The 55,609-nt window shown below is 72.1% G+C and carries 54 protein-coding genes (1 of these 54 running past the window's edge); 27 read left to right on the top strand and 27 right to left on the bottom strand.

Annotated features, from left to right (window positions below; all coding sequences use genetic code 11):
* On the bottom strand, nt 1–158 hold the 5' portion of the coding sequence (locus tag AMYTH_RS0136780) for an Lrp/AsnC family transcriptional regulator (RefSeq protein ID WP_027934408.1). 304 nt of this gene lie to the left of the window's left edge; the window shows 158 of its 462 coding nt (coding positions 1–158); it begins with the start codon at nt 156–158; its stop codon lies off the left edge, out of view.
* A 79-nt stretch (nt 159–237) separates the two neighbouring features.
* Here AMYTH_RS0136780 and AMYTH_RS0136775 point away from each other — a divergent pair, with 79 nt between their 5' ends.
* Nucleotides 238–1,245, top strand: a complete 1,008-nt coding sequence (locus AMYTH_RS0136775) for a Glu/Leu/Phe/Val dehydrogenase dimerization domain-containing protein (RefSeq protein ID WP_037322959.1) — start codon at nt 238–240, stop codon at nt 1,243–1,245.
* A gap of 847 nt (nt 1,246–2,092) precedes the next feature.
* Here AMYTH_RS0136775 and AMYTH_RS0136770 read toward each other — a convergent pair.
* Nucleotides 2,093–2,473, bottom strand: coding sequence for a winged helix-turn-helix transcriptional regulator (locus AMYTH_RS0136770; protein ID WP_027934406.1), 381 nt, complete (start codon nt 2,471–2,473; stop codon nt 2,093–2,095).
* Between the two features lie 56 nt (nt 2,474–2,529).
* Between AMYTH_RS0136770 and AMYTH_RS0136765 the strand changes: the two genes are divergently transcribed.
* The gene (locus AMYTH_RS0136765; protein WP_027934405.1) at nt 2,530–3,150 is read left to right on the top strand and encodes an NAD(P)-dependent oxidoreductase; all 621 of its coding nucleotides are present in this window, start codon (nt 2,530–2,532) and stop codon (nt 3,148–3,150) included.
* A gap of 444 nt (nt 3,151–3,594) precedes the next feature.
* Nucleotides 3,595–4,161 (top strand): NADPH-dependent FMN reductase, encoded by a 567-nt coding sequence (locus tag AMYTH_RS0136760; RefSeq protein ID WP_037322957.1) that lies wholly within the window; start codon nt 3,595–3,597, stop codon nt 4,159–4,161.
* Nucleotides 4,162–4,552: 391 nt separating this feature from the next.
* On the opposite strand, the gene AMYTH_RS0136755 is transcribed toward AMYTH_RS0136760, so the two are convergent.
* From AMYTH_RS0136755 to AMYTH_RS0136745, 3 genes are all read right to left on the bottom strand, one after another.
* Entirely contained in the window at nt 4,553–5,815 is a 1,263-nt protein-coding gene (locus AMYTH_RS0136755) for an aminotransferase family protein (RefSeq protein ID WP_027934403.1), read from the bottom strand.
* Between the two features lie 5 nt (nt 5,816–5,820).
* On the bottom strand, nt 5,821–7,185 hold the full coding sequence (locus tag AMYTH_RS0136750) for an FAD-binding oxidoreductase (RefSeq protein ID WP_027934402.1): 1,365 nt from the start codon (nt 7,183–7,185) through the stop codon (nt 5,821–5,823).
* Nucleotides 7,186–7,281: 96 nt separating this feature from the next.
* Nucleotides 7,282–7,719 carry an Hsp20/alpha crystallin family protein gene (locus AMYTH_RS0136745; RefSeq protein ID WP_027934401.1) on the bottom strand — a complete coding sequence of 146 codons (438 nt, stop codon included), beginning with the start codon at nt 7,717–7,719 and terminating at the stop codon, nt 7,282–7,284.
* Nucleotides 7,720–7,829: 110 nt separating this feature from the next.
* Between AMYTH_RS0136745 and AMYTH_RS0136740 the strand changes: the two genes are divergently transcribed.
* On the top strand, nt 7,830–8,438 hold the full coding sequence (locus AMYTH_RS0136740) for a hypothetical protein (RefSeq protein WP_027934400.1): 609 nt from the start codon (nt 7,830–7,832) through the stop codon (nt 8,436–8,438).
* 1,087 nt (nt 8,439–9,525) lie between these two features.
* On the opposite strand, the gene AMYTH_RS47310 is transcribed toward AMYTH_RS0136740, so the two are convergent.
* A complete protein-coding gene (locus AMYTH_RS47310) occupies nt 9,526–11,400 on the bottom strand; it encodes a DivIVA domain-containing protein (RefSeq protein ID WP_051362926.1) in 1,875 nt (624 codons plus the stop codon).
* A gap of 882 nt (nt 11,401–12,282) precedes the next feature.
* Between AMYTH_RS47310 and AMYTH_RS0136725 the strand changes: the two genes are divergently transcribed.
* Both AMYTH_RS0136725 and AMYTH_RS0136720 read left to right on the top strand, forming a co-directional pair.
* Complete coding sequence (locus AMYTH_RS0136725) at nt 12,283–13,680, top strand: serine/threonine-protein kinase (RefSeq protein ID WP_027934399.1); 1,398 nt, start codon at nt 12,283–12,285, stop codon at nt 13,678–13,680.
* 10 nt (nt 13,681–13,690) lie between these two features.
* On the top strand, nt 13,691–14,911 hold the full coding sequence (locus AMYTH_RS0136720) for a threonine synthase (RefSeq protein WP_027934398.1): 1,221 nt from the start codon (nt 13,691–13,693) through the stop codon (nt 14,909–14,911).
* On the opposite strand, the gene AMYTH_RS0136715 is transcribed toward AMYTH_RS0136720, so the two are convergent.
* The 5 genes from AMYTH_RS0136715 to AMYTH_RS0136695 are packed head-to-tail and all read right to left on the bottom strand — an operon-like array spanning nt 14,899 to nt 19,384.
* Complete coding sequence (locus AMYTH_RS0136715) at nt 14,899–15,639, bottom strand: HAD family acid phosphatase (RefSeq protein WP_027934397.1); 741 nt, start codon at nt 15,637–15,639, stop codon at nt 14,899–14,901. The genes AMYTH_RS0136720 and AMYTH_RS0136715 overlap by 13 nt on opposite strands.
* Nucleotides 15,640–15,689: 50 nt before the next feature.
* Nucleotides 15,690–16,835, bottom strand: a complete 1,146-nt coding sequence (locus AMYTH_RS0136710) for a class I SAM-dependent methyltransferase (RefSeq protein WP_027934396.1) — start codon at nt 16,833–16,835, stop codon at nt 15,690–15,692.
* On the bottom strand, nt 16,836–17,786 hold the full coding sequence (locus AMYTH_RS0136705) for a class I SAM-dependent methyltransferase (RefSeq protein ID WP_017984452.1): 951 nt from the start codon (nt 17,784–17,786) through the stop codon (nt 16,836–16,838). It abuts the gene before it with no gap.
* Nucleotide 17,787: 1 nt separating this feature from the next.
* The gene (locus AMYTH_RS0136700) at nt 17,788–18,567 is read right to left on the bottom strand and encodes an enoyl-CoA hydratase/isomerase family protein (RefSeq protein ID WP_017984453.1); all 780 of its coding nucleotides are present in this window, start codon (nt 18,565–18,567) and stop codon (nt 17,788–17,790) included.
* Nucleotides 18,568–18,619: 52 nt separating this feature from the next.
* Nucleotides 18,620–19,384, bottom strand: a complete 765-nt coding sequence (locus AMYTH_RS0136695) for an ABC transporter ATP-binding protein (protein WP_051079557.1) — start codon at nt 19,382–19,384, stop codon at nt 18,620–18,622.
* A gap of 300 nt (nt 19,385–19,684) precedes the next feature.
* On the opposite strand from AMYTH_RS0136695, the gene AMYTH_RS0136690 reads away from it, so the two are divergent.
* Entirely contained in the window at nt 19,685–20,221 is a 537-nt protein-coding gene (locus AMYTH_RS0136690) for a cysteine dioxygenase (protein WP_020421934.1), read from the top strand.
* Nucleotides 20,221–20,613, top strand: coding sequence for a rhodanese-like domain-containing protein (locus tag AMYTH_RS0136685; protein ID WP_027934395.1), 393 nt, complete (start codon nt 20,221–20,223; stop codon nt 20,611–20,613). The genes AMYTH_RS0136690 and AMYTH_RS0136685 overlap by 1 nt, the downstream gene beginning before the upstream one ends.
* A 310-nt stretch (nt 20,614–20,923) precedes the next feature.
* On the opposite strand, the gene AMYTH_RS0136680 is transcribed toward AMYTH_RS0136685, so the two are convergent.
* The 3 genes from AMYTH_RS0136680 to AMYTH_RS46365 are packed head-to-tail and all read right to left on the bottom strand — an operon-like array spanning nt 20,924 to nt 24,004.
* On the bottom strand, nt 20,924–22,240 hold the full coding sequence (locus AMYTH_RS0136680) for an MFS transporter (RefSeq protein ID WP_051362925.1): 1,317 nt from the start codon (nt 22,238–22,240) through the stop codon (nt 20,924–20,926).
* Between the two features lie 31 nt (nt 22,241–22,271).
* A complete protein-coding gene (locus AMYTH_RS0136675; protein WP_027934393.1) occupies nt 22,272–23,204 on the bottom strand; it encodes an NAD-dependent epimerase/dehydratase family protein in 933 nt (310 codons plus the stop codon).
* The gene (locus AMYTH_RS46365; RefSeq protein WP_037322955.1) at nt 23,201–24,004 is read right to left on the bottom strand and encodes an IclR family transcriptional regulator; all 804 of its coding nucleotides are present in this window, start codon (nt 24,002–24,004) and stop codon (nt 23,201–23,203) included. Before AMYTH_RS46365 ends, AMYTH_RS0136675 begins: the two co-directional genes overlap by 4 nt.
* Nucleotides 24,005–24,063: 59 nt before the next feature.
* On the opposite strand from AMYTH_RS46365, the gene AMYTH_RS0136665 reads away from it, so the two are divergent.
* The 3 genes from AMYTH_RS0136665 to AMYTH_RS0136655 are packed head-to-tail and all read left to right on the top strand — an operon-like array spanning nt 24,064 to nt 26,816.
* Nucleotides 24,064–25,230: a mandelate racemase/muconate lactonizing enzyme family protein gene (locus tag AMYTH_RS0136665; RefSeq protein ID WP_027934392.1), complete on the top strand. Its 1,167-nt coding sequence runs from the start codon at nt 24,064–24,066 to the stop codon at nt 25,228–25,230.
* Nucleotides 25,231–25,233: 3 nt separating this feature from the next.
* Nucleotides 25,234–26,121 carry a dihydrodipicolinate synthase family protein gene (locus tag AMYTH_RS0136660; RefSeq protein ID WP_027934391.1) on the top strand — a complete coding sequence of 296 codons (888 nt, stop codon included), beginning with the start codon at nt 25,234–25,236 and terminating at the stop codon, nt 26,119–26,121.
* Complete coding sequence (locus AMYTH_RS0136655) at nt 26,118–26,816, top strand: SDR family NAD(P)-dependent oxidoreductase (protein WP_228685117.1); 699 nt, start codon at nt 26,118–26,120, stop codon at nt 26,814–26,816. Before AMYTH_RS0136660 ends, AMYTH_RS0136655 begins: the two co-directional genes overlap by 4 nt.
* Nucleotides 26,817–26,888: 72 nt before the next feature.
* Here the strand turns inward: AMYTH_RS0136655 and glgP are convergent, their stop codons facing one another.
* The gene (glgP, locus tag AMYTH_RS0136650) at nt 26,889–29,429 is read right to left on the bottom strand and encodes an alpha-glucan family phosphorylase (protein WP_027934389.1); all 2,541 of its coding nucleotides are present in this window, start codon (nt 29,427–29,429) and stop codon (nt 26,889–26,891) included.
* Between the two features lie 38 nt (nt 29,430–29,467).
* Between glgP and AMYTH_RS0136645 the strand changes: the two genes are divergently transcribed.
* A complete protein-coding gene (locus AMYTH_RS0136645; protein ID WP_027934388.1) occupies nt 29,468–30,904 on the top strand; it encodes a neutral zinc metallopeptidase in 1,437 nt (478 codons plus the stop codon).
* Between the two features lies 1 nt (nt 30,905).
* Here AMYTH_RS0136645 and AMYTH_RS0136640 read toward each other — a convergent pair whose 3' ends face one another.
* Nucleotides 30,906–31,406, bottom strand: coding sequence for a MarR family winged helix-turn-helix transcriptional regulator (locus AMYTH_RS0136640; protein ID WP_017984464.1), 501 nt, complete (start codon nt 31,404–31,406; stop codon nt 30,906–30,908).
* Nucleotides 31,407–31,483: 77 nt separating this feature from the next.
* Between AMYTH_RS0136640 and AMYTH_RS0136635 the strand changes: the two genes are divergently transcribed.
* The gene (locus AMYTH_RS0136635; RefSeq protein ID WP_017984465.1) at nt 31,484–31,783 is read left to right on the top strand and encodes a thiamine-binding protein; all 300 of its coding nucleotides are present in this window, start codon (nt 31,484–31,486) and stop codon (nt 31,781–31,783) included.
* A 70-nt stretch (nt 31,784–31,853) separates the two neighbouring features.
* Entirely contained in the window at nt 31,854–32,768 is a 915-nt protein-coding gene (locus AMYTH_RS0136630; RefSeq protein ID WP_027934387.1) for a tetratricopeptide repeat protein, read from the top strand.
* A 44-nt stretch (nt 32,769–32,812) separates the two neighbouring features.
* On the opposite strand, the gene AMYTH_RS0136625 is transcribed toward AMYTH_RS0136630, so the two are convergent.
* Nucleotides 32,813–33,538, bottom strand: a complete 726-nt coding sequence (locus tag AMYTH_RS0136625; RefSeq protein ID WP_027934386.1) for an SDR family oxidoreductase — start codon at nt 33,536–33,538, stop codon at nt 32,813–32,815.
* Between the two features lie 83 nt (nt 33,539–33,621).
* Here AMYTH_RS0136625 and AMYTH_RS0136620 point away from each other — a divergent pair, with 83 nt between their 5' ends.
* Nucleotides 33,622–34,482 carry a LysR family transcriptional regulator gene (locus AMYTH_RS0136620; RefSeq protein WP_027934385.1) on the top strand — a complete coding sequence of 287 codons (861 nt, stop codon included), beginning with the start codon at nt 33,622–33,624 and terminating at the stop codon, nt 34,480–34,482.
* 53 nt (nt 34,483–34,535) lie between these two features.
* Here AMYTH_RS0136620 and AMYTH_RS0136615 read toward each other — a convergent pair whose 3' ends face one another.
* Nucleotides 34,536–34,898, bottom strand: a complete 363-nt coding sequence (locus AMYTH_RS0136615; protein ID WP_017984468.1) for a DUF3817 domain-containing protein — start codon at nt 34,896–34,898, stop codon at nt 34,536–34,538.
* A gap of 132 nt (nt 34,899–35,030) precedes the next feature.
* Entirely contained in the window at nt 35,031–35,924 is an 894-nt protein-coding gene (locus tag AMYTH_RS46360; RefSeq protein WP_051362924.1) for an ATP-binding protein, read from the bottom strand.
* A gap of 87 nt (nt 35,925–36,011) precedes the next feature.
* Here AMYTH_RS46360 and AMYTH_RS49720 point away from each other — a divergent pair, with 87 nt between their 5' ends.
* The 6 genes from AMYTH_RS49720 (at nt 36,012) to AMYTH_RS0136575 (ending at nt 41,814) form a co-directional block, all read left to right on the top strand.
* Nucleotides 36,012–36,920, top strand: a complete 909-nt coding sequence (locus tag AMYTH_RS49720) for a retropepsin-like aspartic protease (protein WP_051362923.1) — start codon at nt 36,012–36,014, stop codon at nt 36,918–36,920.
* 83 nt (nt 36,921–37,003) lie between these two features.
* Nucleotides 37,004–37,987: a LacI family DNA-binding transcriptional regulator gene (locus AMYTH_RS0136595; protein WP_027934383.1), complete on the top strand. Its 984-nt coding sequence runs from the start codon at nt 37,004–37,006 to the stop codon at nt 37,985–37,987.
* On the top strand, nt 37,984–39,009 hold the full coding sequence (locus AMYTH_RS0136590) for a class I mannose-6-phosphate isomerase (RefSeq protein ID WP_027934382.1): 1,026 nt from the start codon (nt 37,984–37,986) through the stop codon (nt 39,007–39,009). The genes AMYTH_RS0136595 and AMYTH_RS0136590 overlap by 4 nt, the downstream gene beginning before the upstream one ends.
* Entirely contained in the window at nt 39,009–39,776 is a 768-nt protein-coding gene (locus tag AMYTH_RS0136585) for an ATP-binding cassette domain-containing protein (RefSeq protein ID WP_027934381.1), read from the top strand. The genes AMYTH_RS0136590 and AMYTH_RS0136585 overlap by 1 nt, the downstream gene beginning before the upstream one ends.
* On the top strand, nt 39,773–40,807 hold the full coding sequence (locus AMYTH_RS0136580) for an ABC transporter permease (RefSeq protein ID WP_027934380.1): 1,035 nt from the start codon (nt 39,773–39,775) through the stop codon (nt 40,805–40,807). The genes AMYTH_RS0136585 and AMYTH_RS0136580 overlap by 4 nt, the downstream gene beginning before the upstream one ends.
* A gap of 32 nt (nt 40,808–40,839) precedes the next feature.
* A complete protein-coding gene (locus AMYTH_RS0136575; RefSeq protein WP_027934379.1) occupies nt 40,840–41,814 on the top strand; it encodes an ABC transporter substrate-binding protein in 975 nt (324 codons plus the stop codon).
* 45 nt (nt 41,815–41,859) lie between these two features.
* Here the strand turns inward: AMYTH_RS0136575 and AMYTH_RS0136570 are convergent, their stop codons facing one another.
* Together AMYTH_RS0136570 and AMYTH_RS0136565 are read right to left on the bottom strand one after the other, a co-directional pair.
* Nucleotides 41,860–42,570 carry an isocitrate lyase/PEP mutase family protein gene (locus AMYTH_RS0136570; RefSeq protein WP_027934378.1) on the bottom strand — a complete coding sequence of 237 codons (711 nt, stop codon included), beginning with the start codon at nt 42,568–42,570 and terminating at the stop codon, nt 41,860–41,862.
* Nucleotides 42,567–43,031, bottom strand: a complete 465-nt coding sequence (locus tag AMYTH_RS0136565) for a carboxymuconolactone decarboxylase family protein (RefSeq protein ID WP_027934377.1) — start codon at nt 43,029–43,031, stop codon at nt 42,567–42,569. The genes AMYTH_RS0136570 and AMYTH_RS0136565 overlap by 4 nt, the downstream gene beginning before the upstream one ends.
* 46 nt (nt 43,032–43,077) lie before the next feature.
* On the opposite strand from AMYTH_RS0136565, the gene pdxR reads away from it, so the two are divergent.
* Nucleotides 43,078–44,427 (top strand): MocR-like pyridoxine biosynthesis transcription factor PdxR, encoded by a 1,350-nt coding sequence (gene pdxR, locus AMYTH_RS0136560; protein ID WP_027934376.1) that lies wholly within the window; start codon nt 43,078–43,080, stop codon nt 44,425–44,427.
* A gap of 1 nt (nt 44,428) precedes the next feature.
* On the opposite strand, the gene meaB is transcribed toward pdxR, so the two are convergent.
* On the bottom strand, nt 44,429–45,397 hold the full coding sequence (gene meaB, locus AMYTH_RS0136555) for a methylmalonyl Co-A mutase-associated GTPase MeaB (protein ID WP_027934375.1): 969 nt from the start codon (nt 45,395–45,397) through the stop codon (nt 44,429–44,431).
* Complete coding sequence (locus tag AMYTH_RS0136550; RefSeq protein ID WP_027934374.1) at nt 45,397–46,584, bottom strand: acetyl-CoA C-acetyltransferase; 1,188 nt, start codon at nt 46,582–46,584, stop codon at nt 45,397–45,399. Before AMYTH_RS0136550 ends, meaB begins: the two co-directional genes overlap by 1 nt.
* A gap of 118 nt (nt 46,585–46,702) precedes the next feature.
* On the opposite strand from AMYTH_RS0136550, the gene mce reads away from it, so the two are divergent.
* Nucleotides 46,703–47,146, top strand: coding sequence for a methylmalonyl-CoA epimerase (gene mce / locus AMYTH_RS0136545; protein ID WP_017984479.1), 444 nt, complete (start codon nt 46,703–46,705; stop codon nt 47,144–47,146).
* Here the strand turns inward: mce and AMYTH_RS0136540 are convergent.
* Nucleotides 47,143–47,733: a TetR/AcrR family transcriptional regulator gene (locus tag AMYTH_RS0136540; protein ID WP_027934373.1), complete on the bottom strand. Its 591-nt coding sequence runs from the start codon at nt 47,731–47,733 to the stop codon at nt 47,143–47,145. The genes mce and AMYTH_RS0136540 overlap by 4 nt on opposite strands.
* An 83-nt stretch (nt 47,734–47,816) precedes the next feature.
* Entirely contained in the window at nt 47,817–48,191 is a 375-nt protein-coding gene (locus AMYTH_RS0136535; RefSeq protein WP_027934372.1) for an SPW repeat protein, read from the bottom strand.
* A gap of 211 nt (nt 48,192–48,402) precedes the next feature.
* On the opposite strand from AMYTH_RS0136535, the gene ccrA reads away from it, so the two are divergent.
* From ccrA to AMYTH_RS0136515, 4 genes are all read left to right on the top strand, one after another.
* The gene (ccrA, locus tag AMYTH_RS0136530; RefSeq protein ID WP_017984482.1) at nt 48,403–49,740 is read left to right on the top strand and encodes a crotonyl-CoA carboxylase/reductase; all 1,338 of its coding nucleotides are present in this window, start codon (nt 48,403–48,405) and stop codon (nt 49,738–49,740) included.
* Between the two features lie 14 nt (nt 49,741–49,754).
* Nucleotides 49,755–50,816, top strand: a complete 1,062-nt coding sequence (locus tag AMYTH_RS0136525; RefSeq protein ID WP_027934371.1) for a coiled-coil domain-containing protein — start codon at nt 49,755–49,757, stop codon at nt 50,814–50,816.
* Nucleotides 50,817–51,689: 873 nt separating this feature from the next.
* Nucleotides 51,690–52,139: a universal stress protein gene (locus AMYTH_RS0136520; RefSeq protein ID WP_017984484.1), complete on the top strand. Its 450-nt coding sequence runs from the start codon at nt 51,690–51,692 to the stop codon at nt 52,137–52,139.
* Nucleotides 52,140–52,145: 6 nt separating this feature from the next.
* Nucleotides 52,146–53,099 (top strand): adenylate/guanylate cyclase domain-containing protein, encoded by a 954-nt coding sequence (locus AMYTH_RS0136515; RefSeq protein WP_027934370.1) that lies wholly within the window; start codon nt 52,146–52,148, stop codon nt 53,097–53,099.
* 70 nt (nt 53,100–53,169) lie between these two features.
* Here the strand turns inward: AMYTH_RS0136515 and AMYTH_RS0136510 are convergent, their stop codons facing one another.
* Both AMYTH_RS0136510 and AMYTH_RS0136505 read right to left on the bottom strand, forming a co-directional pair.
* On the bottom strand, nt 53,170–54,408 hold the full coding sequence (locus AMYTH_RS0136510) for an aldehyde dehydrogenase family protein (RefSeq protein WP_027934369.1): 1,239 nt from the start codon (nt 54,406–54,408) through the stop codon (nt 53,170–53,172).
* 51 nt (nt 54,409–54,459) lie between these two features.
* Nucleotides 54,460–55,188: a M50 family metallopeptidase gene (locus AMYTH_RS0136505; protein ID WP_027934368.1), complete on the bottom strand. Its 729-nt coding sequence runs from the start codon at nt 55,186–55,188 to the stop codon at nt 54,460–54,462.
* Between the last annotated feature and the right edge of the window lie 421 nt (nt 55,189–55,609).

Genomic DNA, 55,609 nt, shown 5'->3' with positions numbered 1-55,609 from the left:
TCCGCGTGGTAGCCGCGGATCACGCCGCGCTTGCGCAGCAGGCGGATCCGTTCCAGGCAGGTGGACGGCGCGATGCCGACCTTGCGCGCGATGTCCCGGTTCGACTGCCGCGCATCCTCCTGCAGAAGCCGCACGATCGCCGAATCAAGTTCGTCCATGTTCGCAGCTCCGGTGGTCGTGCCGAATATCGTTCGGCGGCGGCGCTTCGTGGTTGTGCATCAGCCTAGCTTTTCGCGCATGGAGCATGAAGAGGTGAAAGTCCGGCGCGGTCCCCGCTCGGGGCTGCCGGTCGTCGTCGCGATCCACTCCCGCGCGCTCGGCCCCGCGGCCGGCGGCATCCGGCTGCGCCGGTATCCGGACTGGCGGGACGGCCTGGCCGACGCACTGCGCCTGTCGGAGGCGATGACCGCGAAGAACGCCGCCGCCGGCCTGGATTTCGGCGGCGGGAAGACGGTGATCGCGCTCGGACCGGACACCGAGCTGACGCCGTCGCTGCGGGAGGCGGCGCTGCTCGACACGGGCGAGCTGATCGAATCGTTCGAGGGCACGTACTTCGGTGGTCCGGACGTCGGGACGGGCCCGGACGACATGGTGGTGGTGCGGCGCTCGACGTCGCGGGTGTTCTGCCTGCCGCCGGAGCACGGCGGGACGGGTTCGTCGAGCATCCCGACCGCGTTGGGGGTGTTCGCCGCGCTGCGGGCCGGGGCGCGGCACGTGTTCGGCAGCGCCGATCTGACCGGCCGCACGGTCGTGATCAGCGGGCTGGGTTCGGTGGGCACGCTGGTGGCGCAGCACGTGGCGGCGGCGGGCGCGCGGGTTCTGGTGTCCGATGTGGACCCGGCGAAGCGCGCGTCCGGTTACGAGTGGGTGGATCCGGAGAAGGCGCTGCGCACGCCCGCGGACATCGTGGTGCCGGCGGCGGTGGGTGGCGTGCTGTCCGCGGAGCTGGTGCCCGAGCTGTCCGCGCCGCTGGTCGTCGGCCCGGCGAACAACCAGCTCACGTCCGAGGCGGTGGCGAACGAGCTGGCCGCGCGGGGGATCGTGTGGGTGCCGGACTTCATCGCCAGCGCGGGTGGCGCGGTGTACACGCTGCTGCGCGAGGTGGAGGGCGTGCCGCACGAGGAGGCGAACGCCCGCGTGGAGGCGATCGGCGCCACGGTGTCCGCAGTGCTGGATTCGGCGCGGGACAAGGGAACCACGCCGCTGCGGGAAGCGCGCGCCCGGGTGGCGGCCAGGCTGGCCTGAACACGGCGGCGCCGATCGGTCACGGTTGGTGGCAGATCAGCGCCGCCCCAGTTCGTTGCCCGCCCCGGCCGGCCGATTCACCGCAGCGCCGGCGGCGGCCCTTGTCCCGGAAGCGCCGCCCACATGCCCGACCACCGACCGGCCCACCCGCCGCAACACCCGCGGCGGCCCCTGCCCCGTGGAATCGCCACCCCCTGCCCACCACCGACCGGCCCATTCACCGCAGCACCCGCGGCGACCCCGCCCCCGGAAACACCACCCACCTGCCCCACCGCCAGCCGACCCAGTCACCGCAACACCCGCAGCGCCCCGGCCCCGAAATCGGCGCCCACCTGCCCGACCACCGGCCGTTCCATTCACCCCAGCACCCGCAGCGCCCCTGCCCCCGAAAACACCACCCACCTGCCCCACCGCCAGCCGACCCATCCACCCCAGCACCCGCAGCGCCCCTGCCCCCGAAAACACCACCCACCTGCCCCACCGCCAGCCGACCCATCCACCGCAACACCCGCGGCGGCCCCTGCCCCGAAATCGCCACTCGCCTACCCGCCACCGACCAGCCCACTAGCCGCAGTGCCGGCACCGCCCTTCCCTGGAATCGCCGCCCACCTGTCCGAACGCTGGCCGTCCCATTCACTCCAGGACTCGGGCGGCCCTACCCCCGAAAACGCCGCCACCCACCTGCCCGACCACCGGCCGGCCCACTCGCCGCAACACCCGCGGCAGCCCTGCCCCCAGAAATCACCACCCACCTGCCCGACCACCGGCCGGCCCACTCGCCGCAGCACCCGCGGCGGCCCTGCCCCGGAATCCAGCCGCCGCCCACCTGCTGGTCCACAACGGACAGTCAGCGTGCCTCGCGCAGCCGATTGTCGTAGGCCTCGCGCGCGTCGAGCAGTTCCTCCCAGTGCTCGCCGGCCCAGGCGCACACGACCTTCATGGGCTCCAGCAGGCTGCGGCCAAGGGGCGTGAGCTCGTACTCGACGCGCGGCGGTGTGCCGGGGTGGCTGGTGCGGCTGACGAGCCCGTCGCGTTCGAGGCCGCGCAGTGATTTGGTCAGTCCCTTCGGGGTGACGCGCCGCAGGGGCACCCGCAGTTCGGAGAAGCGCCGTGGACCGTGCTCGAGGCAGGCGATCACCAGCGGGGCCCACTTGTCGCCGAAACGGATCGGCGCCAGGCCCGACGGGCAGATCTCGTCGAACATGTCCGGTGGCAGGGGTTCGCGCATACTGCCACGGTAATCGGTATCCAGGAGGAAACCGGGACGCTGGCTACGGTCGCACCATGAGCAGAATCGTGATTTTCGGCGCCGGCGGGCGCGCGGGACAGCAGGCGGTCGCGGAGGCCGCGCGGCGCGGGCACGAGGTGACGGCGGTGGTGCGCGACCCGGCGAAGCACCGGGCGCCCGACGGGGTCGAACTGGTGGCCGGTGACGTCACGGACGCGGCTTCGGTGGCCGCGCTGGTGAAGGACCAGGACGCGGTGATCTCAGCGGCCGCGGTCTACGGAGCGGACACCGATCCGCACGCGTTCTTCACCTCGTCGGGACGCGCGCTGGCCGCTTCCGGCGCGGCGCGGGTGGTCGTCGTCGGTCTGTCGTCGCTGGCCCCGGATGCGACGGGCCGGCCCCTCCGGGATGCGCCCGGGTTCCCAGCGGAGTTCCGCCCGTTCACCGCCGCGCACGCGGCCGGGCTGGACCTGTTGCGCGCCAGTGATCTGGACTGGCTGTACGTGAGCCCCGCGGGAGACTTCGACCACGGCGGCGACCGCACCGGCAGGTACCGGGTGGCGGCCTCCGGCGACCCCGAGGCGCGCGTGTCCTACGCGGACTTCGCGATCGCCCTGGTCGACGAGGCGTCGAGCCCCCGGCACCGGCGGAAGCACCTGCTGATCACCGGCGCCTGACGGAACGCTCCTCGAGGTCAGGGGCCGGAGCGGTCGGGCACCTCCCGACCACCCGGCCCTTGGCCATCCCCACGCGGTCATGGGCCGCCACGACAACACCTGCGAACCACCGGCCACTGACCAACCTCCCCACGCCCAACGCGCCGGCGCAGCCAAGCGCCTGCTGACCACCCGCCCCTGCCTACCCCTCCCCACGGCCACGCCCCCGGTGCGGCAACACCTGCCGATCCCCCGGCCCCTGACCCGACGCCCCACAGGCCGGCACGGTCAAGCACCTGCCGACCCACCGGCGCCTGACCAACCTTCCCCACGGCCGGGTGCCGGTGTGGTCAAGCCCGCTGTCGTCGCCAGCCGCCGCCCCAGCAGCCCCAACTTTTCGCCGCACATAATCGCTGATCAGAAGCTCTTGACCTCTAGTAATGTCGAGGTTACATCCTGATCCGCATGGAACCTCTTGATGTTGCGGTGATCGTCGGAAGCACCCGGGACGGCCGGTTCGGCCCGGTGGTGGCGAAGTGGGTCGCCAGGCAGGCGTCCGAGCACGGCGAGTTCCGGGTCGACGTGATCGACCTGGCGGACGCGAACCTCCCTGCTGCCCTGTCCGGCCGGCCGACTCCCGAGGTGGCGGCCGTCAGCGAGCGCCTGGAGAAGGCGGACGCGTTCGTCGTGGTGACCCCGGAGTACAACCATAGCTACCCGGCATCGCTGAAGACGCTGCTGGACTGGCACGGCACGCAGTGGCAGGCGAAGCCGGTGGCGTTCGTGTCGTACGGCGGGTTGTCCGGTGGGTTGCGTGCGGTGGAGCACCTGCGCCCGGTCTTCGCCGAGCTGCACGCGGTGACCATCCGGGAGACGGTGAGCTTCCACAGCGCCTGGAGCCAGTTCGACGACCAGGGCGAGCTGATCAACCCTGACGGTCCGACGGCAGCGGCCAAGGCGCTGCTCGACCAGCTCGCTTGGTGGGCGCACTCGCTGCGAGACGCGCGGCGAGTCCGCCCGTACGCGAGCTGACCAAGGCCGACTCGTGACGGGGGCGGCTGGGGGTCGCCCCCGTCACGCTCGCGAGAACCACCTCCGCCGCCAGGCGTCCGGCACCCCGCCGTCCCATCTCGCCGGAGATCGCCAGCGCCCCTGCTTTTCGTCCGCTTGAACCTCTGGCTGCCTGATCTCCCCTGATGACCCGGTCCCGACTTCGGGGCAGCTCCGGCATCGGGGCCACCACGCGCCCGCCCGACGACCAGGACCACCGCGCGCCTGCCCGCCAACAGGATTACCGTGCCGGCCCCGCCACCGGAATCACCGCGGAACCCGCCCACCACGGAAATCGCCCTGCACCGGCGCCACCCCAGAATCACCCTGCGCCGATCCCGCCACCGGGATCACGCGCGCCGGTCCCGCTGGGTCAGCTCCCGGCCTTCAGTGCCAGTTCGTCGAGTCCCGCGGCGAACGCCTGCGCGATCTCGTTGATCTCCGGCCGCTGGATGGTCAACGGCGGCGAGACGGCAAGCGCCTTGGCCAGCGTCCGAGTCAGCACACCCCGCTGACGGATGAGCAGGCTGAGGTCGGCCACAGCCGACGGCAGACGCTCGAACAGGTCGGGCTGCAGTTCGACAGCAGCGAGCAGCCCCACCCCTGCCCGAACCTCGCGGACGAGGGGGTGCGCGGCCAGCGGCTGCAGCGCGGCGGCGAGCTCACCTTCGAGCAGCTGTCCCCGCTGCAACAGGTTGTCCCGCTCGAGGATGTCGATGTTCGCCAGGGCCGCGGCGCAGCAGGCTGGATGGCCGGAGTAGGTGGCGCCGTGCCGCAGGGTCGTGCCCGATCGGGCCCAGAACGGCTCGGCGACGCGCCCGTGCACGACGACCCCGCCCAGCGGCAGGTATCCGCTGGTCACCCCCTTGGCGAAGGTGATCAGGTCGGGCTCCACACCCCACCGCTCGACCCCGAACCACGTGCCGAGCCGGCCGAAACCGCAGATCACCGCGTCGGCGATGACCAGGACGCCGTACTCCCGGCACACGTCGACCACCCCCTGCACGTAACCCTCCGGCGGCGCGAGCACACCACCCGCGCCGATGACCGGCTCGAACAGGAACGCCGCGACGCGCTCCGGTCCCACCCGCCGGATCTCGTCACGCAGCGCGTCGACCGAGTCGTAGGCGACGCGCGACGAGGACGGCAGGATCTCGCCGAACCCGGTTCGGTTGGCTTCGATGCCGGCCACGCCGGTGCCGATGCCGTTGGTTCCGTGGTAGGAGTTCGTCCGGCTGATGACGTGCACCCGTTCGGGCTGCCCCTGCACCACGTGGTAGCGGCGCGCGATCTTGACGGCACTGTCGATCGCCTCCCCACCGCCCGCGGTGAGGAAGACCTTGGCATCCGGCATCGGCGCGAGCCCGGCGAGCCGCCCCGCGAGCGCACGGGCCGGTTCGTTGGTGAAGTCGCCGAAGATCGAGTAGCCGGCGAGCTTGCGCATCTGCTCAGCAGCGGCGTCAGCGATCTCCGCCCGGCCGTGGCCCACGTTGGCGTACCAAAGGCTGGCCGTGGCGTCCAGGTAACGGTTGCCTGCCGCGTCGTAGACCCACACGTCCTCGCCGCGCTCGAGGACGAACTCGTCTTCCCGGACGACCGCCATGTCCGAGAACGGATGCCACAGTGCTGTGTCCATGTCCCTCACGGTAGCGGGCGGACGACCTTGCCGGGGTTGAGAATTCCCAGCGGGTCGAAGGCCTGTTTGACCGCTTGGTGGACGGACACGCCCACCTCTCCCAGTTCCGTCTCCAACCAGTCCCGTTTCAGCATGCCCACGCCGTGCTCGCCGGTGATCGTGCCGCCCAGCCGGAGACCGAGCGCCATGATCGCGTCGAACGCGGCTTGCCCGCGCCGCACCGAGTCCGGGTCTGCGGCGTCGAAGACCACGTTCGGGTGCATGTTGCCGTCCCCCGCGTGCCCGCACGTCGGGATCAGCACGTCGTGCTCGCGGGAAATGGCTGTCACCCCCTCGAAGAACTCCGCCAGCCGCGAGCGGGGCACGCACACGTCGTCCACCAGCCGATCACCGAGCTGCTCCATCGCGACCCCGGCCAGCCGCCGTGCCGCGATGAGCATGTCCGCCTCGGCGCGGTCGCTCGCCACCAGCACTTCGGTCGCCCCGCAGGACCGCGCGACCTTCGCGAACGCCTCGAGGTCGTGCGGCGCCGCCGGCCCCCGATCGGACTGGGCGATCAGCACGGCCTCGACGTCGTCCGGGAAACCCAGGTCCCGGTACGCCGCGACCGCGTCGATCGTCGGCTTGTCCATCAGCTCGAGCACCGACGGACGCTGCCCGGTGCTCAGGTACTCCGTGACCGTCCGGCACGCCGCGGGGGGCGCCGCGAAGAACGCGACCGCCGTCAACGGCGCCTCCGCGACCGGCCGCAGCGCCACCGTGACCTCGGTGATCACGCCGAGCGTTCCCTCCGAGCCGGTGAACAGCCGCACCAGGTCGTACCCGGCGACACCCTTGGCGGTGCGGCGGCCCGTCCGCAGCACCCGCCCGTCGGCGAGCACCACTTCGAGTTCCCGAACGAAGTCACTGGTGACGCCGTACTTCACGCAGCACAGCCCACCGGCGTTGGTGGCGACGTTGCCACCGATCGTCGACGACTCCCACGAGCCGGGGTCGGGCGGGTAGAACAGGCCCTTGTCCTCGACCGCTCGGGACAGGACCGCGTTCACGACCCCCGGCTGCACGGTCGCCGTGTGGTTGATTTCGTCGATGTCCAGGATGCGGGTCATCCGCTCCAGGGAGAGCAGGATCGCCCCGTCCACAGCGTTCGCTCCACCTGACAGTCCCGTCCGGGCACCCTGCGGGACGACAGGGATCCGGTGCCGGGAAGCGACACGCAGGATTCTTACGACATCTTTGGTCTCGATCGGCCGTGCCAGCGCCATCGGCACGCCGGCCGTGCCGAACCCGGCTTGGTCGAAACGGTAACCCGCAAGTACGTCCGGGTCGGTCGTGACGAAATCGGCTTCCAGCTCGGCGATGAGTCCCACGAACTCACCGTATCGGGCGAAGGTAGGCGAGAGAACCGGGTGATGCCCGGGCGCTCGCCCGCGGACATCCGGGCATCACCCCCCTCTGGAGTGGTCTCAGGCGGTGATCTCCTTGCGGCTCTCACCACTCTCGATAGCGATCTTGCGCGGCTTGGCGGCCTCGGCCACCGGGATCCTCAGCGTCAGCACGCCACTCTCGTAGTTCGCCTTGATGTGGTCGGTGTCGAGCGTGTCGCCCAGGAAGAGCTGCCGGGAGAACACGCCGAGCGGCCGCTCGGCCACCTGCATCTCGACGTTGTCGCCGGCCGCGGACGGACGACGCTCCGCCTTCACGGTCAGCACGTTGCGTTCGACGTCCAGCTCGATCGCGTCCGGGTTCACGCCGGGCAGGTCGAACACGACCACGAACTCGTCGCCCGCGCGATAGGCGTCCATCGGCATCACGGCGGGGCGCGACCACGTTCCCGACCCCTGGCCGAACACCTGCTGGGTCAGGCGGTCGAGTTCGCGGAAGGGATCGGTGCGCATCAACATCTCGCCACCTCCTTCGGTCTCGTTCACCTGGGACGTTGACGTCGCACACCACAGTTATAGCGCGTCGTCGTTCCGTTGACAAGTGCCCGCGTCATCGGCATGATGACGTTGTGCCGCCCTACGACAACTTGCACGACGCGCTGGAACTGGTAGAGGGAGTGCTCGGCGAAGCCACCGCCGACTACGACCCGAGGAGGGTGCTCGCCGCACTCGAGGTGCTGCGGGCGCTACGGGACACGCTGACGGTCTGGGAGCCGCAGCTCATCGAAGCCGCGCGCGAAGCGGGCGTCAGCTGGGCGGAGCTGGCTCCCGCGCTCGGCGTCGCCAGCAGGCAGGCGGCCGAGCGTCGCTACCTTCGGCTCCGGGATGCCGTGGGCAGCGACCACACGGCTGACGAACGGGTGCAGAAGACGCGAGACCGCCGCGCCGAGGAGAAGGCGGTCATGCAGTGGGCGCGCGAGAACTCGGCCTCGCTGCGCCGACTGGCCGGGCAGATCAGCGCGCTGAAGGGCGTGCCGGGCGTGGGAAAGGTGCGGCGAGCACTGGCCGAAGACGACGCGGCAGCGCTGCTGACACCGCTGAGCGGGGTGATCCAGCACCTCGACCAGACCTACCCCCAGCTGGCGGTCGAGGTCTCGCTCGTCCGCGACCACATGGACCGGGTCCGCCGGGAGACCCAGGAAAGGAGGCAGTCGTCCCGAGCGGGCAGCAGCTCCTGACGCTGTACCGCCACGAGCAGGGAGCACGAGGGCTGCGATGGGTTCCGCGGCAGTGCTTGATCAGCGTCGATCATGATTCGCCCAAACTGCGGCGACGGGCTGCGCGGGTGCCGTTGCGTGGCTGCCGTGCCGGGACCTCGTCGCGATGGCCGCGTCTGGGGCCATCGCGGCAGCTGACCGGAGCGCCTCGGGGCGCGTTCCACCAGCGGCGAGTGACCGTTGCGCGGGTGGGCGGGAGGTCCGTCTGCCCCTGCGGGGGGTCATTGGAGAGCGGGCGTGTTGCCCGCGCGGGACCATTGGAGGGAGGTCCATCTGGCCGCGCAGGGTCGCTGGAGAGGTCCGTCTGCCCGCGCGGTCACTGGTGGGAGATTCGTCTGCCTGGGATCGCTGGAGGTTGTCTGGCCGACGCAGCTCCGCCGCGTCGGGCCTCGGGCTCGAGGTGGCGTGCCAGTGGGTCGCGTTGGTGAGATCAGCCGATCCGCGGCCTCCGGGCTCGACTTGCCTCGGCTTCAGCCGAGGGCCGGTCCGGGGGTGGCGTCGGGCGTGCGGCGAACGCTCTGCCTGGGGCAGCCAAGTGTGCCGAGCTGGCTGCTGCGCGAGCCGGAAGCGCGGCTTTCCGCCTGTCTTGGCCAAGCGTTCGCCGAGGTTGGTGGACGGTCGCAGCCCATGCGGCGCGTTGCGGTGAGCCGGTTGCGAAGCTGAAGGCGCGGCTGTCACCAGCCGCAACTGGGTGCGCGGCCAGGTTGCCGACGTTGTCCGGTCGGCATCGTCCTGCGGCGAGTTCGGGGTCGGCGGGGAGGGGACCTCGCCCTGCAGCGCATTCCAGGGGCCTCATTGGAGGCGACCTCGTCCTGCAGCGCTTTGGTAGGGGTCCAATCGGGGGCGACCTCGTCCTACGGCGCTTTGGCAGGTGGCCCAATCGGAGGGCAGCCTCGTCCTACGGCGCCTTGGTAGGGGCAGGCCCAATCGGAGGGCAACCTCCAGGTGCGGCTAGGCACCTGCTGTGAGCGCTGCTGGGCGGGTGGCGGCAGGTTGTCGTGTTGGGGCCGGCCCCGCCGTCTGTGCGAGCCGACCCGGGTGGCGGGCCTCAGGGAGTCACTTCGAGCGGGGCTTTTTCCGTGGCCGAGATCTGCTCCGGGACGGCGATCTCGACGCGCGGGACCGACGGGGGCTTGCCGTTGGAGGCTTGGGCCGACGTGGGCTGGTCGAGGGGCTCTGCGCTGGTGACAGGGGTTGCCGGCGACGCGTCGGTCGGCGTCGGGGGCTTGGCTGTGGCTGTCTCGGACAGGAGGGGGGTCGCCTCGGCCAGGAGGGTGTTGATCGCGCGGAGGCGGTCGGTCATGTCCACGCGGATCTTGTCCAGCTCGGCGACCTTGGCGGCGGCCTCGTCGGTGCGGCGGCGCGCTTCGGCTGTGGCTTCGGCCAGCAGTTTCTCGGCTTGCGTGCTGGCCCTGGTGACCTTGTCCTCGGCGCGGGCGGTCGCCGAGGCGATCATCGCGCTCGCCCGGTCGGTGGCCTCCGCGACCATCGCGTCCGCGCGCTTGGTCGCGTCGGCCAGGAGGGCGTCGGCGCGGGAGGTCGCGTCGGCGAGCTTCGCGTCGGCCTGTGCGGTGGCGTCGGCGACGAGCGTTTCGGCTTTGGCTTGAGCGTCGGCGGTGAGCTTCTCCGCCTGGGCGGTGGCGGTGGTGACCAGCTCGTCGGCCCTGGCCTGGGCGTCGGCCTCCTGCTTGGTGGCTTTCGCCTGGAGGGATTCGGCTTCGGCGCGCGCTGCGGCCAGGGTCTGGTCGGCTTCCGCGCGGGCCGAGGTCACCGTCTCCTCGGCTTCGGCGCGGGCCGAGGAGAGCAGGTCATCTGCTTGGGCGCGGGCGGATGCGACCAGGCTGTCGGCTTCGGCGCGGGCCGAGGTCACCGTGGTTTCGGCCACGGCGCGGGCGGACGCAAGCGTTTCGTCCGCTTCCGTGCGGGCGGAGGTCAGGGTTTCCTCGGCTTCGGCGCGAGCGGAGGTGAGGGTTTCGTTCGCCTCGTCGCGGGCCGAGGTCAGCAGGTGGTCCGCCTCGGCGCGGGCGGACGTCAACGTCGACTCGGCCTCCGTGCGGGCGGACGTCAGCGTGGACTCGGCTTCGGCGCGCGCGGACGTCAGCGTTTCGTTCGCCTCCTCGCGGGCCGAGGTCAGCAGGTGGTCCGCCTCGGCGCGGGCGGACGTCAACGTCGACTCGGCCTCCGTGCGGGCCGAGGTCAGCGTGGACTCGGCCTCTTCTCGGGCGGCGCGTAGCAGCTCGTCGGCCTTGGACTGGGCGTTCTTGACCAGCTCGTCGGCCTTTGCGGTGGCCTCGGCTTCGCGCTCGGCCATCGCTCGCATCGACGTGGCTCGCCGGACGGACATCGCCTCTTCGAAGTCCCGCTCGATTTCGGCTCGGCGGCGGGCCGCCTGTTCGTCCAGCTTACGCCTGCTCTGCGCGGCCTGGCGGGTCATCAAATCGACCTCGGCCTCGGTGCGGCGCATCAGCTCAGCCTGCTCCTCGGCCATCTCCCGGCGCCGGAAGTCCAGCTCGGCGACCAGGCGTTCGTGCCGCTCGCGCAGTCGGCCGGCCGCCTGTTCGGCCGCCGCCCAGCTCCGTTCGGCCGCCAGCCGCGCCCGCTCGGTGACCTCCGCGGCCTCGTCCTCGGCCAGCTCCACCATCCGCAGCAACCGCTCGGTCAGCCCCTCCGCCTCGATGGGCGTCCGGCTGATCCGGTCGATCTTCTCGCGCAGAGCGTCGTTCTCCGTGCGCAGGTCCTCCATCTGTGCGGCTAGCCGCTCGACCGCAGCGGCGGCCGCGTCCCGGTCGGCGATCACCATCCGCAGGTCGGTCTCCACGGCGCGGACGTACGCCTGCACCTGACGAGCGTCATAGCCACGCCACGAGCGGTCGAAATCGGTCCGCAGTGGCACCAGGTCCTCGCGAGCGTCCACGGCCGTCATCCGCACCTCCCGAAGAGACTGTCCTGAATGGACAAAGCTGCTGAAAGCCTGCCACTGCCCAGCATCCTCTCATCCGCGCCCCGCGTCCACCCGCTGGGGCCGCGCGTTTCGAATTTCCGGTGTGACGTCCTCGCATTCGCCTTCGGGTCCGCCTCCGCAACCCGGATGGCGGCACGACCGCACCGGCGGAACGCCTGCGGGGCAACGGCATCTGCAGCCGATTCACCTGCACGTAGTGCGGGGGCCGACGTTCGGATGCTTCGCGTTCGCGCCCGTGATCACCGTGCGCGATGGCGGGTTCCGGAAAAAGCTATGAACCTTCAAGTCCCGGTCGAGTCAAAAACGGGCGCGAAACGACGACCGGGCCGCCACCACGCGCCGGCGGCGACACGCCAACGAGCTGCCGGCACCGGAACAGCGCGGGACGCCGGGGGTTGGCGTGATGGCCGGAGGTTGGGCGAAATGGCCGGGCGACCGGGCGTGATGGCCGGGCGGCCGGACCTGATGGGCGGCCGGCCGGACGTGATGGCCGCGCGGTCGGGTGTGATGGCCGGGGGATGGGGGTGAAGGCGGGCGGTTGAGCGTGATGGCCGCGCGGTTGGGGTGGCCGGGGGGATTGGGCGTGGCGGCCGGGCGTGATGGGCGGATGCCGGGCGGTTGGCCGGGTTCCCGGGTTCCCGGGTTCCCGGCACGTCACCGGCTTCGCGGTCGACGACCGTGTGGGCGTGGGGCGAGCCGGTGGGTATCGATGCAGGTCGGAGCGGTGTGGATTGGTCCGGGCCAGCGGGTTCGGGTAGTTCGAAACCGCCCCACGCCGGCGGCCTGGACCGTTTCGAGGTGTTTGCCGCGCGGCGCGGGGAGCCGACACCGTAGCCTTGCCGGGTGACGGAGACCGAGGGGCAGGACAACCCGCGCGTGATCGCCGGCCGGTACCGGCTGCAGCGTCACATCGGCGGGGGCGCGATGGGCGTCGTCTGGGAGGCGAACGATCAGCTACTCGACCGGACCGTTGCGGTGAAACAACTTCTGCTACCGCCGCGGCTCACTCCGGAAGAGGCCGAGCAGGCCCGCAAGCGTTCCTTCCGCGAGGCCCGTCTCGCCGCCCGCCTCCAGCACCCGCACGCCATCACCGTGTTCGACGTGGCCGACGACGACGGCAAGCCCGTGCTGGTGATGGAGTACCTGCCCTCGCACAGCCTGGCCGAGGTGCTCGCCGAGCGCGGCAGCCTCCCGCCCGGCGAGGTCGCCCGCATCGGCGCGCACGCGGCGTCCGCGCTGGCCGCGGCGCACGCGGCCGGCATCGTGCACCGCGACGTCAAGCCCGGCAACATCCTGCTCGGCGAGGACGGCATCGCGAAGATCACCGACTTCGGCATCTCCAAGGCCGCCGACGACGGCACCCTGACCGGCAGCGGCCGCTTCGCGGGTACCCCCGCGTTCCTCTCCCCCGAGGCCGCGCGCGGGGAGACGCCTGGCCCGGAGTCCGACGTCTACTCCCTCGGCGCCACGCTCTACGCCGCCGTCGAGGGCCGCATGCCCTACGGCGACACCGACAACCAGATGGCGCTGCTCTACGCGGCCGCCGCCGGCCGCGTCGCCCCGCCGGAACACGCCGGGCCGCTCACCGGCGTGCTCACCCGGATGCTCGACGTCGACCCCAAGGCCCGCCCCACGATGGCCGAACTGGCCGCTGAACTGGGCAAGCTCGCGATGATGACGGCCACGACCAAGGTCGACCCGGTGCCGCCGCGGAGACCGTCGCGGCGAAGATTCGCCTACGCCGGCGCCGCGCTCGCCGTCGTCGCCGCCCTGGTCGTCACGCTCGTCATCCTGCTGCCCGCCTCCACCGGGGACAACGACGCGCCCGCCGACCAGGCCTCGGCCCCGCCCTCCCCCACCTCCGCGACGAGCAGCCCGGCGCCGCCGTCGACCAGCGTCACCACCGTGACCAAGACGGCGACCAGCAGCCCGACCCCGGCCACCGCCTCGGCGGTGCAGGCGGTCAGCGACTACTACGCGATGATGCCGGGCAACACCGACGCCGGCTGGGAGCGGCTCGGCCCCGTGCTGCAGGCACAGGGCAAGTCCAGCTACGTCGGCTGGTGGTCCACCATCAGCTCGGTGAGCATCGTCAGCGGGCCGCGCCAGGTCGACGCCAACACCGTCGAGGTCACGGTCGACTTCGTGAAGGGCGGCTCGCACTTCCGCGAGCGGCACCACCTGGGCATGATCCAGCGCGACGGCAAGTGGCTGATCAACACCGACACCCTGGTCAGGTAGAACGGGAGGCGTGGCCTACTCCGCGCTCTCCCACCTGGACTGCCCCCGCTGCCACCTGACCCACGACGCCGACCGCGTGCAGGGCCTCTGCACCTGCGGCTCGCCGCTGCTCGCCCGCTACGACTTGGCCGCCACCACGGTGACCAGGGACGAGATCGCCGACCGCGAGCCGACCCTGTGGCGCTACCACGAGGTCCTGCCGGTCCGGTCGGCCGCGAACGTGGTCACCCTCGGCGAGGGCATGACGCCGCTGCTGCCTCTGCCCACTTACGGCGAGCAGGTCGGCGTGCCCGGCCTGCTGATGAAGGACGAGGGCCTGGTCCCGACCGGCTCGTTCAAGGCGCGCGGCGCGGCGGTGGGGGTGTCGAAAGCCGCCGAGCTGGGCGTCACCGGGATCGCGATGCCCACCAACGGCAACGCCGGCGCGGCCTGGGCCCTCTACGCGGCGCGCGCCGGCCTGCGCAGCCTGATCGCGATGCCGGTCGGCGCACCGGCCATCACCAGGGCGGAGTGCCAGGTCAGCGGCGCCGAGCTGTACCTGGTCGACGGCCTGATCTCGGACGCCGGGAAGCTCATCCGCGACGCCGTCGCCGAGCGCGGCGGCTACCAGGACGTCTCGACGCTCAAGGAGCCGTACCGCATCGAGGGCAAGAAGACGATGGGGTACGAGATCGCAGAGCAGCTCGGCTGGCGCGTGCCGGACGTGATCGTGTACCCGACCGGCGGCGGGGTCGGCATCATCGGCATCCACAAGGCGCTGCTGGAGATGCGCGAGCTGGGCTGGATCCCGGACGGCAAGCTGCCGCGGCTGGTCGCGGTCCAGGCCACCGGGTGCGCGCCGATCGTGGACGCGTTCGAGCGCGGCGCCCGCGAGTCCGAACCGGCCGTCGGCGCGCACACGATCGCCTTCGGGATCACGGTGCCCAAGGCGCTGGGCGACTTCCTCGTGCTGGACGCCGTCTACTCCACCGGGGGCACCGCGATCGCCGTCACCGACGAGGAACTGCTGGCCGAGCAGGGCAACCTCGCGCGCGCCGAGGGCACGTTCGTCTGCCCCGAGGGCGCCGCGTGCTTCGCCGCGGTCCGCAAACTCCGCGGATCGGGCTGGCTCTCCGCGGACGACGAGGTCGTCGTCCTCAACACCGGCGCGGGCGTCAAGTACCCGGAGACGGTCGAGGTGTCCGCGCCGGTGCTGGCCAAGGACGGCGCGATCCCGCGTCAGGGCAGGTAGTACATCGGGTTCGGCAGCTTGACCGGCCGCTCCGCGTGGCCGCCTTCGAGGTCGCTGTACTGGTCGCCGAGGTTGAGCACGATCGTCGCGCCGGTGGCTTCGATGTGCGCCCGCGTGCCGGACTTGTACTGCACGGTGTCGCAGGTCAGGCCGCACGGCAGGTAGTCCGGCGCGGTGGTCTCCGGCTTGAAGAACGCCGCCGCGGGCGCCGGGTAGCCCTCGTTCGCCAGGTTCTTCAGCGACGCCGGGCCCTGGTGCTCCTTGCGGCCGGTCAGGAAGTAGACGTCCACGCCGTGCTGCGCGGCCCAGTTCGCCAGTTCCAGGGTCGGCTTGATCGCCGGGAAGGCGCCGTCGTTGATGGCCTTCTCCTGCTTGACCGGGTCGAAGCCGAAGTCGTTGTCGGCTTCCCAGCCGTAGGTGACCTCGGAGGTGTCGTCGATGTCCAGCACGATCGCCGGGTTGCGCACGCCCTGCTGGAGGCGGATCGCGAGGTAGTGCTCGGCTCCCTCGACCTGGCGGCGGACGTCGGCGGCCCACTGGCTGCGGTCGGACTCGTGGTGCTTGCCGTCCGCGTCCACCTGGTCGCCGTAGTAGGCCTTGACGTCGAGCTTGACCTGGCCGAGGTTGTCCGGCTCGTGGCTGCCGCCCGAGGTGGCGACGGCCGTGGCGCCCCCGGCGACGGTGGCGCCGATCGCGGCAGCGGCGGCCAATTTGGCCAAACCGGACATTTTCTCACGCAACACGGGGCCTCCTCGTCAACGGTCGACGACCCGAGAACCTACCCCGGGATCCGCTCCGCGCGACAGAGGAAGAAGTGGGGTGCGCGGCCGATCCGCGTGAGCACCACGCTGGCCTCCTGGTCGCCCGCGAGCTTGAGCCGCTTGCGCAGCGCGTCCGGGTCGACGTCGAGGCCGCGGACGAGGATCTCCAGCCTCCCGACGCCGCGGGCCCGCAGCAACGAACGCAGCGATTTCTCCTGGTAGTGGCCGTGCTCCAGGACGCGGAAGGCGCGCACGCCGGGCGGTGGCACGTCACCGGTCAGGTAGGCGATCCGCTCGTCGAGCTGCCACAGCCCGTGCCGGGCCGCGTAGTGCTTGACCAGGCCCGCCCGCACGACCGCGCCGTCCGGGTCCACGATCCACTCGCCCGGCCCGGCGGCGCCGACGTCCGACGGGTCCCGGTCGGTGATCGTCCACTGTGTACCGTGCGAGCGCAGCACGGTCGCTCGCCGCGAAGCGGTGGCCAGGCCGGCGCTCCACACGCAGGCCTCCCGGACCTGGCCGTCGAGCGACACCAGCTCGATCTCCGCCGCCCACGGCGCGGCCGCCGGGTCCAGGCCGGGGGCGCACTTCACCGCGAGGTCGCGGCCCGCGTAGACCTCGGCGAGCTGGTCAAGCGGCGGCGCGAAATCGGACGGACGCCAGGTCCGGCGGCCCGCCGAGTCACGGCGGGCCGGATCAGCCACGACCACCGCGTCCCGGCTGACCGGCCGCAACGCGTCGGCCTGGACCACCGCAACGCCGGGGCAGTTGTGCCGTGCCATCGCCAGCCGGACCGGGTCCAGGTCGGAGCCGAGGCACCGGCGCGCGACCCGGGCCAGCTCGGCGAGGTCGGCGCCGATCGAACAGGTCACGTCGTGCACGTCGCGGCCGGCCAGCCGCTCCGCGCGGTGCCGCGCCACCGGCGGCACGCTGGCCTGCTGCAGCGCGTCGCCGGTGTAGAGCCAGGACGGGTCGAGCTTGCCCTTGCGTCGCAGCAGCACGGTCTCCAGCACCGCGGCGAACCGCTCACCGGCCACCTTCCGCGCGGCCGCCACGTCCGCGATCCGGTCGGTCAACGGCAGCTCGCCGACCTGGGCCAGCGCACGCGCGCCTTCCTCCGAGCGGAGGAAGGCGACGTCGTCGAGGGTGAACGCGTAGGGCACTTACGGCTTGATACCGGTGATCATCACGTTGTAGAACAGCTCGCGCGGCAGCACCTTGGACAGCACCTTCTTGTCCAGCGCGGACAGCCTCAGCCACAGGTGGTAGGCGAACATCCGCCACCGCACCGTGAGCTTCTCCTGCGGCACCGCCGCCTCGAACGTGCGGATCGGCCAGCCGGCCAGCGCCGCGCTGAACTCCTCGGTGACCGCACGGACGTCGACCGCGCCCGCGCCCAGGGCCATGCGCTCCAGCTCGGACGGGTCGAACGTGTGGATGTCGACCACGGCCTCCAGCGCCGCCGCGCGCGAGGACTCGTCCAGCTCCTCCTGCGGGCGCCGCCAGCCGCTCAGCGCCGGGACCTTGGTGACGTTGGTGGTCAGCCACCAGGTCAGCTGGCCGAGCTTGCGCGCGTAGAAGTTGCCGATCTTCGTCGGCTCACCGGCGAAGACGAACCGGCCGCCCGGCTTGAGCACCCGCAGCACCTCGCGCAGCGCGCCCGGCACGTCCGGGATGTGGTGCAGCACCGCGTGCCCGACCACCAGGTCGAAGCTGTTGTCCGGGTACGGGATGCGCTCCGCGTCGGCCACCCGGCCGTCCACGTCCAGGCCCAGGTTCTCGGCGTTGCGCAGCGCGACCTGCACCATGCCCGGCGAGAGGTCGGTGACCGAACCCTTCTTGATCACCCCGCCCTGCATCAGGTTGAGCAGGAAGAACCCGGTGCCGCTGCCCAGCTCCATCGCGGTCGGATAGGGCTGGCCCTCCTCGCCCGCCACGGCGTTGAACACGTCGGTGGCGTAGGAGATGCAGCGCTCGTCGTACGAGATCGACCACTTCTCGTCGTAGGTGCCTGCCTCCCAGTCGTGGTAGAGGATGTTGGCCAGCTTGGGGTCCGAATACGCCGCCTTGACCTCTTCCTCGGTCGCGTGCGGGTTCGGGGCGGGGTCGGTCACGTCACTTCCCTTCGAAGGTGGCCTTGCCGGGGCCGTTCTCCACGAAGGAGGTCATGCCCGTGGTCTGGTCCTCGGTCGCCCACAACGACGTGAACAGCTGCGTCTCCAGCTTGAGGCCGCTGGCCAGGTCCATGTCGAGACCGCCGTCGATCGCGGCCTTGGCCTGCGCGAGCGCGACGGCCGGGCCGTTCACGAACTGACCCGCCCACTTCTGCGCGGCCGAGTAGACGTCGTCCGGCGCGACCAGCTGGTCGACCAGGCCCAGCGACAGGGCCTCCTCGGCCTTGACGAAGCGGCCGGTGAACACCAGGTCCTTGGCCTTGCTCGGGCCGATCAGGCGCGCGAGCCGCTGTGTGCCGCCCGCGCCGGGGATGATGCCGAGCAGGATCTCCGGCTGGCCGACCTTCACGTTGTCGCCGGCGATCCGGTAGTCCGCGCCCATCGCGAGTTCGAGCCCGCCGCCCAGCGCGTACCCGGTGATCGCGGCGACGACCGGCTTCGGGATCGCGGCGACCGCGGCCACCGTGTTCTGCAGCTTCGCGCCGAAGGACCGCATCTCGACGTAGGAGCGGGTGACCATCTCCTTGACGTCCGCGCCGCCGCAGAAGGTCTTCTCCCCGCCGTAGAGGATCACCGCGCGCACGTCGGACCGCTCGGCCGCCTCCTGCGCGGCCACCGCCAGCTCGGCCGTGACCTGGCCGTTGATCGCGTTGACCGGGGGCCGCTCCAGCCGGATCGTGCCGATCCCGCCGTCCACCTCGAGCCGTACGAACTCGCCCACGCTGGCATCCTCCTTGATCTTGCGGTGCACCTACCGGCCGGTAGGGGTGACCTTACCGGCGACGCGCGAAGAAGCGGTCACCCGAGCGTTCGAGGACGAGGTCCTGGTCGAACGTCTTCGACAGGTTCTCCGCGGTGAGCACGTCGTCGACCAGGCCCGCGACCACGGCACGGCCTTCCCGCAGCAGCAGCGCGTGGGTGAAGCCTGGCGGAATTTCCTCGACGTGGTGTGTGACGAGCACCATGGCCGGGGCGTCCGGGTCCAGCGCCAGCTCGGACAGCCGGGCGACCAGGTCTTCCCGGCCGCCGAGGTCGAGACCCGCGGCGGGCTCGTCAAGCAGCAGCAGCTCCGGGTCGGTCATCAGGGACCGGGCGATCAGCGTGCGCTTGCGCTCGCCCTCGGACAGCGTGCCGTACTCGCGGTCGGCCAGGTGCCGGATGCCCAGCGCGCCCAGCAGCTCCTCGGCGCGGCCGGTGTCCATCGTGTCGTACTGCTCGCGCCAGCGGCCGATCACCGCGTACCCGGCGCTGACCACGACGTCGACGACCTTCTCGTCCCCCGGCACGCGTGAGGCGATCGCCGCCGAGGTGAAGCCGATGCGCGGGCGCAGGTCGAAGATGTTGGTGCGGCCGATCTGCTCGCCGAGCAGGTGCAGCGACCCGGTGGTGGGGTGCAGTTCGGCGGCCGCGAGCCGGAGCAGGGTGGTCTTGCCCGCGCCGTTCGGGCCCAGCACCACCCAGCGCTCGTCCAGCTCGACCGACCAGTCGAGGCCGGCCAGCAGGTCGTTCTTGCCGCGGCGGACCCCCACCCCGGCCATCCGCACCACGAGATCGTCAAGGTCGTTCGGCTCGCTCACGGGCCCATTGTGGCCGCCGGGCGCCGCCGGAGTCCCGCCGCCCCCGTACCACTTGGTGGGACGTCACAGCGGGTAGCCGGATCTCGTGGCACGATGCGCTTCGTGAGCACCTCCCGGTACCCGCGGCGCCGCTTCTGGCGCAACCGTGCCGTCGATCTGGTGCTGGTCGCGTCCTGCGGGTGTAGCCCGACGCGGCACGGTCGCTGACCTGCCGCGTCTCGCCTCTTCCCGATTCTCACGCGACCTTACTGGGAGACCCCTGTGACTTCTGTCCTGCGTTCGACCGAGATCCACCCGCGCCTGATCGGCACCGCGCTCGAGGAGCTGCTGCACCCCGAGCGGCTGCTGTGGACGCCCACCCAGCTCGCCGGCCTGACCCGCACCGTCACGCTGGAGCTGGGTGCGCGGATCTCGGAGTTCCTGCACTTCGACGCCGACCAGCGGTGGTGGGCGCGGCTCGCCCTGACCGAGGGGATCGAGCTGTGGGTGCTGACCTGGCTGCCCGGGCAGGGCACCAAGCCGCACGACCACGGCGGCGCGGCCGGGTCGTTCACCGTGCTGCGCGGCGAGCTGTCCGAGGAGTACCGCTACCCCGGCGGGCCGATCCGGCAGCGCACCCACGTGACGGGCGACGGAATCGGGTTCGGCGCCGGGCGGGCGCACCAGGTGACCGGCGCGGGCACCGAGGCCGCGGCGAGCATCCACGCCTACTCGCCGCCGCTCGTGCCGACCCGCGAATACGCCAGTCTGGCTGACGTGCCCGCCGAGATCCCGCCGCTGCCGGGCATCCTGCGGTGATGAACATCGACGAGATGCTGGCCTCCGCCCGCGCCACCCTGAAGCGGGCCGAGCCCGCCGACGCGTGGCGGCTGCAGGCCGAGGGCGCGCTGATCGTGGACATCCGGCCGATCGGCTACCGGGAGGCCGAGGGCGAGATCCCCGGCGCGGTGCCGGTCGAGCGGATCCACCTGGAGTGGCGCCTCGACCCGGCGAGCGACCACCGGCTGCCCGGGGTGCGCCCGGACCGGCCGGTCGTCGTGGTGTGCAACGAGGGCTACGCGTCCAGCCTGGCGGCCGCCGACCTACGCCGGCTGGGACTGTCCCTGGCGACGGACCTGGTGGGCGGCTTCCGGGCCTGGCGCGCCGCCGGGCTGCCGGTGCAGCCGGGCGGCACGCCGGCGGTTCCCTGAGGGGGTTGTTTCTGGGTCGCGGCGGGGTGCGCTGCGTGGCTGCGGTGGGCGGGCGCGTGAGCGACAGGGCTGCCGGTGCACCCAAGCAGAACGCCGGCGATTCCCGGACGGGAGCCGTGGGACGCGGGCGGCGCGCTGAAACAAGCCGCGGAGCGGCGGTTCGCGGAGGCGTGCCGGTCACCACGACCGGCCCGCCCACTCGCCTATCCGCAGGGGCACGCCCCCTCGCCTACCCCGCCGGGAGTCGCTGAAGACCAGCGTGTAGCCGGATCCGGCGGGGGTCGTGACTTCTCCTTGACCGGTGGGGACTTCAGGCCACGGCGCGGGCCTTGGGCCCGGCCGTCTCCCGCACGACCCGCAGGACGGTGACCAGCGTGATCGCGGCGGTGAGCATCACGTAGAACGCCGGCGAGAGCCGGTAGCCGCTGGCCGAGATCAGCCACGTGGCGATGTAGGGCGCCGTGCCGCCGAACAGTGACACCGCGATGTTGTACGGGATGGCGATCGCGCCGGAGCGGATGCGCGGCGGGAACAGCTCGGCCATCGTCGCCGACACCGCGCCGTCGTAGGCGGCGATCAGCAGGCCCAGCACGACCATCCCGAGGATCGCCAGGAACTCGTTGCCCAGCGACATCAGCAACAGCGACGGCCAGGTCAGCAGGACGAACCCGGCGGTGCCCGCGATCAGCAACGGGCGGCGGCCGATCCGGTCGGACAGCGCACCGGCGAACGGCACCGCCACGGCGACCACGGCCAGGCACACCGTGGACGCGACGAACGACTGCACCTTCGTGAAGTGCAGCGTGGTCTGCAGGTAGCTGGGCATGAACGTCTGCAGCGTCCAGTGCGCCACACCCTTGATCACGACCAGCCCGGCCAGCACCAGCATCGCCTTGCCGCCGGTGCGGAAGGTCTCGCGCACCGGGCTCTCGGTGACCTCGCCCTTGGCCTCCAGCTCGCGGAACTCCGGCGTGTCCTGCAGCTTCAGCCGCAGGTAAAGACCGGCCAGACCGAGCGGCAACGCCAGCAGGAACGGCAGCCGCCACGCCCACGAGGTCATCGTCGCGTCCCCGAACGACGCGGTCAGCAGCAACGCCAGCCCCGAGCCGAACACGAACGCGGCGAACCCGAAGGTGTCGGCGAAGCTGGAGAAGAACCCGCGCCGGTTCGGCGGCGCGTACTCGTACAGCACCGTCACCGCGCTGGAGGTTTCGCCGCCCGCCGCGAACCCTTGCACCAGCCGCGCGACGACGAGCAGCAACGGCGCGAGCGCGCCGACCGCGTGGTAGGTCGGCAGCACACCGATCGCGAAGGTGGCCAGCGACGTGGTGAGCACGACGATCGCGAGCACCCGCTGGCGCCCGATCCGGTCGGCGAGCGGCCCGAAGAACAACCCGCCCAGCGGCCGGATCACGAACCCGGCGGCGAACACCGCGAACGTCGACAGCAGGGCGGCCGTCGGGTCGCCCGCGGCGAAGAAGTTCGCGGCGATGACGGTCGACAGGGTGCCGTAGATACCCATGTCGAACCATTCCACGAAGTGACCGGCACCCGCGGCGAGCAGCACTTTCCGGCTGGGCACCTGGCCGGTGCTCACGGTTTCGGGCACAGCGACCTGTTCAGACATGACGACCTCGTTGTCCGTGTCGGAGTGGGGATCAGCGGAGTTCCGCTTCCGCGATCATGCGGGAGACGGGGAATTCGACGGTGAAGCCGAGCAGTTTGCGGGCCTTCGCGTTGGACGTCGTGTAGTGCACCGCGGGACCGGGCAGGGATACGTCCACATAGTCCAGTCCGGCGCGGCGCGCCAGTTCCGGGACCAGCCAGTCGAAGTCGACCGAGTCGTCCGCGCCGAGACCGATCACCTCGCCGTCGAGGCCGGGGGTTTCGACGGCGGCGACCACACCGGCCGCCAGGTCGCGGGTGTCCAGGATGCCCATCCGGAACGGCGTCCCGTCCTCGCCGCGCGAGAGCACGAGCTTGGTCGTGCCGTCGTCGTGTGGTTCGAGCGCGGCGACCGCGGCCGCGTTGCCGAACGCCCGCTGCTGCTCGATCTTGCGGTGCAGGAAGAACCGCGGCCCGGAGAAGAAACTGTTACGGTCGAGCAGTTCGGCGGCGTCCTGGAAGTGGGAGAACCGCAGCACCACCGCCTCCAGCCCGCGGGTGCGGCGGTAGAAGTCCACAGTGTCCTCGGCGAGCTTCTTCGTCAGCCCGTACGCGCTCGTCGGCGCGCGCGGGTGGTCCTCGTCGAGCGGCTGGTAGACGGGTTTGCCCTCGGGGTAGACCTCGCCGGTGCTGGCGAGGACGAGCTTCGCGCCCGCCAGAGCCGCCGCTTCGGCCACGTTCGCGGTGCCGAGCACGTTGGTCTCGAACAGCGCCGCGTCGTCGGCCCGCTGCCAGGACATCCGGGCGGCCAGGTGCACCACCACGTCCGCGCCCGCGCAAACCGAAATCAGACCGTCCCGATCGGACAGTGGCAGGCTGACCGGCGGCGCGACGTCGATCGGCACCACGGTGTGGCCACGCTCTTCCAGCCGTCCGGTCAGCGTGCGGCCGAGCCGTCCCGCGGCCCCGGTGACGGCGATCCTCACCGGACCTCCCGCACCGGGGTGTGCACCGGGCCGAGGTAGCCGAGGCCGATGCTCACGCTGTCGGCCGCCTCGACGATCGTGCGCCCCAGGTCGGCCTCCCGCTCGTCGAGCGCGATCGCGGACAGCGCACCGGACAGCGAGATCGCGGCGACGACCGCGCCGGTGTGGTCCCGCACCGGCGCGGCGATGCACGCGCGGCCCAGCGCCAGCTCCTCGATCTCGGTCGAGTAGCCGCGGCTCGCGATCCGCGCGAGGTCGGCGTCCAGCGCCTCGAACGTCGTGATGGTGTGCGCGGTGAAGCCGTGCAGCGGCTCCGGGCCCAGCAGTTCCCGGCGCTGCTCCGGCGCGAGGCCCAGCAGCAGGCTCTTGCCCATGGCGGTGGCGTGCAGCGGGTTGCGCTGCCCCATCAGCGAAAACGACTTCTGCGCCAGCTGGCCTTCGACGTTGAGCAGGTAGAACAGCTCGGCGCCGCGGCGCACCGCGACGTTGGCGCCGAGACCCAGTTCCCACGCCAGCCGCTGCGCGACCGGACGGGCCTGCCGGTAGATCGGGTCGTTGTTGAGCGCGATCCCCGCCATCGTCAGCACCGCCGGGCCGAGCTCGTAGAGCTGGCTCACCGGGTCGCGGCGGACCAGGTCGACCGACTCCAGCGTCGCGAGCAGCCGGGACGTGGTGGAGATGCCCAGCCCGACCTCCGCCGCGACGTCGGAGACCCGCAACGCGGGCCGGCCGAGGGTGAAGGCGTTCAGCACGGCCGAGGCCCGCTCCACGCTCTGATTGCCACCGCTTTCGGAAACCATGGCACGAAGTATGCGGAGGCTTTGCACATTCCGCAAGTCCCGTGCAAAGATTGGCAACCATGCGCATCGCCGAGGTGACGACCTACGTCTTGAAGCTGTCCGGTCCGCAGGCCTACCTGGGGAAGCTGGAGGACGGCAGCGAGCTGAGCGAGGACCGCGGTTACGTCGTGCGTGAACCGTGGCGCAGCCTCTACTCCGGCCGGTTCGAGACGATGCTCGTCCGCGTCACCGCCGAGGACGGCACCACCGGCTGGGGCGAGGCACTGGCGCCGGTCGGCCCCGAGGTGCCTGCCGCGATCGTCGACCGGATGCTCGCCGGGTGGCTGACCGGCCGCGAGATCACCGGCGTCCGCCCGCTCTGGCTCGGCCTGCGGGACCTGATGCGTGAGCGCGGGCACCTGGTCGGGCACCAGGCCGACGCGCTGGCCGCGGTCGACATCGCGCTGTGGGACCTCTACGGCAAGCTGACCGGCCTGCCGGTGGCCGACCTGCTCGGCGGGGCGGTGCGCACGCACGTCCCGGCCTACATCTCCGGCCTCGCCCGCTCCACCGACGCCGAGCGCGCCGCGCTGGCCGCGGACTGGGTCACCAAGGGGGCGACCCTGGTCAAACTGGCCCTGGGCAAGGGAATCGAGGCGGACCTGGCCACCTTCGACGCGGTCGCCGAGGCCGCGCCGGCGATGCGGATCGCGGTCGACGCGCACTGGGCGTACCGGATCGGCGAGGCCGTCGAGCTGGGCCAGGAGCTGGACCGGCGCAAGGCGCTGTTCTTCGAGGCGCCGCTGGTGCCCGAGGACGTCGATGGGCACGCCGAGCTGGCCCGCCGGATCCGCACGCCGGTCGCGGTCGGCGAGGCGATGCGCAACCGCTTCGAGTTCGCCGACTGGCTCGGCCGCCGCGCCCTGCGACTGGCGCAGCCGGACGTGGCCCGCACCGGCATCACCGAGGCGATGTCGATCGCGGAACTCGCGTCGGCCCACCACGTGCCGGTCGCCTGCCACCACTCGGTCGGCCTCGGCATCGCGCTCGCCGCCGGGATCCACGTGTCCGCGGCCAGCGCGGACACCCCGTTCTTCGAGTACCAGCCGGACACCGTCCCGGTCGCGCAGAGCATCCTGCGCACCCCACTGACCGCCGGGCCGACGGGGTTCGCCGTGCCGGCCGGGCCCGGGCTGGGCATCGACGTCGACGCCGACCTGATCACGAAACTCGCGAAGGAGAACTGACCCGTGCCGGACACACCCACCGGTCTCATCCCCATCCTGGCCACGCCGTTCACCGCGGACGGCGAGCTGGACCTGCCGTCGCTGCGGTCGCTGGTGGAGTTCCAGCTCTCCTGCGGCGTCGACGGGCTCGCCGTGTTCGGCATGGCCAGCGAGGGGTTCGCGCTGGCCGCGGCCGAGCGGGAGGTCATCCTGCGCGAGGTGCGGGCGATGACGTCGCTGCCGGTCGTCGCCGGGGTCAACGGCACCAGCACGGTGACCGCGCTGGAACAGGTCCGCGCCGCGGGTGACGGCGGAGCGGACCAGGTCATGGTGCTGCCGCCGTTCCTGGCCAAACCGTCGCCGGCGCAGGTCGTCGAGTTCTTCACCGAGGTCGCCGGCGCCGGGGTGCCGGTGATGATCCAGGACGCGCCGGGCGTGACCGGCGTACCGGTCGACGTGGCGGCGGTGACCGCGCTCGCCGGTGTCGAGGGCATCACCTCGATCAAGGTGGAGGCGCCGCCGACACCGTCCAAAGTGGCCGCGGTGCGGGATGCCGCGGGGCTGGCCGTCCTCGGCGGGCAGAACGCGCAGGCGCTGATCGAGGAATACGACAACGGCGCGGTCGGCACGATGCCGGCGTGCGAGTTCACCGACGTCCTGCGGTCCATTCTGGACGATCTCGCGGGCGGGCGGCGGGCCGAGGCGCGGGCGGAGTTCACCCGGCTCCTGCCGTTGATCCACCTCGGGGTCCGGCCGGGGCAGGCTTGGGCCGTGCACAAGGAGGTGCTGGTGCGGCGCGGGATCATCGAGACGGCCACCGTGCGGCTGCCCGCCCGGCCGCTGGAGCCGATCACGGCGAAGGCGCTGGCCGAGGTCTTGGACGAGCTGGCGCTGCCGGCGTGGCGCCGGTGAGGGGCGTCCTGGTCGTCGGCGGTGGCTCGGACATCGGGCGGGCGATCGCCGCGGCGTTCCCGGACGACCACGTGGTCGGCGCCGGGCTGGAGCCCGTGACAGACCCGGCGTTCGACGCGTACGTGGTCGCCGACTGCGCGACCCCGGCGGGTGCGGAAGCAGCCGTCGGCGCGCTCGACCGGCTGGACGTGCTGGTGCTGGCGGCGGCCTCGCAACCGGTGGCGGCCGCCGCGGAAGCGACCGACGAGCAGTGGCGCGCGGCGATCGCGAACACGCTGGACGCGGCGTTCTACCCGACGCGGGCCGCGCTGCGGGTGATGCCGGCCGGGAGCAGCATCGTCGCCGTGACGTCGGTGAACGGCTTCCTGGCCGCGCCCGGCCTCCCCGGCTACGCGGCGGCGAAAGCCGGGGTGGACGGGCTGGTGCGGCAGCTGGCGCTGGAGTACGGCCCGCGCGGGATCCGGGTCAACGCGGTCGCGCCGGGCATGATCGGCTCGGCTGACCTGCCCGCCGTGGCGGAGGGCTACCCACTGCGCCGCACCGGCGAGCCACGCGAGGTCGCCGACGCCGTGGCGTTCCTGGCATCCCCGCGGGCGTCGTTCGTCACCGGCGTGGTGCTCCCGGTCGACGGCGGGCTGTCGATCGCCTCGCCCGCCGCGTTCCTCCGGCCGGACCTGCGCGCCCGGTTCCTGTAGAACTCGCGCCCAGGAACGCAGGACGCGCGCCAGCCCGCGCGAGTCCTGCGCTCGGGCGCGCGAGTTCTGCGCTCAGGCGAGCACCACCTTGCCCAGCTCGGCAGGCGTCGCCAGGAGGTCGTGCCGCGGCAGGATCCGCACGGTGTAGCCGAGGGAGCCGGCCCGGGGCAGCCGCAGCGTCGCGGTGTACTCGCCCTCCTGGGACGGCTCCATCCGCACCGTCATGGGCTCCGCCAGTTCGTCGGTGTCACCGACGCGGCCGACCACCGTCTGGACCTCCACTTCGGACGGCGCCAGCCCGGCCAGGTCCACCTTCGCCCGCACGCGGACCTCGTCGCCGACCACCAGGCGCTCCTGCGCCTCCACCGTCAGCTCCGTGTCCAGCACCCGCACCTGCCGCCACACCGCGTCGACCCGCCGTCGGTACTCCGCCAGCGACCGCGCGCCCGCGTAGCCGTCGGCGCTCGCCGCCGCGCTGGTCACGGCTGCCGGGTGGTAGGCCGTCTCCACGTACTCGCGCACCATCCGCGACGCCTGCACCCGCGGCCCCAGCTCGTCGAGCGTGTGCCACACCATCGACATCCACCCGCGCGGCACGCCCGCGTCGTCCCGCTCGTAGAACAGCGGCGCCACCTGCTGGCCCAGCAGGTCGTACAACGCGGCCGACTCGAGCTCGTCCCGGCGCAGCGGGTCGGTCACGCCGTCCGCGGTCGGGATGGCCCAGCCGTTGCTGCCGTCGTAGCACTCGTCCCACCAACCGTCCTTGATGGACAGATTGAGCCCGCCGTTGAGCGCCGACTTCATGCCCGACGTGCCGCACGCCTCCAACGGCCGGGTCGGGTTGTTCAGCCACACGTCGCAGCCGCGGTAGAGGTAGCGCGCCATCGACATGTCGTAGTCGGGCAGGAACACCATTCGTCGACGCACCGCGGGGTCGTCCACGAACCGCACGACCTGCTGGATCAGCGCCTTGCCGCCCTCGTCGGCCGGGTGCGACTTGCCGGCGACGACGATCTGCATCGGACGTTCCTCGTCCAGCAGCAGCGCGCGCAGCCGTTCCGGGTCGCGCAGCATCAGCGTCAGCCGCTTGTACGTCGGCACGCGGCGGGCGAACCCGACGGTCAGCACGTCCGGGTCGAACACCTGGTTCACCCAGCCCAGCTCCAGCGCCGACGCGCCGCGCTGCAGCCACGCGTTGCGCACCCGCCGCCGCACTTCGAGCACGAGCTTCTGCCGCAGGTCCCGCCGCAGCGCCCACAGTTCCTCGTCGGACACACCCATCTGGCTGGGCAGCTTGCCGTCGTGCCCCCACGCCTTGTGCTTGCCGCCGAGCAGCGCGGTCAGCTCGCGCGCCACCCAGGTCGGCCCGTGCACGCCGTTCGTGACCGACGAAATCGGCACCTCGGCGTCGTCGAAGCCCGGCCACAGCCGCGCGAACATGCGCCGCGACACGCGCCCGTGCAGCTGGGACACGCCGTTGGACCGCTGCGCCAGCCGCAGGCCCATGTGCGCCATGTTGAACATGCCCGGGTTGTCCTCGGCGCCCAGCGCGAGGATCCGCTGCAGCTCCAGCCCCGGCAGCAGCCGTCCGTCGCCGAAGTAGTGCTGCACCAGGTCCACCGGGAACCGGTCGATGCCCGCGGGCACCGGGGTGTGCGTGGTGAACACGGTGCCCGCGCGCACCGCGGACAACGCCTCGTCGAACGCCAGGCCCTGCTCGTCGATCACCTCGCGGGCGCGCTCCAGGCCGAGGAACCCGGCGTGCCCCTCGTTGGTGTGGAACACCTCCGGCTGCGGGTGACCGGTCAGCTCGCAGTAGCGCCGCACCGCGCGCATGCCGCCGATGCCCGCCAGGATCTCCTGCCGGATGCGGTGGTCGGCGTCGCCGCCGTAGAGCCGGTCGGTGACCCGGCGCAGGTCCTCGTCGTTGGCCTCGACGTCGGTGTCCAGCAGCAGCAACGGCACGCGCCCGACCTGTGCCTGCCACACCTGCGCGTACAGGTCGCGCCCGCCCGGCATGGCGACGTGCACCAGCACCGGCTCGGAGTCCTCACCGGTCAGCAGCTCCAGCGGCAGCGCGCTCGGCTCGATCACCGGGTAGTGCTCGACCTGCCAGCCGTCCAGCGACAACGACTGCCGGAAGTACCCCGACCGGTAGAGCGGGCCGACCCCGATCAGCGGCACCCCCAGGTCTGAGGCCGCCTTGAGGTGGTCGCCGGCGAGCACGCCGAGGCCGCCCGAGTAGTTCGGCAGCGCCTCGTGCACCCCGAACTCCATCGAGAAGTACGCGATCGCGGCCGGCGCCCGCTCCCCCTGCGGGCGCTGCTGGTACCACCGGTCCTCGGTCAGGTAGCGCTCCAGGTCGTCGCTCATCGCGTGGACCCTGGCGAGGAAGTCCTCGTCACCGGCCAGCTCCGTCAACCGCGCCGGCGACACCGCGGTGAGCATCCGGAGCGGGTCCCGCACGCGCCGGAACAGCTCGTCGTCCATCGACGCGAACAGGTCACGGGTCGGCGGGTGCCACGTCCAGCGCAGGTTGGTGGCCAGCGCGCGCAACCCGGCCAGCGGCTCGGGCAGGCTCGCGCGGACGGTGAACCGGCGGATTGCTCTCATGGGGATCGACGATATCGGTAAGGTGCGCTGCGACAAGCGTGACGAACATCGAGGGGGCCGGGGTGCGGCGATCGCTGGTGGCGCTGAGCGGGGTGCTGGCGCTGGGACTGGCCGGTTGCAGCGACGGGAAGTCCGCCCCGGTTTCCGAGGGTGACGTCGCCGGGCTGCCGATCACCCACTTCGAGAGCGGTCTCAAGTCGGCCGCGCCGGAGCCGGACCTCGACGTGACCAACGTCAGCAGCGACGAGGCGGACCGGGTGGCCGTCGCCACCATCGCCGACGTCGAGGACTACTGGTCCGGCGCGCTGCCGGGCAACTTCGACGTCAAGTTCGAGCCGGTGAAGTCGCTGCTGTCCTACGACTCCGACGGCGAGAACCAGGAGAACGGCTGCGGCGACACGAAGGGCAACGCGAACGCCTTCTACTGCAGCGTCGACGACTCCGTGGCGTGGGACCGCGGCGTGCTGCTGCCGACCATGATGGACCAGTTCGGCCCGCTGTCGGTGGTGACCGTGCTGGCGCACGAGTTCGGCCACGCCGTGCAGTACCGGCTCGGCGACAAGGCGGGCATCAGCCGCAACACGCCAACGATCGTGAAGGAGCAGCAGGCCGACTGCTTCACCGGCGCCTACTACCGCTGGGTCGCCGAGGGCAAGAGCAAGTACTTCGCCGTGTCCACCTCCGACGGGCTGAACTCCGCGTTGTCGTCGCTGTTCCTGGTGCGGGACAGCGCGGGCACCTCGGCGACCGACCGCTCCGCGCACGGCACCGGGTTCGACCGGACCTACGCGTTCCAGATCGGGTTCGAGCAGGGGCCGACGGAGTGCGCCGCGATGACCCTGGACAGCATCCAGCCGCGGCTCACCGAGCGGCCCTTCGACTCCGGCGACCGGGACGGCGACATCGAGGTCGACCAGGAGGCGATCGGCCTGCTGAAGGACAGCCTCGACCAGGCGTTCGCGGGCGCCAAGGTGCAGGCGCCGGAGATCGTCGACGACGGCGCGTCCTGCCCCAACGGCTCGGCCACCCCGCCCGCCACCTACTGCACGAGCGACAACACGGTGCGGATCGACCTCACCGCGCTGGCCGAACTGGGTCAGCCGGTGGACCAGGAGGGCGAGTTCACCGGGTCCAGCAGCGGCGGGCACGGCGACTTCGCGGCGTTCTCCGAAGTCGCGTCCCGGTACGCGATGGGCATCCAGAAGGGTGTCGGCGCCTCCCTGGACAACGCGAACGCCGGGTTGCGGACCGCGTGCCTGGTCGGCGCGTGGGCCGCGGTGGCCGCGCAGGAGGGGCAGCAGATGCGGCTGTCGGCCGGCGACCTGGACGAGGCGATCTCGGACCTGCTGCGGCCGGACTCGCTGGTCGCGGCCGACGTGGACGGCAAGCCCGCGGCCAGCGGGTTCAACCGCGTCGAGGCCATGCGCACCGGCTACCTGCAGGGTTCCGGCCCGTGCAGCACCCAGTACGGCTGAGTCAGCCCATGAAGTCGCCGGTCGCCTTGCGGACCTTGGTGAGCAGCTCGGACAGCTGCTCGGTCTGCTTCGGCGTGAGGCCGACGAGCCCGAAGTCGATCGAGGTGACCGCCTTCGTCGCCTCTTCCAGGCGGGCGTGACCGTCGTCGGTGATCTCCACCAGCGTGGTGCGCCGGTCGGTTGGGTGCGGCACCCGCTTGACCAGCCCGTCCTTCTCCAGCCGGTCCACGATGTTGGTCACGCTGGTCGGGTGCAGCTGGAGGCGCTCGCCCATGACCCGCATCGGCAGCGCACCGCGGCGCGCGAACGACAGCAGCACGAGCGCCTCGTACCGCGCGAAGGTGAGGCCGTGCGGTTTGAGCGCGCCGTCGACGGCCGACTGGACGATCTGCTGCACGCGCATCACGCCGGTGACCGCCGCCATCGTCGCGGACGGCCCGATCCGGTCCTCCCACAGCTGCGCGGCGCGGGCGATCGGGTCGAAAGGCAGCGGGCGGTTCATGGCAGGGAAGCTACCAGCGGGTTCTTGACCGAGGGGGCAGGGTAGTGCGCAAAGTGTCGCAAGTGTGAGGAGAGCCGATGATCGTCGCCTTCAGCGTGAGCCCGTCCGGCGGTGACCCGGACGGCGGAGTCAGCGAAGCGGTCGCCAGGGCGGTGCGGGTCGTCCGCGACTCGGGCCTGCCGAACTCCACGAACGCGATGTTCACCAACGTCGAGGGGTCCTGGGACGAGGTCATGGACGTGGTGAAGCGGGCGGTGGAAGCGGCCGGCGAGGGTGCCGCCCGGGTGTCGCTCGTGCTCAAGGCGGACATCCGGCCGGGCTTCGACAGCGGTCAGCTGGAGGCGAAAGTGGAGCGGTTGGAGGAGCACCTCCGGTGAAACGCCGGACAGTACATGCCAGGATGGAAGCGTGACAAATCCACGCGCATCAGCAGCGAAGTCAGCCGCCATGTCCGCCGCGCTGTCCGGCGCGGTGGATCTGTCCGCGCTCAAGGCCAGGGCCGAGGCCCAGCGCAACGCCCCGCCGCCGTCGAGCGGCGCACCGGCCGGGGGCGGCGGCGCGAGCGCCGCGGTCATCGACGTCACCGAGGCCACGTTCCAGGCCGAGGTCGTCGAGCGGTCGCTGCAGCAGCTCGTCGTGGTGGACCTGTGGGCCGACTGGTGCGGGCCGTGCAAGCAGCTGAGCCCGGTGCTGGAGCGCCTGGCCGAGCAGTCCGGCGGCGCCTGGGTGCTGGCGAAGGTCGACGTCGACGCCAACCCGCGCATCGCGCAGGTCTTCGGGGTCCAGTCGATCCCGACGGTCGTGGCGATCGCAGGCGGGCAGCCGGTCAACGCGTTCTCCGGCGCGCTGCCGGAGCCGGAGATCCGGCAGTGGCTGGACCAGCTGCTGGAGGCGCTGAAGGGCAAGCTGCCGGGCATCCCGCCGTCCGGCGCGGACGGCGCGGAGGAGCCCGAGGACCCGCGCTTCACCGAGGCCGAAGCCGCCTTCGAGCGCGGTGACTTCGCCGCCGCCGAGGCCGCCTACCAGCGGATCCTCGACGTCGAGCCGGCCAACGAGCTGGCCAAGGCCGGTCTGGCGCAGGTCCGGTTCGCCGCCCGCGCCGCCGAGGCCGACCCGTCGGCCGTCACGCGTGCCGACGCGTCCCCGGACGATCTGGACGCCCAGTTCGCGGCCGCCGACTACGAGGTGGCGACGGGCAAGGTCGAGGACGGGTTCTCCCGGCTCATCGAGGCCGTGCGCCGCACGGCCGGCCCGGACCGCAACCGCGTCCGCGAGCACCTGGTCGGCCTGTTCGACCTGTTCGACCCGGCCGACGAGCGCGTCGCGGCGGCCCGGCGGAACCTGGCGTCGGCCCTGTTCTGAGACGGCGTCCCCCGCGCCGCGAGGTGCGGCGCGGGGAGTCCGCCTCACCAGGGGATGACGCCGTCGTCGTCGAAGAAGCCGCCGCGTGGCCCGTCGTCGGGCAGGGTGGCGAGCCGGATCGCGATGGCCGCGCCCTGCTCGGGAGTCCGGGGCGCGGCGAAGCCGGTGAAGTCGGTCGCGACGTAACCGGGGCAGGCGGCGTTCACGATGACGTTCGTGTCGGCGAGCGCGCGGGCGTACTGCACGGTGATGCTGTTGAGCATCGACTTCGACGGCGCGTACGCGGCCATGACCGGGCCGGTCCGCAGGGCGAGCGACCCCATGTTGCTGGACATGTTGACGATGCGCGGCGAGTCGGCGCGGCGCAGCAGCGGGAGCATCGCGTTCGTCACCCGGACGACGCCGAACACGTTGGTGTCGAGGACGGTCCGGACGACGTCGAGGTCCAGTGTGGTCGGATCCTGCGCGCCGCCATCGGTCCGGCCCCCGATGCCCGCGTTGTTGACCAGGACGTCGAGCCGTCCGGCTGTGCGATCGATCGTCGCCGCGGCCGCCGCGACGCTGTCGTCGGAGGTGACGTCGAGGGCCACCCCGAACGCGTCGGCGCCCGTGGCGCGCAGCCGCTCGACGGCCTCCTCACGGCGGGCGTCGTCGCGCGCCCCGACGGCGACCGTGTAGCCGATCGCGCCGAGCCCCTGCGCGATGGCGTAACCGATTCCCTTGTTCGCACCGGTGACCAGCGCGATCTTCGTGTCGTTCACGCGGCCCATGCTCGGCTCGCGGGAACGCGCTGTCCAAGATCAGCTCGCTATGCTGTGATACCCGGGAGGTATCACCGCGTAGGATCGAAACCGTGCGTGATCTGGAAACCCGCGAGCTCCGGTACTTCGTCACCGTCGCGGAGGAGCTGCACTTCGGCCGTGCCGCGGAGCGGCTCGGGATCGCGCAGCCGCCGCTCTCCCGCGCCATCCGGCAGCTGGAACAGCGGCTCGGCGTCCGGCTGCTCGACCGTGACCGCCGCGGGGTGGCGCTGACCGAACCCGGCCGGGTGCTGCTGCGCGAGGCCAAGGTGGCCCTCGACGCGGTCACGGCCGCCGCGCGCCGGACGCGCCGCGCCGCCGACCCGAAACGGCCCCTGGTGCTCGTGACGAAAGCCGGGGCGTCGCACGAACTCCTGCAGCGACTCCTCGACGCCGTCGCAGCCGAACCGGGCGCACCGCCGGTCGAAGTCCTCCTGTGCGAAGTGGGCGAGCAGGCCGGGTTGCTGCGCGACGGGCAGGCCGACGTGGCGATCATGCACCGCCCGTTCGACGATCTCGCCGGATTCGACACCGAGGACCTCGTCGTCGAAGGCCAGGTCGCGATCCTGCCCGCGGCGCACCCGCTCGCGGCCCGCGAACAGCTCACACTCGCTGAAGTCAGCGACGTCCCGGACCTGCCGATCGCGCGGTGGCCCCGGCTCGACGGCACCTATCCGCCCGGCCCCGGCCCGGAGGTGCGCACGCAGTCGCAGCTGGCCCAGCTCGTGGCACTGGGACGGACGCTGCTCGTCATCCCCGCGTCAAGCCGGGCGTGGCAGTGGCCGGAGCACGTGGCGGTGCCCGTCGTCGACGCACCGGAAGTCACGACCGTGCTCGCCTGGCCGGCGAACAGCCGCTCACCAGCGGTCGCCGCGCTGGTCCATTCGGCGGCCGGGCTCGACAAGAACCCGTGACAGCACGAAGCGCCGCCGCCACAGGTCGTGGCGGCGGCGCTTCGTGGTGAAGATCAGGCGGAGACGGTGTCGCGGACGATCAGGCCGGTGCCGCCGTGGGTGAGGCGCTCCGGGCCGTCCAGCTTGCCGGTGCGCAGAGCCCAGGTCTCGAACCACCAGGTGAACAGCGGCGGGATGCTCGCCAGCAGCGCGGTCACCACGGTCTTCGGACGCCAGCCGAGCGGCTTGAACACGGCCAGGGTGACGACCAGGTACACGACGAAGACGACGCCGTGCACCATGCCGAGCACCGGCACGCCGCCCTCGTTCGGGGCGTCGACGACGTACTTCAGGAACATCCCGATCAGCAAACCCGCCCAGGACAGCGCCTCGGCGACGGCGGCCACGCGGAACACGAGAGCGGCCTTGCTGGTCACTGCTTTCCTCCTTGTGAGAAGCACATGAGAAAACGTCCGACTCCGGTCTACGTCAACCACGCTGTCGGACGTTTCGGTACCCAGTGTGAGGCGTGATGGTCCTCACGGGTACCTCGGGGGTCGTGATCATCATCACGAGCCGCCGTCCACAGAGGATCCGGGTAGCCACCCGGTCACGTCCAGTCCACCTGCGCGCGGGGCGGCGATCGACACGTGCCCGTGGTGGGCGGTGGCGACGGCGTGCACGATCGACAATCCGAGCCCCGCGCCGGATTCCGAGCGCACGCGGGCGCCCGCGCCACGGACGAACGGTTCCAGCAGCCGCTGCGCGTCGCCCGGCACCGCGGCCCCGGTGTTCGAGATCCGCAGGAACACCTGCCCGTCGGTGCTGCCGGTGGCGACGTCGATCAGGCCGCCGGGACGGTGGTAGCGCACCGCGTTGTCGACGAGGTTGCCCGCCATCCGTTCCAGCAGCACGGGTTCGCCGCCGGTGACCGCGGGCCGCAGCCCGGTCCGCAGGGCCAACGCGCGCGCGGCGACCTGCTGCGCCACGCCGCCGAGCGCGGCGGCGACGAGATCCACGCGCTGCCGGGTGAGCGCGCCGGTCTGGCTGCATGCCAGCGCGAGCAGACCGTCGAGGGTGCGCCGGCTGTGCTCGATCGCGGTCGCGATATCGCCGGTCATGGCCAGCAGCTCGGCCCGCGTCGGTTCGCCGTCCAGTGTGACGTCGATCGCGGCGCGGACGGTGGTCAGCGGGGTGCGCAGTTCGTGCGCGGCGTTGGCGGTGAACATGCGCTGGCTGCGCAGCACGCGGTCGCGCTCGGCGATGCCCTGCTGGATGCGGTCCAGCATGTCGTTGACGGTCGCGGCCAGGGTCGCGAGCTCGTCCGGGGGCGCGGTGACCGGGACGCGTTCGGCGAGGTTCTCCGCGGACAGGCGCCGCGCGGTCGCCGAGATGGCCCGGATCGGGCGCAGCACCCGCCCGGCCACCAGCCAGCCGAGGACCGCGGCCGGCAGCACCACCACGGCGAGCGCGATCGACGCGGAACTGGGTGCTGGAGAACCACGCCGCGCCGTGCGGGGCCATCGGTCCCCGCCGGTAGGTCTTGCGGCATGACACTCAGCCGACGCGGTTTCCTGTGGCGGGCCGGCCTGGCCACCGCCACCATCCCACTGGCGACCTCCGGTCTCGCGGACGCGACCGACGCCGACCCGGATCAGCTGTTCCGGGCCGGATCGTTCGACGCGGCCGACCGCGGTTACGCCGCGCTGCTGCGCCGGGATCCGGCGAACGCCCGCGCGGCCGCCCAGCGCGGCTACATCGCCCTGCTGCACAACCGTTCGACACGCTGTACGCGGCGCTGCGCGGCAAGCCGTGGGATCCGAGGGGCGACGGCGGCCCGGCTCCCCTTCATCGACCTCGATCCGCTGCCGACCGTCGAAGCGTCCCTCAACGGCGGCGAGCCCCGCCGGTTCCTCCTCGACACCTACGGCACGCTCGACCCGGACCAGCCGGTGGCCGACGAACTGGGCCTGCGCTCCCTCGCCACGGCTTCGGGTTACGCCGGCAACCGGCCGGTCACCATCCACCTCGGGATCCTGGACTCGATCCGGTTCGGCGACCTCGAAATCCGCAACATCCCCATGCGGTGGACGAACCAGCCCAAACCGGCGCTCCCGGACGGCGCGGTCCCCGCCGGCGTGCTCGGCACGACGGTCTTCTACCGCCTGCTGACCACGATGGACTACGCGCGCCGCGCGCTGGTGCTCCGGCGCACGGACACCCGGACCGGCCCGCGGACACCACGGTCGAGGTGGCCGAGCGGGCCGGCATCCCGGTGGACTACTCGAACCCCGGCGAGATCAACGGCAGGCCGGTGTACCCGATCACCGCCGAGCGGATCTCGCTGGGCCGGGCCGTCGGCCACGACGTCCGCGGGTCCGCGAGCGCCGGTCCCGTCGAAGGCACGCCTGGTCCGGGGCAGTCGGCGATGGAGCGGTGACCAGCCGGGCGGCGGTTGACACACCGCCGCCGGGTGGTGTGAAATCCACCCGCTATGACAACGTTGTCGTCGGGTCCGGGGAAGGCGTCGAGGCGCGCCACGATGAACGACGTCGCACGTCTGGCCGGGGTGAGCATCAAGACGGTCTCGCGCGTGGTCAACGACGAGCCCGCGGTGCACCCGGAGACCGCCGAACGCGTCCTGGCCGCCATCGACCAGCTCGGCTTCCGGCGCAACCTGGGCGCCCGCAACCTGCGCCGCGGCTCGACCACCGGCACCATCGGCCTCGTCGTCGAGGACGTGGGCAACCCGTTCTACTCCGAGCTCACCCGCGCGGCCGAGAAGGTCGCCACCGCGTTCGGCAGGCACGTGCTGTCCGGCTCGTCGGAGGAGGACTCCGACCGCGAACGCGAGCTGGCCCTCGAATTCTGCTCCCGCCGGGTCGACGGGCTGCTCATCGTCCCGGCCGGCACCCAGCACGGCTACCTGCTGCCGGAGATGCGCGCGGGCACGCCGGTGGTGTTCGTGGACCGCCCGGCCGGGGACATCGCCGCCGACACCGTGCTGGTCGACAACCTGGGCGGCACCGTCGAAGCGGTCGCCCACCTGGCCCGGCAGGGGCACCGCCGGATCGCGTTCCTCGGCGACCGGCCGGACATCTACACCGCCGCCGAACGCCTGCGCGGCTACCGCGAGGGGTACGCCCGCGCCGGGGTCCGCTTCGACGAGGGCCTGGCCATCCTGCGCCCGCCGACCAGGCAGAGCGTCGCCGACGCGGTCGCCCGCCTGCTCGCCGGTCCGGACCCGGCCACCGCGATCATCGCGGGCAACAACCGCGTCACCGTCCACCTGCTGCGGGCGCTGGCCCACGTCACGCCGCGCCCCGCCGTCGTCGGTTTCGACGACTTCGAACTCGCCGACCTGCTCGACCCGCCGGTGACCGTCGTCGCGCACGACGTGAGCCGTCTCGGGTCGGCGGCGGCCGAGCTGTTGTTCGCCCGCATCAACGGCGATGCCTCCGCACCGAGAAAGGTTGTCCTGCCCGTGCACCTCGTTCCCCGCGGCTCCGGTGAGGTGGCCCCGTGACCGCCCCGATCAAGCTCCCGGCCAACCAGCCCGCCCAGTTCTACCGTGGTGGCGCGGCGATCGCCGCGCTGCGCGGAGTGTCCGAACAGGACTCCGCGTTCGGCCCGGAAGACTGGGTCGCCTCGACCACCACACGCTTCGGCCAGGAGGAGTCCGGGCTGACCCGGCTGCCGGACGGCCGCTGGCTGCGCGACGCCGTCCGCGACGACCCGGAGTCCTGGCTCGGTGCCGAGCACGTCGCGGCGTTCCGCGACTCCACCGCGCTGCTGGTCAAGCTGCTCGACGCCGGCCAGCGGCTGCCGGTGCACTTCCACCCCACCGACGCCTTCGCGCGCAAGCACTTCGACTCGCACTTCGGCAAGACCGAGGCCTGGATCGTGGTCGGCACCAGCGGCGACGACCCGCGCGTCTACCCCGGCTTCCGCGAGACGGTCAGCCCCGCCACCGTCGACGGCTGGGTGCGCGACCAGGACACCGACGCGATGCTCGGCGCGCTGAACAGCGTCGCGGTCCGCCCCGGTGACACGGTCTACATCCCGGCCGGACTGCCGCACGCGATCGGCGCGGGCGTGTTCGTCGTCGAACTGCAGCAGCCCACCGACTTCTCGCTGACCATCGAGTGGCGGAACTTCCTGGACGACCCGGACAAGGGACACCTCGGCCTCGGGTTCGACACCGCGTTGCAGGCGCTCGACACGTCCGGCTGGGACGACGAACGGCTGGCGGGCATCGTCAAGCACACCGCCGACGAGCCAGGGTCCACTGTGGACCTGCTAGCGGCTGGCTCGGCGGAGTTCTTCCGCGCCGACCAGCTGCGCCCGTCCCCCGCGCTCGCACTCGACCCGTCATTCGCCGTGTTCGTGGCGCTCGACGGGCAGGGCACGCTGCGCACCGAGCACGGCGGCGAGATCTCCGTGGCCAAGGGCGAGACGCTGGTCGTCCCGCACGCCGCCGGGCAGCTCGAACTGGCAGGCGACCTGACCGTCATCCGCTGCCGTCCCCCGGCCCCCGGAGCGCGCTGATGAACGACACCGTCCTGCTCGACGCGCGGAACCTGGTCAAGCACTACGGCTCGGTGGAGGCCCTGCGCGGCGCCTCCTTCCAGGCCCGCGCGGGTGAGGTGACCGCACTGATCGGCGACAACGGCGCGGGGAAGTCCACCCTCGTCAAGTGCCTGTCCGGTGCGGAGCAGCCGACCTCCGGCGAGATCCGGCTGGACGGCAGGACGGTGTCGCTCGACTCGCCGGTGACCGCGCGGCGCCTTGGCATCGAGACGGTGTACCAGGACCTCGCGGTCGCCCCGGAGCTCGATCCGGCGGCGAACCTGTTCCTCGGCCGGGAGATCCGCCGCAAGGGCGTCCTCGGCAGGCTCGGCATGCTCGACAAGGCCGAGATGCGGCGGCGCGCGGTCGAGGAGTTCGACCGGCTGGGCGTGTCGCTGCAGAGCACGGACGTGCCGATCGGCTCGCTGTCCGGCGGGCAGCGGCAGAGCGTCGCGGTGGCGCGGTCGGTGGTATGGGCGTCGAAGGTCGTGTTCATGGACGAGCCGACCGCCGCGCTCGGCGTGGTGCAGCGGGAGCGGGTGCTGGACGTCATCCGGCGGGTCCGCGACGAGGGCATCGCGGTGGTGCTGATCAGCCACAACATGCCCGAGGTGCTGTCCGTGGCCGACCGGGTGGAGGTGCTGCGGCTGGGCACGCGCGTGGCCCGGTTCGTGGCGTCGGAGACCAAGCTCGAGGACCTGGTGGCGGCGATGACCGGCGCACTGACCCACGAGGAGGCGGCGTGAGCACGGCGGTCCAGACCGAGGTGAGCGGCGGGATCGGCAAGCGGTCCCTGGGACAGCGGCTGATCGGCGCCAACACGTTCTGGATCGCGTTGGTGCTGCTTGCGTTGATCGCGATGTTCACGGTGCTGGCGCCGAACGAGTTCGCCACCGTGTTCACGTTCCAGACGCTGCTGATCGAGACGTCGGTGCTGCTGGTGCTGTCGGTCGGGATGACGTTCGTGATCATCACCTCCGGCATCGACCTGTCCGTCGGCTCGGTGCTGATCTTCGCCGGCATGGTGTGCGGCAAGACGATGGAGGCGCTCTCCGGCGGCAACGCGAGCGCGGCCGGCTGGGGTGTGATCACCGTCGGCCTGGTCGCGGCGGTGCTGGCCGGCACGGCGTGGGGGCTGATCAACGGGTTCCTCATCGCGGTCGCGAAGATCCCGCCGCTGATCGTCACGCTCGGCTCGATGGGCGCCGCGCTGGGTGCGGCGTACCTGCTCAACGGCGGCTCCGACGTGCGCAGCGTGCCGGCCACGCTAAACCGCACGCTCGGCTACGGCACCTCGTTCGGCGGCGTCCCGAACCTGGTGCTGGTCGCCGCGGTGATCACGTTGATCGGCGCGTGGCTGCTGCACACCACCCGCTTCGGCCGCTACACCTACGCGGTCGGCTCGAACGCCGAGGCCGCGCGCCGGGCCGGGATCGGGGTGACCGCGCACCTGCTCAAGGTGTACCTGCTGACCGGGTTCCTGGCCGGGGTGGCGGGTTTCCTGTCGCTGGCCTACTACGCCTCGACCACGATCACCGCGCACACCAACGACAACCTCAACGCGATCGCGGCGACCGTGATGGGCGGGACGAGCCTGTTCGGCGGCGTCGGGTCGGTGCTGGGCACGGTGATCGGGGTGTTCATCCCGGCGGTGCTGAAGAAGGGCTTCAACATCACGCACGTCCAGGACTTCTGGCAGATGATCGCGGTCGGTGCGGTGCTGGTGGCCGCGGTGTGGTTCGACCAACGGCGCCGCCGGGCGCGCAATTCCCGCTGAAACCCGTACGACGAGGTAGGGAGAGGGATCGGATGAAGTTGGTGCAGATCGCCGGACTGGCGGCGACCGCGGTGCTGCTGGCGGCCTGCGGGTCGGGCCAGGTCGGCGGCTCCGGGGGCGCGGCGCCGGAGAACAGCAAGCGGCTCACGCTCATCCCGGGTGTGCAGGCCGAGCCGTTCTACATCTCGATGCAGTGCGGCGCGCAGGCCGAGGCGCAGAAGCTCGGCTACACGCTGGACACCTCGGCGCCGCAGAAGTTCGACGCGGCGCTGCAGACGGAGAAGGTCAACGCGCTGGGTTCGAACCCGCCTGCCGCGCTGCTCATCGCGCCGACCGACGACACGGCGATGCTCGCGCCGATCCAGCAGGTCGCCTCGCGCGGGGTGAAGATCGTCGAGGTCGACACGTCGCTGAAGGACACCAGCGTGGCGCAGTCCTCGATCTCCTCGGACAACACGGCGGGCGGTCAGCTCGCGGCGGACACGCTGGCGCAGCTGGCAGGCGGGAAGTCCGGTTCGGTGCTGGTGCTGGACACGATCGCGGGCACCTCGACCACGAACGCGCGCGCCGCCGGGTTCGAGGAGCAGCTGAAGAAGTACCCGAACCTCAAGTCGGCCGGCATCCAGTTCACCCAGAACGAGCCGGAGCAGGCCGCGTCGAAGGTGACCGCGGCCCTCGCGTCGACCCCGGACCTGGTGGGGATCTTCGCGACGAACCTGAACACCGGCGAGGGCGCGGCGACGGGCCTGCGCAACGCCGGCAAGGTGGGCCAGGTCCAGCTGGTCGGCTTCGATGCCAGCCCGTCCGAAGTGGAGGGTCTGCGCAACGGCGAGTACCAGGCGCTGATCGCGCAGGACCCGGCGATGATCGGGCAGCAGGGCGTGCAGCAGGCGGTCGCCGCGCTGGAGGGCAAGCCGGTGACGCGCAACCTGACGGCGCCGCTGCACTCCATCACGAAGGCGAACATGGACGCCAACAGCCAGTACTTCTACAAGCAGTCCTGCTGAGGGGGCCGGGGAGGTGCGCCCCTGGGGGTACGCACCTCCCCGGTTTCACCGCAGCGTCTTCAGGTGCTCGGCCAGCCACCCGCGGGCGGCCCGCCACAGGCCGGCGCCGAGCGAGATCCGCGCGACGCCCAGCTCGGCCAGTTCGGCGACGGGACCGTTGGCGTTGACCGCGGCCGGGCTCACCGCCCGCACGAACTCGGCCAGCACCTCGCGGTCGCGCAGCAGGATCGGATACACGCAGTCCGCACCGGCGTCGAGGTAGGCCCGCGCGCGGTCGACCGCCTCCGGCAGCACGGCACGCGGGTCCGGGGCGCGCAGGAACACGTCGATGCGGGCGTTGATCACCAGGTCCCGCCCCGCGGCCCCACGCACCGCCGCCAGCCGGGCCGCCTGCTCCTCGACCGGCCGCAGACCGCCGCCTGCGTGGTCGGTGTCCTCGTAGTTGCAGCCGACCGCGCCGGTGGCAAGCAGCCGCTCGGCGAACTCCGGTCCGGACAGCCCGTAGCCGCTCTCGGCGTCCACCGTCACCGGCACCGAGACCGCCCGCGCGATGCGCGTGGCGGCGGCGAACATCTCCTCGGCGGGCGCCTGCTCGCCGTCCGGGTAGCCCAGCGCGGCGGCGACGGCGACCGACGACGTCGCCACCACCGGGAAGCCGGCCTCCTCGACCAGCCGCGCGGTGTCGGCGTCCCACGCGTTCGGCAGGAGCAGCGGCTTCCCCGGGACGTGCAGCGCCCGCAGCGCCTCGGCGCTCACTTGGGGTCCACCGGGAGCGGCTTGTGGCTGGTGACGCCGAGCCGGTTGAACGCGTTGATCACCGTCGCCGCCCACGCGACCGCGACGTACTGCTCTTCGGTGAACACGCTGGTCGCCTGCTGGTAGACGTCGTCGGGCACGTCCTGGTTCTGCGGCAGCCGGGTCATCGCGTCGGTCAGCGCGAGCGCGGCCCGTTCCTGCTCGGTGTAGAGGTCGGTCTCCCACCAGGCGCCGAGCATGAGGATCCGCCGCTCGCTCTCCCCCAGCTTGCGGGCGTCCCTGGCGTGCAGGTCGAGGCAGTAGGCGCACCCGTTGAGCAGCGACGCGCGGATCTTCACCAGCTCGATGAGCCGCTGGTCCAGCCCCGCGTTCGCGGCCGCCTTCTCGACGACGGTGTGCAGGTGGAGTATCGACTTGTAGGCCTCGGGCAGCGCGGCGGACAACTGGATTCGCTTGGTCATGACGACCACGCTATCCGCCGCTGGCACACGGGTATGGTCCAGTTCTGTGGCGCGTTCGTGGTCCAGTTCCGACCTCCACCTCGACTGGTCGCCGTCCGCGGGCAGGCGCGGGCTGGCGGACGCGCTGCGCCGCGCCATCCGTGAAGGGCGCCTCGCGCCCGGCACCGCACTGCCCTCGACGCGAGCGCTCGCGGCCGACCTCGGCATCGCCCGCGGGACCGTCACCCGCGTCTACGGCGACCTGTCCGCCGAGGGGTACCTGCGCACCAGCCAGGGCGCGCCGACCCGCGTCGCGGCCGGCCCGCGGCCATCCGCGGAACCCCGCGAGAAGTCCGGGCCGCCCACGTCCGCCTGGTTCCGGGACGCGCGCTGGGACCTGTTCCCCGGCCGGCCCGACCTGTCGTCGTTCCCCCGCGCGGCGTGGGCGTCCGCCATGCGCCGGGTCCTGCAATCGCTGCCCGCCGGGTCGTTCGACTACGGCGACCCGGCCGGGCCTGCCGTGCTGCGCGAAGCTCTGGCCCGGTACCTGGCGCGCAGCCGCGGCGTGCTGGCGGACCCGGACCGGATCGTGGTGTGCGGCGGCTACTCCCACGCGATCAGCGTGCTCGGGCACCTGTTCGACGAGATCGCCTTCGAAGACCCGTCGCTGCCGGAGTTCCGCGACGGCGCGGCCAGGGGCGGCGCGAAGATCGTGACGGTGCCGGTGGACGAGCGTGGCATCCGGGTGTCCGAACTGGACAGTCCGGTCGCCGTCGTGACCGCGGCGCACCAGTACCCGCTCGGGGTCACGCTCGCCCCGGAACGCCGGTCAGCGCTGGCCTGCTGGGCGGCCGCGGGCGGCCTGGTGATCGAGGACGACTACGACGGCGAGTTCCGGTTCGACCGCCAGCCGGTCGGTGCGGTGCAGTCGCTGGCGCCGGAGCGGATCATCTACGCGGGCGGGGTCAGCAAGACGCTCGCGCCGTCGCTGCGGATCGGCTGGCTGGTGCTGCCGCGGCGCCTGGTCGGGCCGGTGCTCGACACGATGACGGCGCTGGGCTGGCGCGCCCCGGTGATCGACCACCTGGCCCTGGCCGACCTGCTGAACTCCGGCGCGTACGACCGGCACGTCCGGCAGCGCCGGGTCGCCTACCGCCGCCGCCGCGACCGGCTGATCGCCGCGCTGCCGCCGGGGTTCGTGCCGGAAGGCATCTCCGCGGGACTGCACCTGGTGCTCCGCGTGCCCGACGAAGCCGCCGTGCTGCGGGCGCTGCGCGCGCGATCGGTGGCGGTGGACTACCTGAGCCGCTACTGGACGGGCACCGGCCCCGGCGGACTGGTGATCGGCTACGCGACCCCGGCCGAGCACGCGTTCGGCCCGGCGGTGGAGGCGCTGGTGGACGGCCTGCGCGCCTGAGTCACCCGCGGCCGGCGCGCAGTGCCGCGAGCAGCTCGTCGGCCGCGGCGTACGGGTCCAGCTCGCGCTCGACGACCTTCTTCGCCACCGCGGGCAGGTGCCCGCCGCCGTGCAGGTCGGTCAGCCGCGCCTGCAGCTCGCGCAGCGCGATGGCCGCCACCTCGTCCGCGGCCCGCTCGGCGCGGCGGCGCTCCAGCTCCCCGTGTGAAACCAGCCAGTCGTGGTGCTCGGACAGCGCCTTGACCAGGTCCTGCGCGCCTTCGCCGCGCGCCGCGACCGTCCGCACGATCGGCTGTCGCCAGCTCTCGCCGCGGATCTCCCGCCGCGCGTAGGCGATCATCTGCTTCAGGTCGCGCACCACGGTCTCCGCGCCGTCGCGGTCGGCCTTGTTGACCACGAACACGTCGGCGATCTCCAGCACCCCGGCCTTGGCCGCCTGGATCCCGTCGCCGAGCCCGGGCGCGAGCAGCACCACGATGGTGTCGGCCAGCTTCACGACGTCCACTTCGGACTGACCGACCCCGACGGTCTCGATCAGGACGACGTCGAACCCGGCGGCGTCGAGGACCCGCACCGCCTGCGGCGTCGCCCAGGACAGGCCGCCCAGGTGGCCGCGGGTGGCCATCGAGCGGATGAACACGCCCGGATCGGTGGCGTGCTCGGTCATCCGGATCCGGTCGCCGAGCAGCGCCCCGCCGGAGAACGGCGACGACGGGTCGATCGCCAGCACCCCGACCCGCTTGCCCTCCGCGCGCAACGCGGACAGCAGCATGGACGTCGAAGTCGACTTGCCGACCCCGGGCGGCCCGGTCAGGCCGATCACCCGCGCCCGGCCGGTGTGCGGCGTGAGCGCCGCGGCCACCTCTCGCAGGCGCGGGTGCGCGTCCTCGACCAGCGAGATCAGCCTGGCGACCGCGCGCGGCTGTCCCTCCCGCGCGCGGTCGACGAGCTCCCCGACGTCCAGTGGCACTACAGCGCGGGCACCTTGATCAGCAGCGCGTCGCCCTGGCCACCGCCGCCGCACAGCCCGGCCGCGCCGAGGCCGCCGCCGCGGCGGCGCAGCTCGTGCACCAGGTGCACGGCCAGGCGGGCACCGGACGCGCCGATCGGGTGGCCCAGCGCGATGGCGCCGCCGTCGACGTTCACGATCTCCGGGTCGATGCCCAGCGCCTTCGTCGACACCAGGCCGACCGCGGCGAACGCCTCGTTGATCTCGACCAGGTCCAGCGCGCTCGCGTCCAGCTTCGCCTTCGCCAGCGCGGCCTTGATCGCGTTGGACGGCTGCTCGTGCAGGCTCGCGTCCGGGCCGGCGACCACACCGTGGGCGCCGATCTCGGCGAGCGGCTCCAGGCCCAGCTCCTCGGCCTTGGCCCGGCTGGCGACGACGACCGCGGCGGCGCCGTCGGAGATCTGCGAGGCCGAGCCCGCGGTGATGGTGCCGTCCGAGGCGAACGCCGGGCGCAGCTTGGCCAGGCTCTCCGCGGTGGTGTCGGCGCGCACGCCCTCGTCGGTGTCGAAGACGACCGGGTCGCCCTTGCGCTGCGGGATGGACACCGGCGCCAGCTCGGCCTTGAACCGGCCGGCTTCGGCGGCCGCGACCGCGCGCTGGTGCGACCGGGCCGAGAAGGCGTCCTGGTCCTCGCGTGTGATGCCGTAGCGGGAGTTGTACTTCTCCGTGGACGCGCCCATCGCGCACTGGTCGAATGCGCAGAACAGGCCGTCGTAGGCCATGTGGTCGAGCAGCGTGGTGTCGCCGTACTTGAAGCCGGACCGCGACTTCGGCAGCAGGTGCGGCGCCTGGGTCATCGACTCCTGGCCGCCGGCCACCACGAGGTCGAACTCGCCTGCGCGGATGAGCTGGTCGGCCAGCGCGATGGCGTCCAGGCCGGACAGGCACACCTTGTTGATGGTCAGCGCGGGCACGTCCATCGGGATGCCGGCGGCGACCGCAGCCTGACGAGCCGGGATCTGGCCCGCGCCCGCGGTGAGCACCTGGCCCATGATCGTGTACTGCACCTTGTCCGGGGACACCCCGGCCTGCTCCAGCGCGGCCTTGATGGCGATCCCGCCGAGTTGCGCGCCGGTGAAGTCCTTCAGTGAACCGAGCAGACGCCCGATCGGGGTACGCGCGGCACCCAGGATGACGGAACCGGACACAGCAGCCTCCAACAGACGAACGACGGCGGTCGATCCGACGATACCCGGAGCGGCCGTCCAGTACAGGTGTGAGCCGTGGCACCCACGTACGCAGGTGCCAAGCTTTATCCTCACCACTATGAATGACGCGCTGAAGCCGTTCGTGACGACCATCGACCACGTCGGCATCGCCGTCGCCGATCTCGACGCCGCGATCGACTTCTACGCGGAGAACTTCGGCATGATCGCCACGCACTCCGAGGTCAACGAGGAGCAGGGCGTGCGCGAGGCGATGCTGCACGCGCCGGGCGACGAGTCCGGCCCCGCCATCCAGCTGCTCGCGCCGCTGCGCCCGGACTCGACGATCGGGAAGTTCCTCGACACCAAGGGCCCCGGCCTGCAGCAGGTCGCCTACCGGGTCACCGACGTCGAGGCGGCCGCCGAGGCGCTGCGCGCCAAGGGCCTGCGCCTGCTGTACGACAAGGCCAAGCGCGGCACCGCGAACAGCAAGGTCAACTTCGTGCACCCGAAGGACGCCGGCGGGGTGCTCGTCGAACTGGTCGAGCCCGCCGCGTCGCACTAACCCGGCGCCGGCCGGGCCATCAGCGCGTCGGCGATGAAGTTCAGCTCCCGCTCCATCAGGTCCGGCGGGTCGTCCCCGGCGTGCCGCGCCACCGAGTGCCGGTAGCTCACCGCGAGCGCCAGCAGGCCGGCCGCGCTGTCCACGTCGGCCACCGCGAGGTCGCCCTCACCCGCGGCGATGATCACCGTGCGGACCTGCCGGACCAGCTGCTGGAACCGGTCGTGCAGCGCGTCCCGCACCGCCCGGTGGGTGTCGGCCTCCCGCCACAGCAGGTGGGACAGCATCCGCGACCTGGCGAGCCGCGCGTCGAGTTCGGACACCAGCCGCCGCAGGCTCTCCGCGATGTCGCCGGGCACCACGACCCGCGCGGCGTCGATCTGCTCGTCCGGCAGGCGCTTGATGAGCGCGGTGAGCAGGTCGGCCTTGCGGCGGAAGTAGTAGTGCACGAGTCCCTTCGGGACGCCGGCGCGCTCGGCGATCCGGGAGGTCGGAGTGGCGTCGAAACCGCTGTCCGCGAACAGGTCCTCGGCCGCGCGGAGGATCCGCTCCTTGGCCGGCAGGTCGTCCCCGTGTTCGGTGCGCGCCACTCCGCCCGCCTTTCGTACAGCTCGCCGGCCCACAACGCTAACCGAAATCCGGCGCGCCGTGGGCCGACCCCGGGCGCGACGGCTCAGTGCGCCGTCGTCATCCCACCGCGGTGCACCGCGTTCGCGACGGGCAGGGCCGCCAGCCCGGCGATCGCGGTGAGGGCGCCGATGATCCACGAGGACCACGCCGCCACGTCCAGTGCCGTGTACGTCATCACCCACGGCGCGATGAACAGCAGCGCCCCGAGCACGACCTGGACCCCCTCGCCGTAGACGAGACCCGGCATGGACAGCGAAAGCAGGCCGTCCAGCGCGATGAGGGCGCCCAGAACGATCATCGTCCACATGGTGGTGGTGTCGGTGTCGGCCCACAGGGGCGTCAGGACCGCCACCACCCCGAGCACGACCTCGGCCCAGTCGTGCGGACGGGTCCACGCCCGCTTCGAACGATCAGCCATTCGTGATCACCTCCGAACCCGATCCGGGAGACCACGCGGCGCGGTCTCCGCACTGCCATGGTGCGCCTTGATTGGCCGGCCGGTCAATCACGTCGGGATCACGGCGAACCCGGCACAACGGACGGGTGAGGTAGCCCTCCTCCCGGACAGTGGCGGATGACGTTACCGGCCAGTAATGTCAGGCACTCCAACCCAGCGCAGGGAGGCCGACATGACGATCACGGACATCCGGGATGCGATCCTCACCGGCGAGACCGCCGAAGTGGGCGCTCTGCCGGTGCCGGAGGCCTACCGCGGCGTGACGGTCCACGCCGACGAGGCCGGCATGTTCGACGGCATCCCCTCCCGGGACAAGGACCCGCGCAAGTCGCTGCACGTGGACGAGGTGCCCACCCCCGAGCCGGGGCCCGGCGAGGCGCTGATCGCCGTGATGGCCAGCGCGATCAACTACAACACCGTGTGGACGTCGATCTTCGAGCCGATCCCCACGTTCAAGTTCCTGCAGCGCTACGGGAAGCTGTCGCCGCTGGCCAAGCGCCACGACCAGCCCTACCACGTGGTCGGCTCGGACGCGGCCGGCGTCGTGCTGCGCACCGGGCCGGGCGTCCACCGGTGGAAGCCGGGCGACGAGATCGTCGCGCACTGCCTCAACGTCGAGCTGGAAGGCCCGGACGGGCACAACGACACGATGCTCGACTCCGACCAGCGGATCTGGGGCTTCGAGACCAACTTCGGCGGTCTCGCGGAGCTGGCGCTGGTCAAGGCCAACCAGCTGATGCCCAAGCCGGACCACCTGACCTGGGAGGAGGCCGCCTGCCCCGGGCTGGTCAACTCCACCGCCTACCGGCAGCTGGTGACCACCAACGGCGCGAACATGAAGCAGGGCGACGTCGTGCTGATCTGGGGCGCCTCCGGCGGGCTCGGGTCGTACGCGACGCAGTTCGCGCTCAACGGCGGCGCGATCCCGGTGTGCGTGGTGTCCAGCCCGGAGAAGGCGGAGATCGTCCGCCGGATGGGTGCCGAACTGGTGATCGACCGCAATGCGGAGGGTTACCGGTTCTGGAAGGACGAGAACACGCAAGACCCGAAGGAGTGGCAGCGCTTCGGCGCGCGCATCCGAGAGTTGACCGGCGGCGAGGACCCGGACATCGTGTTCGAGCACCCCGGCCGGGAAACGTTCGGCGCGTCGGTCTACGCGGCGCGCAAGGGCGGCACGATCGTCACCTGCGCGTCCACCTCCGGATACCTGCACCAGTACGACAACCGGTACCTGTGGATGAACCTGAAACGGATCATCGGCTCGCATTTCGCGAATTACCGCGAGTCGTGGGAGGCCAACCGCTTGATCGCGAAAGGCCTGATCCACCCGACGCTGTCCCGGACCTACTCGATGACCGAGACCGGGCAGGCGGCGCTGGACGTGCACCGCAACGCCCACCAGGGCAAGGTCGGTGTGTTGTGTCTCGCCCCGGAGGAGGGTTTGGGCGTGCGTGATGTGGAGAAGCGGTCCAAGCACATCGACCGGATCAATTTGTTCCGCGGCGCCTAAGTAGTCTGGGCCGCATGAGCCTTGGCGACGAACGAGAGCTTGTACCGCTCGGCGCGGGTTTCGACCTGGCCAAGCGCGGTTACGACCGCCACCAGGTCGACGAGCACCTCGAACGGCTGGACAGCGACCTGAAAATGCTCGCCGCCGACCGGGATGCCGCCATCTCGCAGGCCGGCGACCTCGCCCGGCAGCTGGAGCAGGCTCGCGGCGAGATCGAGAACCTGCGCGGCCAGGTCGAGCGGCTCGGCCAGCCGCCGACGACGGTCGAGGGCCTGTCCGAGCGGTTGCAGCGCATGCTGCGGCTGGCGCAGGAGGAGGCCGCCGACACGCGGGCCCGCGCGGAGGCCGAGGCCGGGCACATCCGGGCGAAGGCCGAGTCGGACGCCAGTGCCATGCGCGCCCGCTACGAGCAGCTGCTGTCCGAGCTGGACGCGCGGCGCAAGGAGATGGAGGCCGAGCACCGCAAGGTGCTGGAGACCGCCCGCGCCGAGGCCGAGTCGATCACGAACAAGGCCAAGGAGGAGCGGGACCGGCTGGACCGCGAGGCCGAGCAGCGCCGCACGCAGGTCGAAGAGGACTTCGAGATCGCGATGGCGGCGCGGCGCACCGAGGCGATGCGGGTGCTGGCGGAGCAGGAGGCGACCAGCAAGGCGGAAGCCGAGCGCCGCGTCCGCGAAGCGACGGACGAGGCGGCTGCGATCCGCAAGAAGGTCGCCGAGGAAGAGGCCGCCGCGAAGGCCGAAATCGAACGCCGCCGCCGCGAGTCCATCGAGGACGCCAACCGCCGCAAGACGGAGTCGATCACCGAAGCGAACGCCCGGGTGGCGGAAGCATCCGACGAGGCGGCGCGCCGCGTGCGCGAAGCCACGGAGGAGTCGAACCGCCGAATCAACGCGGCCGCCGACCGGGTGGAGGCGCTGCGCAAGCTGCGCGCGGGAATCGCCGAACAGGTCAAGGCCGCGCGCGAAGTACTGCTAGAGGCGAACTCGGTGCTCGGCGAGGCCGAACCGGTGATCGAACCCCTGCCCGAGGAGCGCGAGGCCGCGCCGGCAGGGAAGCCCTCCGGGAGGCAGTAGGGATTGGCCAAGCCTGCCGAGTCGGCGCGGCAAGCGCGCCTCGGCAGGCCTGGCACATCGGGCTGGCCCACCTCGGCAGGTCGGGCAGGCCCGCCCGACACGCCCGGCTGGTCCGGCACGCCCACCCCGGCACGCCCGGCAGGTCCGGCACGCCCACCCCGGCACGTCCGGCAGGTCCGGCACGCCCACCCCGGCACGTCCGGCAGGTCCGGCACGCTCGCCCCGGCAGGTCCGGCAGGTCCGGCACGCTCACCCCGGCAGGTCCGGCAGGTCCGGCACGCTCGCCCCGGCGCGTCCGGCACACTCGCCCCGGCAGGTCCGGCAGGCTCGCCCCGGCACGTCCGGCACGCTTGGTTTCACCTGCCGGGCCCTGCCAATCGGGCAAGCTCTGTTTCGCCGACCGGACAGGCCACGATCCCACCGGCAGGACATGCCGCGATCCCACCGGCGGGACATGCCGAGACAGCCCAACCGAGCAGGCTCGGGGCCATCACGGGCGGTCCGGCCGCGCCGAGCGACAGCGCGGCCGCACCCGACCCGCCGCACCCGACTCGCCGTGACGAGCAGCCTGACCGGTCACCCTGCGGTGGCACCTCCAGCGCGGGACCCACCTCGATCGCCGCCGGCGCCGCGCTCGCGGCCCCCTCCGAGCCATCAGCGCCACCTTCGCTCAGGTTCGCCGCCACCGCCGCTGAGCCGCCCCACCTGCGCAGTTGTCGCCCCGGTGCAGGGGGTGCCCGAGCAGGTGTCATGCCCCGCCGAAGAACGTGGAACCGTCACCGGTGGTGGGGCTGCGCAGAAACCGACTGGCGAGTAACCTAGGGCGCCACTTGCGAAAGCGCACAGGCGCGCACCCTTGCCGGAGGTATTGGGATGGCTGCATACCGGACCGTGGTTGTCGGTACGGACGGGTCTGATTCATCGTTCCGCGCGGTCGACCGGGCGGCGGCCGTGGCCGCGGACTCCGGCGCCACGCTCGTCATCGTGTGCGCCTACTACCCGGCGAGCAGGCAGGACGTGGAGAAGGCCCAGGACGTCCTCGGCGAGGAGGCCTACCAGGTGGTCGGTTCGGCGCCGGCCGAGGACACGCTCCGCAGCGCCCGCGACCGCGCGCTCAAGGCCGGCGCGGGGTCGACCGAGACGATCGCCGTGGTCGGGGAGCCGGTCGAAGCCTTGCGCAAGGTCGTCTCCGACAAGTCGGCCGACCTGCTGGTCGTCGGTAACCGGGGCCTGAACACCCTCACCGGGCGGCTGCTCGGGTCGGTGCCGTCGGAGGCGGCGCGCAAGTCGGGCGTCGACGTCCTGATCGTGCACACCACGTAGGCCGTCGTGGACGCCGAGGGCCTCGAGAGCATCTTGCTCGGCGGCGAGCGCCGCTACACGCGGCTCGAGGTGGCCGAGAAGGCGGGGGTGCCCATCGAACGGGCCACCCGCCTGTGGCGGGCGCTGGGGTTCGCCACGGTCGGCGACGACGAGGTCGTCTTCACCGACGCCGACGTGGAGGCGGTGCGCACCACCGACCAGCTGATCTCCTCCGGCCTGCTCGACCAGGGCCTGGAGGCGCCGGTGGCGCGCACGCTGGGCCTGCACCTGTCCCGGCTCGCGGAGTGGCAGGTGCGGATGCTGTGGACGCTGATCACCGAGAACGAGCACCTCGGCCAGGACGGTTCGCAGGTCGTGACGCTGGTCGAGCGCCTGCTGCCGGAGTTGCAGCGCGTGCAGGACTTCGTGTGGCGGCGGCACCTGGCGGCGTTCGCGGGCCGGGCGCTGGCCTCGCCGGAGGAGGACCTCGAGGCGCGGACCGAAGTCGTCGGGTTCGTCGACATGGTCGGCTACACGCGGCTGACCCGCCGCCTCGACGAGAGCGAGCTCAGTGCCGTACTAGAGGGCTTCGAGCTGCTCGCGACCGAGGTGATCGCCGACCACCACGGCCGGGTGGTGAAGATGATCGGCGACGAGGTGCTGTTCGTCGCCGACGCGCCCGCCGACGCGGCCGAGATAGCGCTGACGCTGACCGAACGCACAGCGGCGGACGCCGAACTGCCAGAAGTCCGGGCGGGTCTGGCGGCGGGCCGGATCCTGAGCCGCTTCGGCGACGTGTACGGGTCGGTGGTGAACATGGCCGCACGGCTCACGTCGGTGGCGCGCCCCGGCACGGTGCTGATCGACCGCGAACTGGCGGGCGAACTGGCGGAGCTGCCGGGTTTCACGGTGCGATCCCGCCGCCCGGCGACGGTTCGCGGCTACGCGCGCTTGCACCCGTACGTGCTCAGGCGGGATTAGCAGGCTGCCGAGCGGAAATCGATGCGGTCACCGGGCCGGGTGCCCCGGCGACCGCATCGGTCGTCCAGGCTCAGTTCGCGGGCAGGACCGCGTACTGGCGCACGTACAGGTCCGTGTAGGTGACCGGCCCGCGGGGGCCCGGCACCTTGTCCAGGTTGATGCCGGTCTCCGGCACGGCCAGCAGCTTGAAGCCGTCCAGCAGGCGCGTCGGAGCGTTCCAGAACACGCCGGTGCCGGTGTAGCCGTCGAGGAAGGCCGAGGCGGTTCCGGCGTCCTCGGTGGCGATGCCCGCCGCCAGGCCGGAGGTCTGCTCGTTCGCGATCGACACGGCCTCGGTCACGTCGGCGACCTGCGCGACGGTCACCGTGGCCTCGTGGTCGGAGTCGAGCGCCCACTCGTAGCCGATGGCGTGGTCGTGCGGCGGCAGCGACGGCGTCACCTTCCGCTCGGCCAGCGCCTCGGAAATGACCGGCCACAGCTGGTCGTGCACCGCGGAGTGGATGAGCAGCAGGTTGAGCCGGTTGCAGACACCCAGCCGGTCGAGGCTGTTGAACACCAGGTCGCGGACCTTGCCGGCGTCGGCGGCCTCGTCGATGTACAGCACGCCACCACCGTCGGCGTGGGCGAGCGTGCGCACGCCGTGCTGGGCGGCCTCCAGCGCGAGCGCGCGGGTGCTCTCGCCGCTGCCGCGCAGGATGACGAGCGGCACCAGGTCCGGGAACCGCACCAGGGCGGCGGCGGCCTCCCGCTCGACGCGCGGCACCAGCTGCACGACGGCGGGATCGATGCCCGCGTCGGACAGCGCCGGGGCGATGACGACCTCCAGGAGCCGCTGCGCGGAACCGAGCGCGGCCGAGCCGGTGCGCAGCACCCCGCCGTTGCGGGACTTCACCAGCTGCGACGCCACGTCGACCGTCACGTTGGGCCGGGCCTCGTAGTTCGCGCCGATCACGCCGACCGGACGGCGCCGCTCGACCAGCCGCAGGCCGTCGGACAGCTCCTTCACCGGGATCTCGCGCTCCCCGTGGGGCGAGCCGGCCAGCAGGCGCAGCTGCTCGGCCATGCCGGTGAGCCGCTCCTCGGTGATCGTGAGGCGGTCGAGCAGTCCGGCGCTCATGCCTTCCTGCTGCGCCCGCGCCACGTCGGCCCGGTTGGCCTCCAGCACGGTTTCCCGCGCGTCGAGGAGCCGGTTCGCCATGGCGGTCAGGGCCGCGTCGATGGCCTCGTCGGACGCGGTGGCCAACGACGGGGCCGCCGCCTTGGCCGCCCGCGCGCACTCCTCAACAGCCTTCGCCACCTCGTCGGACACCGCTACCTCCACGCTGGGAACTGGGAGCCTCCAGTGTGCCGCACAGGCAGGTCAGGGCTGCAGCGCGGGTTCCAGCAGCCACGCGCCGCCGACGAACAGACAAGTGACCGCGAGCACGCCGAGCATCAGCATCCACAGCGCCGCCGGCACGCCGGTCAACCGGGCGAGCTGGTCCGCGTCGGAGTCCCGCGCCGCACCGCGCCGCCGTTTGATCTGCAGCTCGATGACCGGCCGGAGCCCGCCGAACAGCAGGAACCAGGTGATCAGGTAGATGAACCACGCCTGGACCTGCGGACCGGCGACGAGTGCGACCGCCGCCAGACCGGCGGCCGTGAGCACCACGGACAGCACGCCGTACGCGTTGCGGACCATGACCAGCACCCCGAGCAGCAACAACGCGGCGAGCGCGAGCAGCACCGTGATGCGCCCCGCGGCCAGCAGGCTCGCGAAGGCCAGGCCGAGAATCCCGGGGGCCGGGTAGCCCGCGAGCGCGGTCAGGACCATGCCCGGCCCCTCGGGCTTGCCCCGCGAGACCGTGACGCCCGAGGTGTCCGAGTGCAGCTTGATGCCCTGCAACCGCCGTCCGGCCAGCACCGCGATCAACGCGTGGCCGGCCTCGTGCACGATGGTGATCACGTTGCGGGCCATCCGCCAGGGCGCGCCGGACAACACCAGCAGGAGCGCCACACCGCCGGTCACCAGCGGCACCGGGATGGACGGATCCGGCTGCGCCCCGAAGAGACCCGCCAGCACGTCGAGCTCTGCCGTCGCCTCGTTCACGCGCGGAAGCTCACCATATGGGGAGTGCGCTCCCTGTTATCACCCCCATCGCGTTCACAGCTCCTTCACTGGTAGTTGGGATGGGCGGAGCGGCCTGGTGCGGCTCACCGCGCCCGGCCGACGACTGGTCGCGAGGCCCGGTGGTCCAGCCGCAAGGCCGCCGAGTGGATGCCGCCGCGCGACCGTGGCGGTTTTGCATGTGCGGTGTGCAGGCGGGCTCCGGGCTGCCCAGTCGCCGGACCGGTAGGGCGGCGAGGAGACACAGGGCGCTGAAGCACACCGACAGCGCACCGTGCAGCGGCGGCGGGCTCCAACACCGAGACCGACACCGGCACCGGGCTGGCAGCGGCAGCGGCAGCGGCAGCGGCAGCGGCAGCGGCAGCGGCAGCGGCAGCGGCAGCGGCAGCGGCAGCGGCAGCGG

Source organism: Amycolatopsis thermoflava N1165, from assembly GCF_000473265.1.
Lineage (GTDB): Bacteria > Actinomycetota > Actinomycetes > Mycobacteriales > Pseudonocardiaceae > Amycolatopsis_E > Amycolatopsis_E thermoflava.
Note: the sequence above shows the minus strand (reverse complement) of the source record. Positions and strands in the feature narration are given on the sequence as shown.

Excerpts from the sequence above, each read along its gene's own strand:
- AMYTH_RS0136775 (WP_037322959.1), top strand. The coding sequence starts at position 238 with ATGGAGCATGAAGAGGTGAAAGTCCGGCGCGGTCCCCGCTCGGGGCTG.
- AMYTH_RS0136770 (WP_027934406.1), bottom strand. The coding sequence starts at position 2,473 with ATGCGCGAACCCCTGCCACCGGACATGTTCGACGAGATCTGCCCGTCG.
- AMYTH_RS0136765 (WP_027934405.1), top strand. The coding sequence starts at position 2,530 with ATGAGCAGAATCGTGATTTTCGGCGCCGGCGGGCGCGCGGGACAGCAG.
- AMYTH_RS0136760 (WP_037322957.1), top strand. The coding sequence starts at position 3,595 with ATGGAACCTCTTGATGTTGCGGTGATCGTCGGAAGCACCCGGGACGGC.
- AMYTH_RS0136755 (WP_027934403.1), bottom strand. The coding sequence starts at position 5,815 with ATGGACACAGCACTGTGGCATCCGTTCTCGGACATGGCGGTCGTCCGG.
- AMYTH_RS0136745 (WP_027934401.1), bottom strand. The coding sequence starts at position 7,719 with ATGTTGATGCGCACCGATCCCTTCCGCGAACTCGACCGCCTGACCCAG.
- AMYTH_RS47310 (WP_051362926.1), bottom strand. The coding sequence starts at position 11,400 with ATGACGGCCGTGGACGCTCGCGAGGACCTGGTGCCACTGCGGACCGAT.
- AMYTH_RS0136715 (WP_027934397.1), bottom strand. The coding sequence starts at position 15,639 with ATGTCCGGTTTGGCCAAATTGGCCGCCGCTGCCGCGATCGGCGCCACC.
- AMYTH_RS0136695 (WP_051079557.1), bottom strand. The coding sequence starts at position 19,384 with ATGGCCGGGGTGGGGGTCCGCCGCGGCAAGAACGACCTGCTGGCCGGC.
- AMYTH_RS0136685 (WP_027934395.1), top strand. The coding sequence starts at position 20,221 with ATGAACATCGACGAGATGCTGGCCTCCGCCCGCGCCACCCTGAAGCGG.
- AMYTH_RS0136680 (WP_051362925.1), bottom strand. The coding sequence starts at position 22,240 with ATGTCTGAACAGGTCGCTGTGCCCGAAACCGTGAGCACCGGCCAGGTG.
- AMYTH_RS46365 (WP_037322955.1), bottom strand. The coding sequence starts at position 24,004 with ATGGTTTCCGAAAGCGGTGGCAATCAGAGCGTGGAGCGGGCCTCGGCC.
- AMYTH_RS0136665 (WP_027934392.1), top strand. The coding sequence starts at position 24,064 with ATGCGCATCGCCGAGGTGACGACCTACGTCTTGAAGCTGTCCGGTCCG.
- glgP (WP_027934389.1), bottom strand. The coding sequence starts at position 29,429 with ATGAGAGCAATCCGCCGGTTCACCGTCCGCGCGAGCCTGCCCGAGCCG.
- AMYTH_RS0136640 (WP_017984464.1), bottom strand. The coding sequence starts at position 31,406 with ATGAACCGCCCGCTGCCTTTCGACCCGATCGCCCGCGCCGCGCAGCTG.
- AMYTH_RS0136635 (WP_017984465.1), top strand. The coding sequence starts at position 31,484 with ATGATCGTCGCCTTCAGCGTGAGCCCGTCCGGCGGTGACCCGGACGGC.
- AMYTH_RS0136630 (WP_027934387.1), top strand. The coding sequence starts at position 31,854 with ATGTCCGCCGCGCTGTCCGGCGCGGTGGATCTGTCCGCGCTCAAGGCC.
- AMYTH_RS0136625 (WP_027934386.1), bottom strand. The coding sequence starts at position 33,538 with ATGGGCCGCGTGAACGACACGAAGATCGCGCTGGTCACCGGTGCGAAC.
- AMYTH_RS49720 (WP_051362923.1), top strand. The coding sequence starts at position 36,012 with ATGACACTCAGCCGACGCGGTTTCCTGTGGCGGGCCGGCCTGGCCACC.
- AMYTH_RS0136595 (WP_027934383.1), top strand. The coding sequence starts at position 37,004 with ATGAACGACGTCGCACGTCTGGCCGGGGTGAGCATCAAGACGGTCTCG.
- AMYTH_RS0136585 (WP_027934381.1), top strand. The coding sequence starts at position 39,009 with ATGAACGACACCGTCCTGCTCGACGCGCGGAACCTGGTCAAGCACTAC.
- AMYTH_RS0136575 (WP_027934379.1), top strand. The coding sequence starts at position 40,840 with ATGAAGTTGGTGCAGATCGCCGGACTGGCGGCGACCGCGGTGCTGCTG.
- AMYTH_RS0136565 (WP_027934377.1), bottom strand. The coding sequence starts at position 43,031 with ATGACCAAGCGAATCCAGTTGTCCGCCGCGCTGCCCGAGGCCTACAAG.
- mce (WP_017984479.1), top strand. The coding sequence starts at position 46,703 with ATGAATGACGCGCTGAAGCCGTTCGTGACGACCATCGACCACGTCGGC.
- AMYTH_RS0136535 (WP_027934372.1), bottom strand. The coding sequence starts at position 48,191 with ATGGCTGATCGTTCGAAGCGGGCGTGGACCCGTCCGCACGACTGGGCC.
- ccrA (WP_017984482.1), top strand. The coding sequence starts at position 48,403 with ATGACGATCACGGACATCCGGGATGCGATCCTCACCGGCGAGACCGCC.
- AMYTH_RS0136525 (WP_027934371.1), top strand. The coding sequence starts at position 49,755 with ATGAGCCTTGGCGACGAACGAGAGCTTGTACCGCTCGGCGCGGGTTTC.
- AMYTH_RS0136520 (WP_017984484.1), top strand. The coding sequence starts at position 51,690 with ATGGCTGCATACCGGACCGTGGTTGTCGGTACGGACGGGTCTGATTCA.